This is a genomic window from Glycomyces sp. NPDC021274, from assembly GCF_040641195.1.
Classification (GTDB): domain Bacteria; phylum Actinomycetota; class Actinomycetes; order Mycobacteriales; family Micromonosporaceae; genus Glycomyces.
This window is the reverse complement of sequence record NZ_JBFADC010000014.1, coordinates 57,323-110,567: the sequence shown is the minus strand read 5'-3', so window position 1 is coordinate 110,567 and position 53,245 is coordinate 57,323. Positions and strand designations below refer to the sequence as shown.

Here is a 53,245-nt window from a genome sequence, read left to right as displayed (position 1 = left end):
CTACCGCCGCCGCTGGGTGCAGATGTCCTACCAGGGTGATGGCTCGCAGCGCAACGACCTCCGTGAAGAGCTGTACCCGTGCCTGGACTACAAGCCCCCGGGCCGGTTCACCAGGTACGCGAACATGCCCGTCCGGTGGGACGCCCCCGTTGTCCACACCACCGTCAACCGGCCCCTGCACTGGCACCGCGGCGTCCCCGACGCCTACGCCGGCGTCGACTGGGCACGCGCCTACAAGACGTTCCTCGAGGACTGGGCAACGCTCATGAAGAGCCTCGCGAAGTTCGCGTGGCGCCTCACCTCCAAAGGCAGCGCCCGCGCGCAGGCGCGCCAGGCCCTCGCCGCCGGGGCACCGCGCGACTCCCTCGCCGGGAAAGCGCTCGACGTCGGCGGCACCGCGGTCACCCCGATGGACGCCATCATGGAGGCCATCCCCAAGACCGGCGCGACCCTCGACTCCGAGTCCGGCCGCCCCCTCGCCGCGATGGCCGGCGCCGCCTACGACATGCCCGTCACCATGCTCCTGGCCGACCCCGGCACCACCGGAAACCGGGCCACCGCCGAGACCCTCGACCGGCCGACCGAGCTCGTGCTCGGCCAGCGCCGCGACCTGTGGACCTCCACGCTGCAGCGGATCCTTTCCCACGTCATCACCGCCGCCGTCCGGGCACCCGAGGGCCCGCTCAAGGGCACGATTATCCGCGACCCGTACTCCGATCAGGACGTGGTCACCCTCGACGGCGACACGTCCACGAAAGTCGACATCGAATGGCCCGACCTCTCCGGCGCGGACATCGCGACGATTGTCAAGGCCATCGTCGACGCTGACGGCACCGGGACGATGCCGCCCGAGCTCGTCCTGCGCCTGGTCCTCACTGCTCTGGGTGTCCGTGACGTTGACGAGCTCGTCGAGGCCATGGTCGACGACGACACCGGTGAGTTCCAGTGGCCGTCCAGACCTGCACTCGGTGGTGCGGGCGGCGCGGCGGCGGGGCTGCTGCGAGCCGGACGCGACCCGACCGACGCCGGCCCCGGCCCCATGGAAGACGACGACCCTGAGCCCGATCCTCCTAACGAGGAGGACGAGGACGAGGACGGGTAGGCGATGGCCGTCACCCGCTCCACCCTCGCGCTCAACCGCCAACTCCGCGCCGGGATCGGCACGGAAACCGACGACGCGGACCGGCACCTCACCACCCAGTGGGTGAAGGCCTGGGACCAGCTCGCGCCCGCCTGGGAGCAGGCCGCCACCCAACTCACCGCCCTCGCCGTGAAGACCGGGCGCTGGCCGACCATCCACCAGATCGCCCGCAACGACGCCGCGATGGGCGCGCTCGACGCCTCCCAGGCGGCGCTCACAGCACTCGCCGCCGACACCGACCGGACCGCCAGCGCCGGAGCCGGCCGCATCATCGAACTCGATGCCGAGCTCGAGCCGAGGATCATCGGCTCCCAAGCGCCCGACACGAAACAGGAAGCGCTGACCGCGCACGTGCTGCGTCGCCTCGCCGAAGCCGAAGAGGAACCCGACGTCACCGACGGTGGCATGGTCCCCCCACCCACCGCCGCGGACCTCCTCGGCCCCGCGATCATTGCCGGGATCGTCGCCGGACGGTTCGAACCCTCCGCGCTGGCCGCGATCATCGCCCGCGCGTCGGGCCAGATCCACGCCGACACGATCCCCCTCTCCGACGAGGCCGTCGCTGCGATGCGGGCAGCCCTCATCGAGGGCATCATCGTCGGCGACAACCCGATCCCCGTCGCCCGCGACATGGTGAACCGGGTTGAGGGCGCCTTCAACGGCGGACTCACCAGGGCCCTGACCATCTCCCGCACGGAGATGCTCGACGCCTACCGGGCCGCCTCCGCCTACATCCACCGCGCCAACGCCGACCTCGTCACCGCCTGGCAGTGGTACGCCCGCCTCGACTCCCGCACCTGCCCCGCCTGCTGGTCCCGGCACGGCCGCACCTACGCCGTCACCGAGCCCGGCCCCGACGACCACCCCCGCGGCCGCTGCACGCGCCTCCCCAAGCTCGCCTCCTGGGCTGAGCTCGGCATCAGCGCCCCCGAACCGCCCTCGCTGCTCCCCAACGGGGAGAAGGCCTTCAACCAGCTGTCGAAATCCGCGCAGCTGGAAGTCATGGGTCCCGGCCGTCTCGAGCTGTACCGCTCCGGTGCCGTCACGTGGGACCAGCTCGCCACCTGGCGCGACACCCCCCAGTGGCGCCGCTCCAACCAACCCACCACGGTGCGGGACCTCCGCGTGCTCGCCGACCGCAACCAGCAGCAACAGGAGGTTCACCGTGTCGCGTAAGCGCAAGCCCATGGGGCCGCAGCGGCGCCGAGTCGCCGAATCCGTGGCCGCCCCCGAACGCACCACCGTAGCCGAAGCCGGCGTCGCCGAGGTATCGAAGGAGCGTCCCGGACGGATGCTCGTGCGCCTCATCAAGGCCGGGTGGTCCCTGAACGGGAACTACTACCCCGCCGAGGTGTTGAAGCGCGACGGCGCCGCCGCCTGGCCGAAAGGCACGCAAGCGTTCATCGACCACGCCACCGAGACCGAGGAGTACGAGCGGCCCGCCGGGTCGGTCGAGAAGCTCGCCGGCATCCAGACCGAGGACGCCCGCTGGGACGAGGACACGAAGTCGCTCGTCGCGTGGACGCGCCTGTTCGAACCGTGGCGCACCCCGCTGATCGAGATGGCGAAAGCCGAAGCGGAGGAGGGCATCCCGGTCATCGGCATGTCCATCCGCGCTTACGTCACCGCCGAGCACGGCGAGCGTGACGGCCGCAAGGGCAACATCGTCAACACCGTCGAGCAGGGCCGCTCCGTCGACTTCGTGACCAAGCCCGCGGCGGGCGGCGCGCTCCTGGACGTCCTCGAAGCAGTCCAGGCCAGGAAGGTCGCCGAGGCCAGCTCGGTCGGCACCTGGCTCGAATCCCGGCTCCACCTGGCCCTCACCCAGTACGCGGACGAGATGTACGGCGACGGGCGCCTCACCCGCGCCGAACGCATCACCCTCTCCTCCGCGATCGGTGACGGCCTGCAGGCCTGGACCGCCCGCGTCGAGGCTGACGCCCCGCAGCTGTTCCAGCGCGCCCCATGGGACGAGGCCCCGGACGGTGAGGTCCCCGCCGAGGAAGCCCTCACGAACGACACCCGCGCCCGACTCCAGCGAGCCGTCGCCGCCGCGCACGGCAGCGACGACGAAGACGGCTCCTGGGTGTGGGACTACGACCCCGACGAGCAGTTCGTCATCTACGGCAACGACGACGGCACTTGGCGGCAGGCCTACACCGACGAGGACGGCATCGCCCTCACCGGCGACCCCGTCGAAGTCGACCGCCGCACCACGTACGTCCCCGTCGACACCCCCACCGAGGAAGCCGCGGCCCTCACTGCTCCCGCCCGGCTGGCCGTCACCGAGATGGCCGCCGACCTCGACCGCGCCGACCAGGCGCTCAAGAACTCGCCCACCGCGGCGACGGCCAACGCGGACGGCTCCCCGCCGACCGCACTCCACCCAATCCAAGAAGGAGAGTCCACGATGAGTGGATCTACCACTGCTGAGGGCGTCCAGCCCGGCCCGGCGGGGACCCCGAACGGCACCCCCGTTGCCGAAGAGGTCGCCGTCGTCGCCGCCGAACGCGACCAGTTCCGCACCCGCTGCACGGCCCTGACCGAGGCGCTGTCCGAGTCGCAGTCCGCGCAGCGCACCGCCGAGGCCCGCATGAAGGAAGCGCTCGCGCGCCTCCAGCTCATGGAAGGCAACGAAGCCGGCCGCGCCGCCGTCGACAAGGCGCTCGCCGAGAACGCCTCCGGCATGCCCGACTCGCTCATCACCGCCATCACGCCGCGCGTCCACGCCGCGGTCAACGGCCGCGTCCCCTTCACCGAGGACGGCCAGGTCAACGCCGAGGCACTCACCGCGCTCGTCGCCGCCTCGATCAAGTCCGAAGCGGGCTACGCCGCGGCGGTCCTGGAATCCCAGGGCGCGGGCCGCCCCTCCGGTCTCGGCGGCTTCGTCGAGGGCGAGGGCGTGCCCGACTTCGACGTCCAGCTCGCCGAGGGCTTCGCCGAGCTCGGCCTCGACGAGAACTCCGCCCGCATCGCTGTGAAGGGACGCTAACCAATGGCGCTCAACCAGGTTTACCAGTACGGCCGCAAGTTCGCCGTGCCCACCGCTTCCATCACCGCCCCGGCAGCGCCGGAGTCCGGCGACGCCGTGCTGGTCAACCAGCTGCCCGCCGTCGCGCAGACCGACCCGCTCGTCGGCGCTGACGGCGTCTCCCGCGTCTCGATCCAGACCGACGGCGTCTGGGACCTCCCGGTCAACGCCAACGCCGGCGCGATCGCGGTCGGGCACATCGTCCACATCGCCACCGCCGACGGCGCGCTGTCCAACACCGCGGCAGGCGGCGTCCGCTTCGGCTACGCCCTCGCCGCGGTCGCCAACGCCGCGACCACCATCATCCCCGTCAAGCTCGGTTACTAAGGAGCCACCCAGATGCTCGACACCATGCTGCCTGAGGTGGCCACGTACTCCCAGGCGAAAGCCGACGAGACTGAGCTGTTCAAGGGCGACCCGAAGACGTTCACCCAGCGCCGCCCGCGCGCCAGCGCGAACCCGCGCTACCAGAAGGCGTTCATGGAGGTGTTCAACCTCTACCGCCAGGTCCTCAAAGGAGACAGCTACGCCGCGCTCTCCTTCAAGGAGAACATGACCCGGTCGGACTTCTCGTTCCTCTTCGGCGACATCATCGACCGCCAGCTGCTCGCGCAGTACGCGCAGATGCCCGTCCAGTGGACGTCGCTGGCACGGGCCGGTCGCGTCCGCGACTTCCGCCGCGTCAAGCGGTTCACTCTGGACGGCGGCGAATCGGTCCTCGCAGAGGTCCCGGAGCAGTCCGAGTACCCCGCCGCGTCGCTCGCGGACGGCTTCTACGAGTACCAGGTCCGCAAGTTCGGCCGCCGCATCCCGTTGTCGTGGGAGACGTTGGTCAACGACGACTTGGATGCGTTCGCGTCGATCCCCGAGCGGCTGGGCAACGCCGCGCGCCGCTCCGAGGAGCGCTTCGCGACCGCCCTGTACGCCACCGCTACCGGACCCGCGTCGCCGTTCTTCGGCGCCCCGAACGGCAACCTCACCGACGCGCAGCTGACCGTCTCGGGCCTGCAGGAGGCCATGACCATCTTCGGCGAGCAGCTCGACGCCGACGGCAACCCGATCTTCGTCTCCGCGGCGACCCTCGTGGTCCCTCCGGCGCTCGAGGTCAAGGCGCTGAACATCCTCAACGCCATCGAGATCCTCGCTGCGGACGGCGGCGGGAACGGCGTCGAGAACGACCAGCTGCGGGTCTCGAACTGGATGCGGAACAAGGTCAGCTTGATCGTCAACCCGTGGCTGCCGACCATCGACCTGGCCACGGGCTCGACGGCCTGGTACCTGTTCGCCAACCCGAACTCCGGTCGTCCGGCGATGGAGATCGGTCGGCTCATCGGTCACGAAGCGCCGCAGCTCTTTCAGAAGAGCCCCAACGCCACGAGGGTCGGCGGCGGGCTCATCGACGCCACCGACGGCGACTTCGACTCCGACAGCGTCGAGTGGAAGGTCCGGCACATCCTCGGCGGCACGTTGATGGACCCGAAGTCCGCGGTGGCCTCCACCGGCGACCGAGTGGGTTCGTAACGATGTCCGCCCGGCCAGGGGCGCCCGAGGGCGCAGAGGACATCCTCACCGAGATCCTGGCCGAGCTCCGCAGCATCAACGCGAAGCTCGGCCAGTCCACCGTGGCCTCGTTCGAGGTCCCCGCAACAGGAACCGTCAGCCAGGAGCGGGTGTTCGAGCTCCTGGACGAGGCGAGTCGACGGGGGGCGGCAGTCCTGTGATTCCCGCTGTCCTGCACCAGATCTGGGTCGGCCCCGACCCGCTCCCCGCCGAGTACGCCGCCTACACCCAGACGTGGCAGGCAGCGCACCCCGGCTGGGAGTACCGCATGTGGACCGAGGACCGCCTCCCGGTCATGCGCAACCGCGACCTGTACGACCGCGCCGAGGAGCTCGTCCCCGCTCCCTCGGTGTGGCAGTTCCGCTCCGACGTGCTCCGCTACGAGATCCTCTGGGCGTTCGGCGGCGTCTACGTCGACGTCGACTTCGAATGCCTCACCAGCATCGAAGACACCATCGAAGGCCTGGAGGCGTTCGCTGCGTGGGAGACCCAGGACCGGTGGGTGAACAACGCGATCCTCGGCACCGAACCGGGCCACCCGTTCATCGACCGGCTCATCACCGGCCTCCCCGCTTCCGTCGAGCACCACCGGGGCCTGCGCCCCAACGTCTCGACCGGTCCGCAGTACCTGACCGGGTTGTGGCGTCGCCACCGCGACGAGCTCACCGTCCTGCCGCAGGCCCTGTTCTACCCGTACTCCTACAGCGATGTCGGCACGCCGCGCGAGCGCGGCCCGTTCCCGGGCGCGCTGGCCGTACACCACTGGGCCAACCGCCGCCGCACTCTCGCCCGGGGGCGGTCATGAAGACGATCACGCTCCCCGCCGGCCGCTCTGCCGAAGGCGCACCTGCCGCGCGCATCGAGGTCGATGAGACCGACCACATCGGCCGCATCATCTCCCGCGGCACCTGGTACGAGAAGGACCTCCTCGACGACGCCCGCCACCGCATCACCGCGTTCGAGCCTGGCACGGCCGTCGATGTCGGCGCGCACATCGGTACCCACACCCTGTGGTTCGCGCTGGCGATGCGCTTGAATGTGGTCGCGCTCGAACCCAATCCGGCATCGTTCGACCGGCTGGCGCGGAACCTCGAACTCAACGACCTCCGCGTCCCCGACATCAACCGCCCCTTCGTACGGGCGCTCCCGGTCGCTGCCGGGGCCCGGCCCGGCTGGGGCCGCGTCCAGCCGCCCGCGCTCGCGGGGAACTCCGGGACCGTCGCGGTCAAGCGCGACCGCGGCGCCGATCAGCAGGACGCCGGACAGGTGCCGATCACCACGATCGATGCGCTCGGCCTCGACGAGGTCCGGCTCATCAAGATCGATGTCGAGGGCACGGCCGCTTCGGTCCTCGTCGGTGCCGCCGACACGATCGCTGCGTACTCCCCGGTGATCTACGCCGAAGGCGACCGTCACGCGCTCGAAGACGCACTGCCGAAGGGCTACAAGTGCTTCGGCTGCTTCGCGAAGACCCCGACGTACGGATTCGCCCGTGGCTAGCGTCTCGGTGGCGATCATGGCCCACCAGAAGCGGGCGGCGTTCGTCCCTGAGCTCAAGATGAAACTCGACCGTCTCGCCCGCGTGGTGTGGGACGACGGGTCGAACTCCCGGTGGGGCACCGGTCGCCGCGCACTCCTCGCCTACGACCCCGCCGCCACCCACCACCTCGTCGTCCAAGACGACGCCGTCATCCCCGCTGATCTCGTCGCCGGCGTCGAGGCCGCGCTCGCGCACGCCCCCGACGACGTCCCGGTCTGCCTCTACGTCGGCCGGGTCCGCCCGTACGGGGAGATGGTCGCCGAGTACGTCGCTCGCGCCGACGGCGCTTCGTGGCTGGTCATGGACAGGCTCAACTGGGGAGTCGCCATCGTCATCCCCACGAACGTCATCGACGAGCTGGTGGCCTGGTGCGACCGGCTTCCGATCCCGAACTACGACACGCGCATCTCGAAATGGTTCGAGCGCCGGGAGACACCGGTCTGGTACCCGTGGCCCTCGCTCGTCGACCACCGCGAATCGCCTTCGCTCGTTCCCGGCCGCGGCCACTCCGGGCGCACCGCGCACCGCTTCATCGGCGCCACCGCTTCGGCGCTCGGTACCGACTTCTCGGGCGCGGTCCTGCGCCTGCCCAATGCCGACAGCTACCAGCCAGGAGGTCTCCCCATGCTGTTCAAGTCCACCAAGTACCCGGACCTGTACATCCCCACGATCAACGTCCGCTTCGAGGACGGGTTCGCGGAGGTGACCCGGCGCGGCGCGATGTCGTACCTGCAGGGGTCGCCGATGCGGCGGCGCGGGGTGCGCCTCGCGACCGATGAGGAGACGGCCGCTTGGCGGGAAGCCAGCACGCCGATCCTCGCCGTGGCCGAACCCGCTGCGGTCGAGCCGCCGGTCGACGCCGTCGAGGTCAAGGAGCCCGCGCCCGCGGCGGTGCCCGCCGAGACGACGCCGGTCGAGGAGGACCCGGCCGACCCCGCGAACGACAACGAGGAACCCGCGCCTGCCGAGGATGCCTCGGCCGAGAGCGTCCCGGACGGCACCGCGGGCGATGTCCTGGCGTGGGTCGGCGACGACGTTGACCGCGCGAAGGCCGCCGCCGCCGCGGAGGTCGAAGGGAAGGGCCGCAAAACCCTCCTGGCCGACCTCGACCGGATCATCGGCGAGTAGGAGCAGGCGGTGGCGATCGACTACACGACCCCGGTCGGGCAGGTCCGGCTTCTGATCGCCGACGTCGAGGAAGGCAACTTCCTCCTCGCCGACGACCAGATCACCGGATACCTGGCGATCGAGTCGGGCCGCGTCAAGCGCGCCGCGGCGCGGGCGCTGGATGCGATCGCCACCTCCGAAGTCCTGGTCTCCAAGAAGATCAGGACCCTTGACCTCCAGACCGATGGCCCCGCGGTCGCCGCCGAGCTCCGCGCCCAGGCGCGGCAGCTGCGCGAGGAGGACGACCAAGACGGCGACGAGGGCCCGTGGGCGATCGACGTCATCCCGTTCGACCCGTACGCGTCCTACCGCACCCTCGGTGAACTCGGCGGCCTGTGATGCCGTTCCCTGGCACCGGCGTCTTCCACCGCGACTGGGAGGCCCGCAACCGGCCCGTCGCCGAGAGCGCCATGACCGCGACCGGCATCGTCCGCCGATACTCGGCCACCGGCGTCTTCAACGAGCCCGCAGGGAAGACCGACTACCCGCCGCCCGTCACGGTGTACGGCGTCGACGGGGCCGCGCGGATGCGCGTCGTCCGCGACGGCGTCGAAACCACCCGCGAGATCGGCGGCCAGCAGGTCATCATCCGCAACTACATCGTGGTGCTCCCCGCCGACGCCCCGGAGATCCGCGTCAACGACGAGGTCGTGGTCGCCACCGCCGGCGACGCGCGCCTTCCGGACGAGTCCCTGTGGGTGCATGACGTGCGGTTCGGTTCCCAGATCTGGGAGCGGGACCTGGTGTGCGCCAACGTCCCGCCAGCGCAGATCTGAGGAGGCACGGTGGCTGAGCTCCGCATCGATGGGATCGAGATCCGGCGCTTCGAGCGCGACGTGGAGGTCGGCTCCCAGGAGGCGACGAAGCAGGTCCGGAACACGGTCCGCAAGTCCACGTTCGCGACCGAGGCCGGCGGGAAAGTGCGGGCCGCGGTGCTGACCGGGTTCATGCGGAACTCCATCACCTCGGACTTCATCGGATCCAACCGGGACATCGCGGTCGGCACCACAGGGCCGGAAGCGGAGTACTCGCCGTACGTCGAGCTCGGAACATCGCGGCAGGCGCCGCAGCCGTTCATGGGCCCGGCCGCGGATGAGGAAGAACCGAACTTCTATGCCGCCCTAGACGCTATCGACCCGCTGCCGGGGGCGTGATGGCGCAGATCTCGAGGCCCTTCCAGCTCGCCATCAAAGCGATGGTCATAGCGCAGGTCCCGACGTGGCAGTACCACTACGGGGGCGTGCAGATCCCCGACGAGGGCCTGCAGTTCCCGCACCTTGTGCAGTGGCCAGTCCCCGCCCGCGGGGAGATCGCGAACCTCGGCGGCAACCTCATCCCCAAGATCAACGACGCCCGGTTCGTCGCTGTCGGCCGCGACGTCGACGAGGTCCTGTGGGGCCTCGACCAGGTCGCGGCCGCCCTCCTCGGGAAGCGACCCGTGATCCCCGGGTGGGGCTGCAACTTCATCCGGGAGATCCCCGTCGACCAGCCCGTAGCGGAGAACAAGGACGTCCTGTTCGAGGGCCGCCCCACCTACACGGGCTGGGCACACTACCGGATGGGCGCCGAACCCGCAGCCGTCATCTCTTCGTGACGGCGCGGCCGATCACCGCGCCGACCGCCAGCAGGATCCCCACCCAGATCACGGCGAACGACCACCCCGGCACCTCCTCGGGATAGGTCGTGTCCATCGAGAACCCCACGGCCGCAGCGACAACGCCGCCGACCGCTACCACGATGCCGACCCACACGAGCAGCATCCACGTTCGCTTCGTCATCGGCCCACCGTAGCGGCCCCGCCGAAGGTCCACATCCACCGGACGGGGGAGGTCGGGCATGCAAGCACGGTACGTCCGCCTCCGCTGCCTCACCACTAGGCACCAGTGGGACGCAAGTGAAGCCGCAGCTGCCGCGTACCTCGCCGCGGGCGGCTGCGAAATCGTCCGGCCCGCCAAACCCCGGTCCCGGCCCCTCCCCATGAAAGCGCACCGCACTCTCGCGGGCCGCTCAACCACGCCCCGGCCACAACACTCTGAGGAGACACCATGAGCGACGCCGTCGTTCCTACATCCATTCCGGCCGACGGGTCCCTCAAGGTCCTGTGGGTCCCCGCCATCGCCACTCCGGCCGAACCGACCATCACCGAGGCCACCGCGCTCACCGTCGTCGACCTGTCCTGCTACCTCACGGCGGACGGGTGGACCCCGGCCACCGACGAGCAGGTCTCCGTCGACGACCGCCTGTGCAGCCGCCAGTCCTTCGAGCGCGTCGGCCGCTTCACCGACACGCTGTCCATCACCTACGTGTTCCAAGGCCAGGAGCCCGCCGCGGCCGACAACAAGGCCCAGACCACGCTGCGGCACAAGGAGCTCGGCTTCGTCATCGCCCGCTGGGGCATGGACTACGAGCCCGCGATCGAGGTCGGGGACATCGTCGACGTCTACGTCGTCGAGTGCGGCGTCCAGGTGAAGCAGGCGCCGGAGGCGAATGGCCGCCAGAAGATCATGCAGAAGCTCTTCATCCGCAGCGGCACGCAGCGCGACGTCGCGATCGTCGCCTCCTAGACCGGGGCCCGTGCACCAACCTGGCCGGGGTGCGCGGGTCCCTTTCCATGTCCAAGGCCAGACCTCACGGCCAGGAGAGCAGCATGTCCAACACGAAGAAGCCGCGCACGGCGAGTGAGAAGCTCGCCGCCGCCGAGCGCACCCAGGACTCCATGACGGTGAATCTGCCCGGCCCGCGCAGGGCTAAGTGGAAGACCATCAAGGAAGCCTACGACCGCAAGAACGCCTCAAAGTCCGCCACCGAGATGCTCGTTCCCGACCCTGAGCTCAAGCGCCTCGCCGCTCAGCTCGCGGAACTCGAGGAGCAGATGGCTGAGAACGCCATCGTCGTCACCGTGCAGGCGATGCGCCGCGAGCGCACCCCCAGTACGCCCAAGGACGAGCTGACGTGGAAGGAGCTGTGCGAGGCCCACCCGCCCCGCAAAGGCAAGGACGGCAAGCCCCTGCCGGAGGACTCCACCGGCGTGAACATGCAGACGTTCCCCGAGCAGCTGATCCGGGCCTCCATCATCGGCCCCGACGACCTCTCCCCCGAGGAGTGGGACGCCCTGCTGTACGAGTACATGACCGACGCGCAGTACGACGGCCTGTTCGAGATGTGCTGGCGGCTCAACCGGAACAAGGTCGACGTCCCTTTCTCCTTCGCCGCCTCGAAGACCCTGAAGAGCGGATCCTCGTCGAGGCGGCCGAACGGCTCGGCATCTCGCGCCGCCGCTTCGAAGGCTGGGAACCCCTCGAAGTAACCACCGTCGTCCGCGACGAGAACGGGCAGGTCACGGGCTGGGAGACCCGCCGCGAACCCGAATGGACCGAGGAAGAACAGGGCTGGATGCTCGCCCTCGCCGCCAGACGGGACACCCTCTGCTCCGGCTGCGGCGGCGACCTCACCGAAACCACCCGCCCTGATATGGACGGCTCCCCCGGCAACGGCAAGTACCTGCCGCTGCTGCCGATCCGCTGCCACCGGTGCACGGCCCTCTCCAAATCCGAGGCCTCCTACCGGGAGCAGAAAGCGGAGCACCCGCACGCGCTCATCCACCGCGTCGAAGCGCACCCACCGCCCGTCTGATCTCTGAGAGGAGGCCAGGTGCGCACCATCTCCGTCAAGTACGTCGCGAACATCAAGGAGTACACGGCCAACGTCGGCGAGATGGTCAAGACGACCCGCGACTTCCGCAAGGAACTGTCGGAGACGGCCGCGAAGGGCAAGGGGGATCTGGACGCGGTCGCGAACGGCGCGATCGCGTTCGGGCTTGCCCTTGGCGGCGCCCTCGCTGCCGGGGTCGCCCAGGCCGCGCAGTTCGACCACGCGATGGCGCAGGTCAACGCCGTGTCGAATGCGACCGCGGCCGAGTTCGGGGCGCTCCGGCAGGCCGCGATCGACATGGGCGCCTCCACCCAGTTCTCCGCGACCGAAGCGGCGAACGCGATCGAGGAGCTCTCCAAGGCGGGCCTGACCGCGGCGCAGATCACCGGCGGCGCGCTCGCCGGTGCGCTGAACCTCGCCGCGGCGGGCGGTATCGGCCTTGCCGAGGCCGCGAGTATTGCCGCGACCACGTTGAAACAGTTCAACCTCGAAGCCTCCCAGATGTCCTCGGTCGCGGACACCCTCGCCGGGTCCGCGAACGCCTCGAACACCGATGTCACCGGGCTGGGGCAGTCGCTCAAGAACGTCGGCACGGTCGCCGCCCAGGCCGGGTTGAGCGTCGAGGAGACCGTGGGCATCCTCTCGGCGATGGGCGACCAGGCCCTCACCGGCGCCGAAGCCGGCACCAACTTGAAGACCACGCTCCTGAGACTCCTCGCGCCCACGAAGGAAGCCAAGGCCGTCATGGACGACCTCGGCATCTCCATCTACGACACGAACGGGAACGTCCTCGGCGCAGTCGACATCGTCCGCGAACTCGAAGACGGACTCGCGCAACTGTCCATCGAGGAACGCAACGCCGCCATGGCCGTCCTGTTCGGGCAGGAAGCGATCGCGGGCGCGAACATCCTCCTCGCCGAAGGCGCCGCCGGGATCTCGACCTACATCGACAAGGTCAGCGAGCAGGGTGTCGCGGCCGAGACCGCCGCGAAGCGCATCAACTCCCTCCAGGGTGACGTGGGCCAGCTGACCTCAGCGATCGAAGGCCTCGCCATCGAATCCTCGGGCGGGCTCTCTGAGGCGCTGCGGACCATCGTCCAGTTCGCGACCGGACTGATCGGGACATTGCAGGCCATTCCCGCCCCGATCACCAACACGGTCGTCATCATCGGCGTTCTAGTCGCCGGGGCCGCGCTTCTCGGCGGCGCATTCCTTCGGGTTCGCGACAGGGCCGCGCAAATGAACGCGCAGCTCGCAGCAACAGGGCCCGCAGGCGCGAAAGCCGCCGGAGCCCTGTCCTCCGTGGGTCGCTACGCCGGCCCGGCCGCGATGGCCCTCGGCGTGGTCCAAGTCGCGTCGATGGCCCTTGCTGCGGCGTTCGGGAAGCAGCTCAACCCCCAGATCGAGGCGTTCGGTACCGGCCTGGAGCGGTGGGCTAGAGACGGGGAGATCGCCGGTGAGGCCGCCCGCATCATGGGCGACGACTTCGACAAGTTCTCGCAGTCCCTCGAATCGGCCGCCGACGAAGGCTTCACACGTGGGCTCGCAGCCTTCACCGAGGGCATGGTTTCCGGGGCCAAGGAGATCGACGACTCCCTTGCCAAGTCCACTGAGCGGATCTCCGCAATGGATGCGGCGCTCGCTCAGCTGTACGCCTCCGACCCTGAGGCTGCGGCTGAAGCGTGGTCGAAAATCTCGGACGAGGCCGACAAGCAGGGCATCTCGATGGAACGCCTCAACGAGATCTTCCCGGAATACCAAGCCGCACTGGAGAACTCGACTGCGAAAACGGAAGAGGCTGCCGAGGCGGTCAACCCGTACACGCTGCAGCTCGAGTTCCTGGCCGAGCAGATGGGTGTCACGGGGGAGACCGCCGAGCAGGCCGTCACCGACATGCTCCAGGTCTGGTCCGACGGCGCGACCGCGTTCGTCGACTTGCTCGGGGCATACAACGCCGGCCTCGACGGGCTCGAGGAGAACGCGAAGCTGACCTCCGAGGGCTTCATCGAGGAGCTGCGGCAACAGGCTGAGGCGCAGGCGCAGTGGGCGGAGAACATGACCATCCTCGCCGAGCGCGGGGTCGGCGGGATGATCAACGAACTCGCCGCAATGGGCCCCGAGGGTGCCGAGATGGTCGCGCTCATGGCCCAGATGACCGACGAGGAGCTGCAGGAAGTCGTCCGCCTGTGGGGGCTGCGCGGCGATCAGACCGGGCAGGAGATCGCCGCAGGCATCATCGCGGGGATCGACGACTCCGAAGACGGCATCGACGGACTCCAGAACGCCATCGACGGCTTGCACGGCACCACCGTCGACATCGTGCTGCAAACCATCAACCAGGCAGCGCAGCACGAATTCGGACCGAACGCCCTGCAGGCGCAGCGGTGGGGCGGCGTCACCGTCCACGCCCAGAGGGGGCTGCTGAACGCCGGGATCTACTCCGCGCAGAACCCGGCCCGGTACGCGTTCGCTGAACCCGCAACGGGCGGTGAGGCGTTCATTCCGCGCCGCGGCAACAGGGCGAGGTCCCTCGCGATCCTCGACGTGGCCGCGTCCTGGTACGGCGCTGATATCACCCGCCGGGGCCAGTGGCGGGGCCAGCGGCCAGTCGAGGTCGCGACCATCACCAGCATGACCGGCGCCTCCGGTTCCGGCCGCCCGTATGGGTCCACCGTTGTCGAACACCAGGAGGTCAACGTGCACGCGCACACCGACGACTTCAAATACGCCCAGGTCATGGACGAGATGTCCTGGCACGGGGCGTTCTGATGGCCCTCGCCGTCGAGCAGGTCCACCTGATCGGGACCGCCCGCGACTTCCTCATGGGTGCAGGCACCCTCTTCGACGTCCAAAAGGACTTCAACCCGTTCTTCACCTCAGTGCGCGCCACGCAGGGCGGCGACCGCCCCTACGCGCACGGCGCCTGGGTCGGCGCCGAATGGCAAGACCCCCGCGTCGTACCCATCAGGGTGATCGCCAACGGCGCCAACGGCGACATCCCCTCGACACGGGCCGCGATCCAGCAGATGGCCGCCGCGTTCTCCGCGGTCGGCGCGACCGGCGAAATCGCTGAACTCCGCTTCCGCCTCAAGGACGACCCCGACGAATACGTCCTGTTCGGCAGGCCCCGCGGCGTCGAACCGGACATCGACGAGATCGCTCTGGGGCGCGCGAAGATCGCCACCGCGTTCGTCGCCGGCGACCCCCGCATCTACTCCGGCAACCTCACCACCGTCACCACGGGCCTGCCGGTCCAACGCGGCGGCCTGCGCATCGACGCGGAGCGGGTCTCCTCAGTGTGGCGTCGGGGCCTGCGGCTCCCCTTCCGGATCCCGGGGACCACGCAGGGCGGGCAGGTCGAGATCAACAACCTCGGCACCACCGCGACCGGGGCCCTCATCCGCATCGACGGACCCGTGGTTGAGCCGCGGCTGATCCTCGAACGCTCCGACCGGTCCGTCCAGTCCATCAGCCTCAACATCACCTTGGGTGAGGGCCAGTGGATTGATGTGGACACCGTTCGCAAGCGGGCCCTGCTGAACGGCCTCATCGAAGCGAACCAGCGCGGTGCCGCGACGTGGCTGATGGACGCCTTCCCGTTCCTGCCGGGTGTGAACCGGATGCGGTTCCTCGCCGCGAACTACACCCCAGCCGCTCAGGCGAAGGTGGAGTACCGCTCCGCCTGGTGGTAGCCGCCCTCGACCCCTCTCGTCCCCAGCCAGATCGCCTCCCGGTCTGGCTTTTCGCATTCCCAACACCTGGATAGGGGTGGCCTTGTGTCCTCAGCGGGCTGGATGAACTTCGACGGCGTCACGGTCGTCGCCGCGGCAGCGCCCATCAGCGCGGCCACGAACCGCTTCACGATCACCGGGCACGGGCTGGTCGACGGCGACCTGATCACCGTCGAGAACCGGACCGGCGGTGGCCTGGAACTGCGCGAGCACACCGAATACGTGGTCCGCGACCCCACCGCGAACGACTTCCGGATCTCCACCCCCACGGGCGCGGAAATGTGGGACTTCGACGCCGACGGCACCGCCGATGTGCTCCTCGGCGTCCCCTCCTACGCGGCGGTGCAGATGCGCCGCCTCGCCGCCATCACCCTCCACCCCGGATCGACCGACCGGCTCGGCGCGCGCACCGGTGTCCGCCCGCACTCCTCGGATGCGGTGACGATCGCGGGCACCACCTACTCGGTCGCCGAGGGACTCGCCGTGGTCTACCCGCGCCTGACCTCGACCTCCGGCCCCTACGTCGTCGAATACGACGCCGTGAACGGCTCGGTCAACCCGCCCGACGCCTCCAACCCGCGCCTGGACGGTATCGACCTGCAGGTGCAGGACGACGACGAAGACGGCCTCGGGCAACGCAGGGCCCGCATCCTGTACGTGCCCGGCGCCCCCGCCGGCACCCCCACAGCTCCCACGGTGACCGCGAACTCGATCCGGCTCGCGGTGCTGCGCGTGAACTCGACCGGGTCGGGCCTGCCGCACACGGTCGATTCGCTGGCGCAGTACGCGCTCGGCGCCGGGGTCCTTCCGGTGCGCGGAACGTCCGACCGTCCCACGACGGGCCGCTACCACGGCATGATGATCTGGCGTCAGGACACCTCCACACTGGAGGTGTGGACTGGCGCGGCGTGGGTGTCGCTCGCGTCCCCCACGAACTTCGCGTCCATCAGGCGCATCGCCACCACGATCCGCACCACCAACTCCTCCAGTTTCACGTCCGAGACGCTCATCAACTCGGTGACCGCGTCGCTGGTGTCGGGGGCGACCTACAAGATCCGGTGGGACGCGGACGTCGCAGGGACCGTCACCGGTGACCTGGCCCGGTTCAGGATTCGTGAGGACAACGTCGCGGGGACGCAGCTGTCGCTGAAGAACTCGGTGATCCATGGGCCCGGCACCGACTACCCCATCGGGTTCGAAGTCGAGTACACGGCAGTCGCGACCGGGTCGAAGACATTCGTGGTGACGTGCCTGCGGCAGACCGGCACCGGCACCCTCGCGTGCAACGCAAACGCGAACGAACCGTCCTACCTCTACGTCGACTACATCCGGGGTTAGTGATGGCCCTGCCTGACCCGACGACGATCTCGGGGAACTACGGGACACGCCTGGCGATCCCCACCCCGCAGCACGCCACCGACGGGGAGGTCACGCACCCCTCCATCGTGCGCCTCGACGCCCCCGTCTCCGGGTTCACGTACTGGATGGCGTACACGCCCTACGCCGGCGGCGACGACGAGTTCGAAGACCCCTGCATCGCAGCCTCGAACGACGGCATCATCTGGGTGGTGCCCGAGGGCCTGGTCAACCCGATCGACGACCAACCCGGCTCCCCGGGCGCGTACAACTCCGACACCGATCTGCGCTATGTGAACGGTGTGTTCTACCTGGTGTGGCGCACCTACGACGCCGCCGCTGTGGGTGCGGAAGAGAAGCTGTACTTCTCCACCTCGGCTGATGGTGTTGCGTGGGAACCGAAGACCCTGTTCTACTCCTCGAACCAGACCGTGCGGCGCCTCGTCTCCCCGTGCATCCTCTTCGAGGGCGGCGCGTGGACGATGTGGGCGGTCGACATCGTTCCCAGCCCCAACCAGGTCGTGAGACTCCAAGGCGGCGCGACCCTCTCATCCGCGTGGGGCGACCCGGTCGGCGTCGACATGGGCCCCATGCTGCCCGGGAAAGAGGCCTGGCACCTCGACCTCCTCCGCACCGCCGACGGCTACATTGCGCTCCTGAACGACTGCAACCAGGACGTGTCCGGCATCAACGGTTTGCTCCTGTTCTGCGTCTCCTCAGACGGGTGGACGTTCACGAACTCCGGCGGGACCGTCATCCCGCAGGAGCAGCCCGGCGAGCACACCGCGCTCTACCGCGCCACGCTCCTGCCCGACACCCTCGACGGGGTCGAGGGCTGGCGTGTCTGGTACTCGGCGTGGATCATCGGCCCCCCGCACATCTGGCACATCTTCCGGACGTGGATCGGCCCCGAAGCCGTCACACCCGGCCCGATCACGCCCCCCGTGGGGTACGGCGTCCCCATCGTCCGGGAATCGGTCACCGCCGTCGGGATCAACCAGCGCAGCGGCCGCATCATCGCCGAACTCCCCGACTTCACCGGGTCGCCGGCGCGGAACCTCTCGGCGTACGCGAACGCCGAGATGTCGATCCCGCTCGCCGGCGACGGCCAGGGGTACGTGTCGATCGAGGACGCCGAAGCGTGCACCGACGGCGCATCGGGTGCTCTGGTGGCGATCGTCAACGACGTCCCGATGTGGATGGGCCTGCCGATCGACCGGGCTGGCGGATCCGGCAACGACTTGTCGGTGCCCACGGTCACCCCTGAGGGGTACTTCGCGAAACGCAAGGTCAAGGACCACGTGTTCGTGCAGGCCGACCGGGCGCAGGTCGCCTACCAGCTCGCGCTCGACGCCGAGCAGATCGACGGCCAGTTCCAGGGCCTCGGTCTCGAGTTCGATGTGGAGAACACCGGTGAACTCATCGACATCGAGTACAAGGCCACTGACCGCACCTCCGTGTACGACGCGATCCGGGCCCTGTGCGTGCAGGGACTGGAGTTCGAGATCTACTTCGACTGGGCCGACGCGTCGCAGACCATCGTCCAGAAGATCCTCCGTATCCGCCGCCGGATCGGCCGCACCACACCGACCGCGACAGCCATGTTCGAAACCGGCGACGGCGCGGTCATCTCCTACACGCTCAAGGAGTCCTGGCGGGACGGGAACTACGCGAACTATGTGACGGCGATCGGTCCCGGCCAAGGTGACGACCAGCCGTCATCGGCGCCCTCGATCGACCTCATCGCCTTGCAGTCCGGTATCCCCATCGTCGAGCTGATCGTCGAACCGGGCAACAACATCACCGCCTCTGACCTGCTCCAGGACCACTCCGATGCGGAACTCGCCCGCACCAAGGACGGCACCCAGGTCATCGAGATCACCAGCCAGCTGTACGACTACCCGCGGCCCGGCATCGATATCAACCTCGGCGACCTCGCCCCGTACCGGCTCACCGGGCCCCGCAACCCCGAACGGCGGCCGCTCATCGGCGCGCGCCGGATGACCGGGTTCACCCTCAACCCCGGCGAATCCCAGTGGGTCCCCCGGCTCGCCGTCGACCCGGGCCTCGACGCAACCGCGCTCAACACAGCAGTATCGGAGGGGTAGCCGTGACGGTCTGGACTGACGCGACAGCAGGCGACGGGCCACTACGAGCCATCCAAGACGATCGCCGCCGCAACCAGCAATCACGGACCGCCCGCACCGCCCAGGCCACCTCGGTCAGCGAAGGGGTGTTCCGAGTCCACTCCGGCGCACGGATCGTCGTCGAAGATGCCGGGAACATCGAAGTCAACGACGCCGGCGACATCATCATCCGCGGCGGCGCCCTGCGCATGACCAACGAGGACGACACGGTTGGCCTCGTGTTCATCGGCACCAACGCATCCGGCGTCGCGGTCTGGCAGTTCTCCCACGGCAACGGCGACCCCGGCTTCGGGCTCTTCGGCACCGCAGACCGGTCCTATTGGGCCGGTCTGGACCGCCTCGGCAACGAGCTCGTCTCCAACGACTCCGAGACGGGTGTCGGCCTGGCCCGCCCCTACCTGAACATCCCGATGGTCCCGTCGACGGGCACGTCCGTGGCCACCGGCGGCCCGTTCTGGCCGGCGTTCACGAACGTGGCCTACCAGGAGGTCATGCACGGCATCACGACGCTGTGGCATCCGCGGATCTCCATCGGCGTCGGCACGAACGCCCCCTCGGGGACGGTCGACTGGCAGCTGCAGGTCGACGGCGTCGTCGCGGGCTCGGCGTCAGGCACGACTGTGGGCACGTTCGACGTCCCCGGCTGGGGCTCGACCATCGAACCGAATGGCACTTCGCACTCGGTGCAGCTGTGGGCGCGAAACACCGCGGGCGTCCAGTCCCGCGTCATCGTCGACCGCTGCTACAGCCTCCAGTCCTAGCAATCCCATCACCGGCCCGTCTCCCCCGGCGTGCCCAGATCCAAGGAGAACCCATGGCCGATCCCCACGGCTGGCACCTGTTCGACGTCGATCGCGGGTACGAGGTCCGCCAGACCACACCCGATGGCGAAGACGACCGCTACGAAGTCCGTGACCGTGCGGGCCACATCGTGATCCTCGACGCCAAGGAGTTCGAGGACCTCCGCACGGCGGGTCCGTCCCCGAAGGGCCTGGACTGATGGCAACGGCGCCGAACCCGAACCGCACCTACATCACGGACGCAATGTGGTGGCTGTGGCTCGCCTGCCACGGCTTCATCCCGGGCGTGCGCCTCGGCGGGATCTACGCCGACAAGAAGGGCTACCACAACACGGTCTTCGCCAACCTGTCGAAATGGCCCGGCAACTACTCGGTCCGGCACGCGATCGACCGACGCGACCCCAAGGACAAAGCGCGCGCGATCGACCTCACGATGAACGACACGTGGATGAGGACGATCACGCGGCGTCTCCTGGACGGCGCCGACCGACGGGACCCGCGAATGCGGTGCGTCAAAGAGTTCTACGGGACCCTCGACGGCCGGACGGTCGTCGGTCGCATCAAGGACTCCGAGGACGGCGCTTACCGCTCGGCCAGCTCCGACACCTCCCACACCTGGCATGTGCACATCGGCATTCTCACGCCCTATGCCGGTGACCGCAAGGCGTTGGAAGGCCTCGCGTCGCTGCTCTCGGGCGAGTCCTTGGAGGACTGGTTTAAGCGGGCGTGGGGCACCGATGCGGGCAAGCTCCCGGTGGCCGGCCTCCCCGCCCCCACGCTGCGAGAAGGCGCCGAAGGGCCCGCGGTCCTTGCGCTGCAGGTCTACCTCAACGGCGTGATCAACGCGGGCCTGGTCGAGGACGGCGATTTCGGCCCCGCCACGACCGCGGCGGTGCGCGAGCTCCAGCGCCGCGCCCGCATCACCACCACCGGCATCTACGACCGCGACACCGCAGCCGCCCTACGAAACCTCCTGGAGGACGACATGAGCTGGGACGAAGAAATTCCCCTGATCACCGGGCAGGGCGTTTCCTACTCGGGCACGAAGTGGCCGGCGAAGTTCCTCGCGGCCTCCAACCACTACTACACGCTGCTGTACGGGCAGAAGATCGCCGCCGAGCAGGCCAAGCAGACGGCCCTGATGAAGTCGATCGCTGCGGGCCAGTCGGGCCTCACCGAAGACGCCATCACGGCCGCGGTCGCCGAAGGCGTCCGACAGGCGATCCCGTCCCCGGAAGAGCTGGCCACCGCGGTCGCCGCCGCGGTCGACCACGATCTCGACACGGCCGCCGTCGCCGCTGCGCTCCGCGAGGTCCTCGGTAGCGTCGACAACGAGGCTCGCGAGTAAGGCCCGCCCATGCCCGACGACCCGATCGGCCGCGAGATCGCGCAGTTCCGCAAGGACGTGAAGGACGACTTCACAGAGCTCCGCAGCGACCTCGCCGGACTCGTATCCCGCGAGGTCCACGATGCCCACCTCGGCCGGGTCAACGACCGCGTCACCAACGTGGAGAAGTCCGTCGAACGTCTCGTGGGCGCACTGGAGGCCGACAAGACCGCGAATATCGAACGGCGCGCAGCTGACCGCCGCATGGTCGTCGGCGCCATGCTCGCCGCCGCCCTGTCCATCGTCGTCGACGTCGTCTCCGCGACCGGAGGCCCGGTATGAGGATGCCGAAGCTACGGGCCCCGACCCGGCGGGCAATCGCACACTGGGGGCAGATCCTCCTGGTTCTGGTCGCCGTCGCCGCAGTCCTGTGGCGGTCGGAGGTCCAGGAGGCCCGGGTCGACGCGCTCTCGGCGGCCCTCGGTGACGAGCAGTCCAACGCGGAGGCTCAGGGCGTCGAGCCGATCGCTCCGCAGCCCGAGGAACTTCTCGAGGACCCGGAGTACACGCCAGCTCCCGGCCCATCGGGGCCGACCGGGCCGCCCGGCCCTCCGGGGCCAACCCTGACCGACCCGCAGATCCAGGCCGCGTTCGCGCGGTACTTCGCGGACCACCCGTACGAGTTCGAGCCGTCCGCCGCTGAGCTTACCGCCGCGTTTGCTTCGGTCCTCGCCGATCACCCGGACCTGCTCAACGAGCAGCTGTACGCCGCGATGGCGGCCTACCTCGCGGAGAACCCGCCGCCGCCCGGACCTGCAGGAGCTGACGGCCAGGACGGGGCCGACGGTGCGGACGGCCAGGACGGGGCGCAGGGCGAGCCCGGCCGGCCACCGACCGAGGACGAGATCCGTGCCCAGGTCGAGGGATACGTAGCCGAACACGGCTTGCCGCTATGCCCTGAGGGCTCTGCACCTGAGGCGCAGACCGTCCTCACCACCAACGGCACTGTCGACGCGGTCATCTGCGTCGCCGCCGCCACCGAATAGCCCACAACCGACCAAGGAGAACTGACCATGTACTACACGAAGCGCTTCTGGCGTGAGACCAGCGACCGTGCCATCAAGACGTTCGGCGGGACCTGGTTCGCGGTCCTGACGGCCGAGGCGGTCGGGGGGTGGAACGACATCGACTGGGCGCACTCCTGGGGTGTCGTCGGGCTGGCGGTCGGCGCGAGTCTCGCGTGGTCGATCGGTTCCGCGCCGGTCGGCACGGAGGGGTCTGCGAGCATGATCCCGCTCGGGACGGTCAAGCACACGCCGACCGAGTAGCTGACCTGCCTGGACCGTTCGGCCGATGGCCTCGGCGGGCGGGTAGGCGCAGACTCGAGTACGGGTACCCGGTTGCGACTGGGAAAACGGCCCCACCCTCGCGGGTGGGGCCGTTTCGTGGTGTCCAGCCAGTGGGCACTGGTCCCGTTAACTTTCGAGATCCGCCGCCGTGAGAAGCGTCCTCTCAGAGGCCGAGGCCAGCGGTAACCAGGCGGCGAATCATCTCGGCACGGGGAACGCTCTCGGCCGCAGCACGCCCCTCCAGCGCGGCCAGGACGTCATCGGCGAGCCGAGTCTCAACCTTCTTGCCCTCCGGGGGGCGGCCGCCCAAGTTTGGCGGCCCGGCCTCTTCCTCCAGCTTGCCGAACCACTCCTCGGCGGCTTCGTATTCGTGGTTTCTCAGCAGCCAGTCCTTCGCGACTTCGTCGGTCACGAACCGGAAGGTCTCCTCGGAGCCCTCCCAGTCAGACCAGTCATTGAGGACCCAGCGGCCGCCTTTGGTGCGGTAGAGGCTCTGGTGGTTATGCCTGCCGACGTTGACGGAGATGTGGTTGCTGCCGTCCCAGGTGGTGTCCTCGTGGTACCGGGTGGCGGAGTCGGGGTCGAACCAGCCAACGAGCTGAGGGTGGTCCTCGGCGGGGTACTCGAAGACGTTGATGCGCGGCATGATGCCTCCTTCACTGCGGATTTTCCGCATGCGAAAACCATAGCATTAGTTTAAGCATGTGTAAACCACAGGCAAGGTTTTGGCATGCGCAATGGCCCCAGGGCGTTCACGGGCAACGAAAAAGGGGCCCGAAGGCCCCTCACCCCGCGAAGGCGGGGACGATCCTGCACTCATAGACAGCTACGAGCCACTCCCGCGTCGGCGGGAACCACACTCAACTCATAGAGAGCCGTGGGCCAACCCCGCGATGGCGGGGACAGGCCTCCAAGGTACCGAACGCGGCCACCGCGGTCAAGCCCCGCCCTACCCAAGCTGGTCGAGGCGGGCGCGCACGAACCGCGCCTGCCGCAACCGCCCGTCCGGCTCCCGCGAAGACGCGGTCACCTCGACCTGCAGCACCGGCTGGACCCACTGCACGACACCCGCTTGGGCGGGCACGGCCGCGGCCGGGGAGCTGACGGCGAGCGGCGCGAGCGCATCGACGAGTCCCCGTGGCGCGGTGCACCGGCCGACGTACCGGAGCGTGCCGGGCTCGGCGAGGAGCAGAGAGAGCCCGCCGGAGGGCCGCCGCACCCAGCCGACCACGGTGGCGTCGATGATCCCCTGGTGTCTCTGCTTCACCCAGTTCCTGGACCGGCCGCTCGAATAGCGCGACGCCAAGCGTTTCGCGACCACGCCCTCCAGGCCGTGCTCGAGACTCACCTCCACGGTTGCAGGTCCATTCGCGAACGCTGGCGGCACCACCCAGCCCTCGGGGAGCTCGAGCGACTCGAGGATCGCGCGCCGCTCCTCGTACGGGCGGCGGCGTAGATCCTCACCGTCGAACCGGAGGACATCGAACACGAGCACCGTCGCCGGATACTCCTCGGCCAGGACGGCGGCACGGTGACCGCGGGCGAGAAGCCTGCGGAGGACAGCCCCGAAATCCGTGCGGTCGCCGTCGAACACGGTCAGCTCACCGTCGAGGATGACGTCCCCGACTTCGGCGATCTCGGTGAGCTCCGGGAACTGGGAGGCGGACACGGCCTTGCCCTGGCGGGTGCGCATCTGCAGGACCCCGCGCTCCAATCCACTGATCAGCCTGACGCCGTCCCACTTCATCTCGAACGCCCAGCCTGAACCGACCGGCAGGGCTCCCGCCGTGGGCAGCATCGGTGCAGGCAACTCCACGAGAGGAGCCTAAGCGCAGAACAACGCCCCGTCTCCCATCTCGGCAGGCGGGGCGATTCGTCGTGCCGGGTACTACTCGTCGTGGTAGGTGATGACCGCCCCGGGAATCCGCTCCGCCGCACGCGCCGCGACCATCCGATGCCAAGCCGCCGACAACACCCGAGCCCCTGTGTCCTCGTGGGCGCGAAACTCTCCGTCGTTTCGGTACACACTGATCGTGTCCGGGGCGGCGGCAACAAGCGCATCAACGGCGGCGTCCGTGTAGTCGGCCAATTCTGCCAGCGCTTCGGCAGTGTCCCGGGCGAGCCGCTGCTGACCGTTCTCCCACCTCGCCACGTTCCGCTCGCTCCGGCCGATCGCGGCGGCCAGCGCCCTCGTGCTGAGTCCGAGCAGTTCCCGCAGACACCGCAGCTCGGCGGCAGTCATGAGCAGCGGGTGGCGATCCACGGTGGCCTTCCATGCAGTTACGGCAGTGGAGATCACGATAGCTGGTCGCGCGGCCAGCGTCATCCCCCGCATCCGGGACGCTCGCATTCCGGGGCTCCGTGGGCGTGGTAGTGGCCGGTGCCCACCTTGAACGCTTTGCCCTCGTCGATGAGTTTCGGGAGGGTCTGTTCGACGTGCGAGGAAGAGACCGTGACGCCAGCGTTGGCGGCGCGGCGGATGATCTCGGTAGTCCCCCACGCGCCAGCGCGGAGGGCTTCAAGGATCGCCTTCGTCTTTCCGGGGTACTGGTCAGCGGGCTGTTCCTCGGGGCCACCGAGGCGCAGGGACGGTAGACCGTCCCCGGCGGGCTGCTGCTCCGGTTTAGGCTTCGCCGCAGTGCCGGGGTCGAACTCGTCGAGCTGGTCGGGGTCGAGTTCGCCCTTGCCAGCTGCTTCACAGGCGGCAAGGAACGCCTCGTCGGTAGCGTCTGCGGCAGCACGGGCCCGGTCGCGGCGGGCGAAGGCGGCGCCGAGCGCGCCGACCTCCGCCGCAGGGAGGTCCGCGAAACGGCAGGACTTGCGGACGTGTCGGAGCCATGCGAGGCCCGCGTTGAGCCCGCCGAAGTCGGCGTCATGGCCGAAGAAGAATGCGCGGATGGGGGCCGCGCGGGTAATGAGCTTGCCCTTGACCCGCAGCTCCTTCACGTACCCGTAGCCGGGGGTGCCGCTGGGGAGGGTGGAGGGGTCGAAGTCGTTGCGCCCCGAGAGGTTCCCCTGCTGTTTGGACGAGGTGTAGAAGTACACGACGTTGCGGGACATGAGCTGGGTACGCAGGTCGTTGTTGCCGCCGAACGCCGCCAGGCCGACGTTCTGCGTGCCGATCATCAGGCAGCCGCCGACCTTGCGGAGGGTCTTCGCCATGTCGACGAGGATCTGCTGGTCGTCTTTCGAGAGCCCGCAGGCGATCTCCTGGAACTCGTCCATGAAGATGACCACGACCGGGTGCTCTTTGGACAGGCGGTAGCCGTTGCGGCTCATGCGGCGGAACACGATCTGACGCAGGCGCCGCCAGCGCGGGAGCGCGCGGATGAGCTCGGCGGCCTCGGCGACGCTGCGGGCGGTCCACTTGCAGGCCTCGGCGAGCATCGGGGAGGACATGCCGCCCTGGGGGTCGACGTACAGGCCCACGAAGTATCCGCTCGCGAGGAGGGAGAGGCCGACGTTCTCCATGCACGCAGACTTTCCGGATCCTTGATCACCGCAGAACGTCGCCCCGTACGCGCCGTTGTCGTCCACGACCGACAGGACGACTGGCGTGTGGTCGAGGTCGTACTTCGCGAAGGTCACCAGTCCGGTCGCGGGGTCGAAGCTCGGCCCGGGGTACATGACCGGGGGGCGGTCGGCGACATCCGTGATGACGGTAAAGAGGGCGCTCGCGGCGGTGCGGGCCTTCTCGATGGTCACGTTCTCTTCGGGGACGTCCATGGCGGAGGCGATCGCTTCACGCTGGCTGACGAGCTGGCTGTAGGTGTGCTTGCCGGGGATAAAGCCGACAGCGAAGTGGTGAACGCGGCCGTCGGTCTTGAGCAGTTTGAGCTGGGTGCCCTTGAGCGGGTCCCTGTTCGCGACACGTTCCACCCACAGGTCCATCACGGCCAGCGCGGCAACGAGCTCGGGTTCGAACTCCGGTTCCGTGGGGAGTTGATCTACGCCGGCCGCCAACGCGGCGAGGTGTCGGCGCCAGGCGGGCCAGAATGCGCCGAGAGCGGTCGCCCACAGTGCGGTCAACCACCATGCGATCCCGAACGCGGCGAACAACCCCACCCACACGCCGGCCGTGTAGACGGCGGCCTGGGCGGGGCGGCTTCCGGCGTCGGTGCGGGAGCGGACGATGAGGACGGCGATGGCCGTGGCGGCGGCGATGAACATGAGCGCAGGGACGTGGCCGGCGGCGGCACGCAGACCCCACAGGGGCATGGCCGCGGCGTAGACGGCGGCGCCGATCCACAGCGGCAGGCCCCGGCCGCGGCGGGGCGCGGCGGCCTGCAACTGGTTCGGGCGGGTCTGGGTGTCGGTCACGTCGGTTCTCCCTTCGAAAGCGCCGGGGCGCTAGCTGGTGGCCTGGAGGGCTCGGTCGCTTGCTTCGAGTGCGAGCGCGTCGAGCATGCCGCCGAGGTCGAACGGGGCGTCGTAGGCTGTGGTGGCGATGCCAAGTTCAAGGTGGATCGCGGGCCCGTAGATTCCTGCCGCGTCGGCGGCAGTCGGACCGAACACGGGGAACACGTACCGTTCCGGGCCCGTGCGCAAGGCGCCTTCAAAGGTCGCCGCCCGCTCGCAGGCGGCGACCTGCATGTACTCGGCAAGGGTCTCGGCGTCCTCGATTGTGGCGATGACAGCGAGGAACGAATACTCGAAGCGGCACGCGAGGCCATTGACCGCGTACTCGGTGAGGTCCGCGCCGATGCTGGCAATGATGTGCTCGGCGGCGAGCGCCCCGTAGGCCCGCTCGATCCGCTCGATCCCGTTGTAGGCAAGGACGCACAGCATGTGCCCCTGAGCGGGTTCAGGATTGGCCTGGAGTGCTCTGGCCGAGGCAATGAACCCTTCGCGGTTGTACAGACCGGTCAGAGCGTCGATGCCGTGCGTTTCGTGTTCGTCCGTCCTATCGCGGCTTAGAACTCTCCGAAGGGTTACGGAGGCGGTCATGCCTCCGGCGAGCGCGGCGGTGGCGATGCCGGCGGTGAAGCCGAACAGGATCTCGGGGTTCATCAGGGAGACTCCTTGAGTCGTCGCTTGGAGTGGGGCGGCCGGGTGTCCGGCCGCCCCGGTGTCGGAAGGGTTAGTCGTTGCCGTCGAGGTAGGTGTCGTCCGCGAGGTTGCCGAGGCCCGCTCCGGCGCGCGCGTCCTGGACGGCGAGCTGTCCGTCGTGGGCGGCCTTGATCGCGGCGAGGTGGACCTGGGCGGCAGAGGCCTGGTCGATGAGCGCAGACACTGCCGTGTCGTAGTCGAGTCGGAGCTGGAGCATCGCGTCGTGGACTTCCTTCTGGATCTCCATGAGCGCGTCGGCGGCTTCTGCGGCGTCGTTCATGCCGAGCCCGCGCATCCCGGCGGCGGCGTTCTCGGTGGCCGTGAGGTTCGCGGCGACCTCGTCGACCTTCGTCTGGATGTGGCTCTTGCGGGTCTCGAGGGCATCCACGAGCGTGGTGGTGCCGTCCATAATGGCCTTGAGGTCGTCGTGGAACTGGAGGACGGCCGCGGGGCCGGTGATCTCTCCGTTGTTGGACATGTGGGTCTCCTTCGTGTCGGTGTTGCTGGTCTTGAACGGGTCCCAGGGTTCGATCTGGGGATTCGGGTGCTGATCGGTGTTGTCGAGGTCGACCACCTTTACGTTGTCGTAGAAGTGGTCATCGATGGTCACACCGGGGCCGGTCGGCTCTAGCTCGACCACTGGCGGTTCAGGCTCGGCGGCCTCCGGCACGGCCGGTGCGGACGGCACGGTGTCGGGGTCGATGCCCTGATCGATGAGCGCCATGCGGCGGCGGTGCTCGGCGGCGGCCCGGGCGATGTCCTCGTCGGTGGCGAACCCGGCACGCTTAAGCGCTTCCTTGCGCGCAAGGTGCCGCTTGTAGGCGCGCGCGTCAGATGCGGTGATGAGGCCGGACTCTTCGGCGCGGTGATGGCGTTCGGCCAGCGCGTTCCAGCGGTCTTCGACGTAGCCGCGGAAGCCCTTGCGCTGGGCTGGCGGCGGCTCGCCGCGCCAGGTGCGGATGACATCCTCGGCGGCCTCTTTCACGGCCCAGGCGAGGACGCCGACGATGATGAGCGTGACCATGGTTCTCCTTTCAAGTTGGGTCGATTACGAGGTGGCGTCGGCGGTCTCGCGCTTGCCGCCGGTCTTCTTCCCTCGGCGGAACTTCACGTTGATGAACCACATGATCAGGAAGACCGCCACTAGGCTCCACAGCGAAACGCTGCCAAGCGCGAGCGTCAGCAGCGGATGAACGAGGAAGGACACGACCCACATGAGCATGTGGAAGAGCGGCTTCTTCGGCTCAAGTCCGCCGGGAACGATGTAGTCGGCGATGACGATCAGCCCGAAGACCGCGGCGGCGAGGACACCGACGCCACCGAACGCCCAGTCCGCGCCGTTGATGATCTGGTCGAGCAGCCACGCGCGGCCGTCCGTGAACCATCCGGCGACGGTGCCGGGGATCGAGGCGAGGCCGTAGCCGATGAGGATGAGCGCGCCGCACTGGACTTTCGGGGAGTGCTTGACGGTCGCCTTGAGGAACGAGCCGTCATCCTGCCAAGGCATCCACAGTCCGCGTGATGCGAAGACGGCGATGGCGATGGCGAGGACGATCCAGTTGAAGTACTGGGTGATGAAGGTGATGTTGTCCATGGACGGTCCTTACTTCTTGGCTTGGATGACGGCGGGGAGGACGAATGCGGTGGACACCCAGTAGCCGACGGCTGTCCACGTCCACAGGACGGAGGCGTCCACAGTCGCGGTGTTCGCGGCGGTGATCCACAGGACGACGGTGGCGGCGACGCCGAGGCCGCGCATCTTGCGTTGGACGGCGGCGGCGAGCGTGTAGCAGGCGACAGTGACCGGCATGCCGATCACGTAGACCCAGGCGATCTCGGTGGCCCGGTCGAACCCGGAACGGTCGGTCACGGAGTCCCAGGCGCCCTCGTAGATTGCCGAGACCGGCGGGAGCGGCTGGTCGAGCACTTCGTAGGGGTTGAGCCACCCCACCGCGGTCTTCCACCAGGGTGTGGAGTGTGGGGTCTCGGCGGGCCCCGCGGGGCTCTGAACTGGCGCGGGAGCCTCTGGGGTGGCTTGGGACGGAGTGTGGAGTGTGGGGTGTGGAGTCGCCTCCTGAGCGGGCGCAGCGGGCGCCTGCACGGGGGCTTCAGGGCCCGCCGCGGGCACCTCGACCACGGGAGCGGGCAGTTCCTCGACCGGTTCCGGGGTCGGCTCGGCGGCAGGCCCCGGGTCGACCGCGGCGGGCGCGGGCGGCGCATCCGCAGACGATGCATCGAGTATCCCGAGTACGTCCGCCGTGACGGCGTCGAGGACGTCCACGCCCGAGCCGTCCATGCTCTCGGCGGTGTCCTCGTCCGCGGTGTCATCCTGGCCAGGAGCGTCCGCGCGTCCACGTCCACCCTCGATGATCCGAGGATTCCAACCGGCGGCGTCGGCGTGGACGGTGGACGGGTGAGCATCTACCGTCTCGTCCACGGCGGCCGTCCCGGGGACGGGTCCACCGAACGGCGTCCACTCCTCGGCGTCCACGTCCACCGTCCGCTGCGGCATCCTGTCCTTCGTCACGCGGACGCTCCTTCCAACTCGGGCTGCGCTTCGGTGAGCGCGTCGGCTTCGAGGGCACGGAGGGCGGCCTTGTTCTGCTGCATCCACTTCCCGGCCATCGACCGGCTCCACGCCCCGGCGAGACCGAGCTGCGTCACCGAGGGCGCTTTCCCGAGCGCGAGGTACAGCCGCTGGTATGCCGCGGCGAACTCGTCGGGGCTGAACTTTTGCACGGTTTTGCGGCGAGGCTGCGGCGCGGTCTTGGCGGAGGCAGGCTCGGCGCGCCGGGGTGCGGGCGCTTGCACCGGAGCCACGGGCTCCGCGACCGGCGCCGCGTCGACCTGTGCAGGGACCTGGTGGCCGTGCCACGTGTTCGGGTCGATCGCGGTAGCGAGGATCGCGGCGATGCGCAGGTCCCTTTCGTGGCCCTGCCCTTCGACCGCGGCGGGCCCGTCGAGTATCCACCGGGTGATCAGGGGAATGTTCATGGTCGCGATCAGGACGGCTTTCTCGGCGTTGTCCATCGTGAGCGCCTTGACGTAGCGGCGCACGGCGTCGCGCACGGCCCGGTGCTGGGCGACGTGCTCGGCGATGGACAAGTCCGCCATGATTGCCCACACGATGACACCCAGGAGGGTCGAGCCGGAGAACGCCCACGCCTGGAGCTGCTCATGAACCTCGGGTCCCCAGTGTCCGGCCCAGGAGAGCGCGGCGGCGCCGAGGGCGAGGGCGATCGCAGTGAGGATCGCGATCCATGCGCGTTGTCCTGCGCGGCGTTGGGTCTCGGCTCGGCGCAGGAGCACGACGGCGCCGAGCTCGAGGACGGCAACGAAGGCGAACACAAGGAGCCAGTACAGGATCGTCTGGGCTTCGTTCGCGTCCGGCGGGATCAGCCAGGAGGAGGCGCCGCTGGACTGGCCGAACAGCGCAAGGATAAGCACGACGCCGTAGAAGATGCGCAGCTCGGTCCGGGCGTGGGCCTTCGTCGATGTCATCAGCCAATCGCTCCCGAGAGAACCAGGGCCAGGGTGATGAAGATTGTGATGGCAGCTCCCCACCCGGCATAGCAAAACTTGCGCCAGCGGCGGCTGTCCTTCTTCGCTCGTTCGAGGTCGGCGTCGCACAGGACGTGTGCGTTCTCGAAGTCCTCAACGGCTTGATCGCGCTCGGCCCGAGCCTCGTCACGCTCCCCGTACGCCTTCATGAGCTTCTCGCGAAGGTCCTTCTCCGGGGTCGTCTGTACAGTGGTGTTATCCGCCATTGGGTCCGTTCCAATCGGTGGTGGCAGCCTCGTTGGAGTTCCGTTCCGGCGAGGCTGTTCGCGTATCGGGGGCGGCGTGTCCTCCCGATCAGCGTCCTAATATCGGACGCTCAACGTCCTAAAGTCTGACACACCCTTGGGCGGCTGTCCACCCCGGACCGAGGGATGGCTCAGCGTCCGGCGGACACAGCGAAGGGCCCCGTCCGTGGACGGGGCCCTGACTGCCTAGGCGGGCGGCTAGAAGTCGCCGTAGGCCACCTGGAGGCAGGTGAGGCCAAGCTCCTCGCGCCACATTTTCACGACCTGGTTACGGTCGTCGATGGCGCAGAGGATGTCCTCGCCGGCCACGTAAGTCTCGAACATCTCCCGCTTCACGATGGCGTCCTTGCGATGGTCGTGCTCGGCGCGCATGTACAGCTCGAACTCGCCGATGCTGATGTGCTTTTCAATCCACGCGGTGGTGAGGTCGAGGCAGGTGCCGGTGCGGCCGTGCGGGGCGAACTCCTCGTTCGTCTCGAAGTTCACGTTCTCTCGGCCGCTGAAGAACACGATGCGGTGTCCGGCGGCGGCCAGGGCTTCGACGGTGGCGATCACGGGCCGGTTCGGAAGGTCGGCGTCGGCGAGGTGGTAGTGGTAGGCGACGCGGTCGCCTTTGAGGGCGACGGTACCGTCGATGTCGACGATGACGATGCTCATGGGGTTCCTTTCGGTGGGCCCCGGGAGACCGGGGCCCGGCTGGCTATCGGGGGGCGGTGATGAGGGCACGGATGCGGGACTTGGCGCGCTCGGAGCGGGTGGCCATGGACTCGCCGCCGTAGGCGCCAGCAACGACGGCGAGGTCATCGCGGAGAACGGCAAGGCCGGCGATGCTCCCGACGGCGGCTTGCACCCTGGCGGACTGGTACTCGGGCAGCCGCTCGTCGGCGGCCTCGATGACGGCCCGCTGGGCGTGATAGGCCTCCGCCCACAGGATTTCGCTGTCCGGGTTGCGGTCGGCGGCGCGGACAGCGACGGGGAGGTAGTCGAGTGCGGCGTCGAGTTCATGGCGGGTTTCGATGGTGGACATCGGGCTCCTCTCGGGGGGTGGGCCCCGGTCTTCCGGGGCCCGTGGCGGCTAGCGGGTGTGGTCGCACGTATCGCAGGTGTAGAAGGTGAACAGCTCCGTGCTGCCTTCCCTGGCCTGAAGGAAGTAGTTGTTGGCGAGGGACACCAGCTGCGCGGCAATGCGGGGCCAGTTGCCGTCCAACTCGATCTCGCCGAAGTTGTCGAAGATGTCGTCGCTGAGGTAGCCGCGGGCGATGTTGCGGGCGTCGCGTTCGTGGCGGCAGAAGGAGACCCGGTACCGGCCGTTGATGTTCCTGGGGGCCGCGGCGGCGTAGGGGCGGAGCTGGCGGGTGAGCTGGCGGCGGGCCCAGGCGAGGGCGGTGCGCTGGTTGGTGGGGGCGGTGGCGGCCATCTGGGGGCTCCTCTCGGTGGGTATGCCATAAGCCTACCCATCAAGTTGTCAATTGACAACCCTAGAGAGCAGTTCAATGCAGATTCAGCCGTTCGGATGATGCACCCCAGGTAGTTGTCATTTGGAAACCACTCAGGTACCGTGAACGCATGACGACGCCAACCCCCGATCCCAAGATCCCGCCACTTTTCTCCGCCACCGAGGCCGCCGAAGAGCTCGGTGTGAGCCGCCAAGCCATCGTCAAAAGTGCCGCCGCCGGCCGCATCCCCGGGCAACTCGTCGGCAAGACCTGGGTGTTCCGCCAAGCGGCGATCAAAGCCATCAAGGACCAGCGAGGAAACGACCGGACCGTGTAGCCCCCCTCCCCCGGGCAGCATGTACCCGACGAGAGCGTGGTCAAGGGTCTGCGCGGCCACCGGCACCCCTGAGAAAAGAAGAAGCCCCGCTCCAATCGGAGCGGGGGCGTTTCGTCGTGCGCCGGGCACGGTTAAGGTCCCGGTCTCCCGGGGCCCAGTTGGCTAGTAGTCGCCTGTGAGGGACCGGATGTAGACGGACGCTTCGGCCTTCGACATCTCTTCGACGCCAGCGCGGGTGGTGGGCCCGTAGTAGAAGCCGCCGCCTTCGCCGCTGATCTCCCGCTGTGCGAGAAGGCTCATGATGTAATCGATCTGGCGGGGTGTCGCGAGCTCGCCTTTCTGCGCGGTCAGTTCTGCACGGCGGGCTGCGTGCGCCTCGCGGAGGATCTCCTCCGCTTCGGCCTCGGCGATGCGTGCACCAGAGCCGGCGGCGTGCTCATTCGCGACGCGGATCGCGTTCCCCGCGAGGCGGTCGAGGTCGCCGTCGTAGTTCGACTCGTCGAAGGTGGACTTGCACGGGCGCGGGTCCCGGCTGTGCCCCTCGAGTTTCCAGACGTAGCCGCTGCGGATCGAGCTCGCTCGAGGGGCGACACGCCTGATCGAGTAGTTGTCGGGGATGGCGTTGGCGATCCGGGCGTGCAGTTCGGCGTGCTCGCGCTCGGTGTAGACCGGGTCGTAGGAGCGCGGCTCCTTGCCGGCCTTGGTGACGACGTACTTGGTGACGGTGTGCGCCTTGGTCCACTTGCTGGCGGGACGTTCAGTGGTCTGCTCGACGACGGTGTACCGCTGGTCGGTCATGGTCTCCTCCTGGAAAGCGCTCGTGCATCGCTGGGAGGCGGTCACGTAGGCGCGGTAGGCGGCGCTGCTGCGGGTCCATTCGGCGTAGGTCATCGTAACCCCTCCTCGGTTGATGCCCCAAGCCTACATCACGGTTGCGGATTCGCAACCGCTGATGCCTGGTCAATGCGGAAATCAGCCGTTCGGTTGAAGCAACGCAGGTAGTTTCCGATGCGCAACCTCCGTGTATGCTCGAACGATGACCCGACAGCTGCCTGAGGACCGCCACATCCCACCGCTCATGTCCGTGACCGAAGCCGCCGATGAGCTCGACATGACTCCGCAAGGGGTCCGCAAGGCCGCCGCGCGCGGCCAGATCCTCGGCCGGAAAGTCGGCAGCACGTGGGTGTTCCGGCGGGTCACCGTCGAACGTGCGAAAGCGCAGCGGACCGGTAGGCTCCCCGCATGACGCACTGGCACTACGCGCAGCTCGAACTCGTCCCCGACGACCTCATGATCGCCCCGACGATCTCCCCGCCGGTCGACACCCGCGCCGAGGCGCGCGCGGAGATCCAGGGCCTCCTCGATCGGCTCATGATTCGCGTTCCCGCGGTCGCCAAGCTCGCAAAGAAGTGGCGGGAGGACAACGTCAAGGACGACTGGCTGTTCTGGGAAGTGTTCAACTGGACGATCATCGAGTGCGAGGGTTCCTGCCGCGAATCAGCACAGCGGCTCCTCGAAGAGCACGCAGACTCACTGCGAGCAGCAGGGCTCCGCTGGGTGCAAGTCCCTGCACTCCCTGAGAACTGGCCAAACGCCTGACCGGCCGAACCGTGCAGCTCGCCGCCGGGCAGGACGCCCCGGCACAGAATGAAGCGGCCTCCCCGGAATGCCGGGAAGGCCGCTACTCTAATTGGGATACCAAGCCGATGAGGCGTCGTCCGGTTTGCCGCTGATGGGGTCAGAGGTCACTACCGGACGGCGCCCAACAGCCTCTCAAACTCCTCGGCGTCGATGCTGAAGACCGGCGAACCATCGCCGAGCTTCGAGTCACGAACCTGGAACGTGGCCTCGGCCCGGCGGGCCTCGACACAGTTCTGGTCGCCCGAATTCGCACTCTTGCTGGACTTACGCCAGCTTGTAGTTTTCATCCATGAACTCCTTGATCGGGACAGCCAGGACTGGCTGTCGCGTCCTGTGGAAGGCCGCCGCGTACTGCCGAACGTCTTTCTCGGCGTTCTCGTAGTGGCTCCCGTGGAGTGATTCTAGATAGACCGTCGTGGGGAACGTTCCGTCGAAGTACATGAGCCGGTAGGCGCCGTCCATCGAAGGATGCGCGCCAGCCGCGAACGGGATCACGTAGATGCTGATGTGGTCGCGGTCGTCCATCGCAACCAGGTGGTCTACCTGATCGCGCATGGCCGCGGGTCCGCCTACGTCCCGCCGTAGTGCCGCTTCGTCGGTGACGTACACGATCGAGGGCGGTTCCGGGCGGTTCAGGACGGCCTCTTGCCGTTCGATTCTGAGCCCATCGTCCGGGCCGCCCTTGGTGTCGGGCCGGGCCTCGCGGAGCGCGGCGACGTACCGCTCGGTCTGGAACAGCCCGTCGATGTACTCCTGCTGGTAGATGTGAAGCGTGCTGGCCGCGCCCTCGAGTTCAAGGAAGTTGGCGAACTCGCGCGGGACGTCGTACGGATGGAACCAGGACGGTGAGTCGGCGCCCTTCGCCAGCTCGATCATGTGCGCCGTCTCCTCCGGCGACATGCCGTAGACGTTCGCGCACGCGAAAATGTCCGGGAGCTTGACGGCGTTGTTCACGGCCCGCTCGAGCTTGGACAGCTTGGCCTCGGAGATGTCGGTTTGCTCTGCCGCCTCGGCGAGGCTCATGCCGGCCGCTTGCCGGAACTCCCTGAGCCGCTTGCCGAGTAGGTCGCGCGTGAGATGGCGAGGATAACTGGACATCACATCAGTCTGACAGCTTTCACGGCGAAATCAAGTATTTGGTCGACACATCATCCTGATGGCATCAAATTGAAAGTTGCAGGCATCCTTCACGCAGAGCGTTCGATGTCCTACCTTCGAGATATGGCCGCCGCCACAGAAATGGGCGAGTGGCTGAGATACGGCGTGACGCCGGTTCGGCTTGGTATCTGGCCGGCGTCACGCCCCACGTCGACCAGAGGTGGAGCTCTGATGACAGCACCCAGAGTACGAACCGAAGGGCCCCCAGGGCAAGCGCGGCGGCGCCGCGCTTCACCGCCCGAGGTCCCCGACATGTACCCCCTGACGACCGAGTTCCGCAGCAAGTACCGCCGCGAGGACGTCGGCTTCGAGGTCTACGGGCGACGCAGCTACGGCGACGCCTACATCCGCCTCATCGACGACGCCGGGTCGATGGACGCCGGGACCGTTGCCTACGGCGGCACAAAGAGAGCGCTCGTCACGTGGACCCCCGAGGCCGCTGAGGACTACAACCAGGAATGGCTCATCGAGCAGGCCGGCATCATCAAGCGGCGGCTCGCCGAGCGCTGGAGCGCGTCATGATCCGCCGCCTCATCGCCCGCTTGCGCCGTCCATCCCGGACGCCCGTGACGTTCGAGGACTGGCGCAGGTGGCAGGACGAGGAATTCCGCAAGCGACTCCGCAAGGGGGGCTCGTGATGATCCTCGGCTCCTTCTCCTGGCGCGGCATGGAGATCCAGGCCGACAGGATCGCCAACGAGATGATCGGTGAGGCGATCTGGCTGAACCGCGTCGACACCGGTTCGGCGACGCCGCTCGCGATCATCCGCAGCGACCGGCTGTTCCCGACGAAGTTCACGCCCACCGACGACACGGCCGTCATCCAGCTCCGCGCTGCCTACGACGCGTTCCGGGACACCACACCGGGGCCCGCATGACCACGATGGAGCAGACGCTGCTCACCCACGCGGCCGACGAGGACGGGCTGTGCGGGTTCTGCCGCCTGCATCATCACCTGCGGATCACCGCGGGGAGGTGCGCGCCCTTCTTGCAGACCGCGGCGTTCATCACCAGGCGCCGACGCGAGCAAGCCTTGCGGCGGCTGCGGGTCGTGTTCCGTCCGCCTGGCCGCGCCTAGACCTGCCTCCCGAGGGGCCGCCGATCGTGGGGCACGACGGCGGCCCCGTTCCCCGGCCGGCTGGTGGGGGGCCGGGGTCGGCCTGGTCGTGTCTCCCCAGGACGCACGGCCAGGCCGCCACCCTATGTAAACAAGCCAGCGCCTGAGAGTTGATCTTGAAGGGCACCCTCAAGGAGCGAGCCCGACCGCGCGCGTGTGCCAGCACCGGCGGTCGGGCTCCCTTGTCATCCGATCGGCCGATATGCACCTCGGGGGGCCGGGTCGAAACTGGAAGGGCCTGGGTCGTGGCGTGCCAGCACTGCGGCAATGGCGGGCCGCCCCGGTGGGTATCCACCGGGGCGGCTTAGGCTTACGACTGAACTTGGCGGGTTTCCGTGCGTTCGTAATATAGGGGTTGGACCCCGATGCCCCCGTGGTCGTGCGGGTCTTTTGCTGCCCTCTGCTGCGGTACCGGGGACGCCGCGCGCGGACTTTCCGGAGGAGGCGCACGGGCCCCGCCGGCACTAGAATTCCCCTCATGCCCCGCCGCCGCCAGGCCCTGCTGCTCCCCGGACGCAACTACAGCGTGCAAGGGCCGCTGCTGATGTACACGCACGTGGCACTGCAGTCCCGTGGCGCCCATACCTATCCGCTGGTGTGGCGGGGCGTGGACCAGCTCGCCGCCGACGAGCAGGCCATGGTCGACGGCGTGTGCGAGCAGACCGAGGTCGTGCTCGACCGGGTGCACAACGACGACCCGCCGCTCCTCGTCGGCAAGTCGCTCGGCACGGCCGCCGCGATCCTCGCCGCGCACCACGGGCTCCCCGCCATCTGGTTCACGCCGTTCCTCCAGCACTACCCGATCGTGCAGGCCCTGCGCCGCTCGACCGCGCCGTACCTGCTCGTGGGCGGCACCGCCGACCCGGCGTGGAACACCGCGCTGGCCCGCGAACTGCCCGGGGAGGTCTGCGAGGTGCGCGGCGCCGACCACGGCATGTTCATCCGGGGCCGGCCGCTGGTCGAATCGGCGCACGCAATGGCCGACGTGATCGAGGCCGTGGAGGCGTTCATCGACACGGCGGTGTGGCCCCGCACCGGATGAATCTGTGCACATTCCACGGCTCGCAACCGTCGCCGTCGCGGCACTTGGCGGACAATCGCGGTGTGACTTCAGATCCAGACGCGCAGTCCGAGCCACCCGTCTGCTCGTCGCGCGGCTGCCGCAGCACGGCGGCGTGGATGCTGCTGTGGCGCAACCCGCGCATCCACGGCTCCGACCGCGTGAAGCGGTGGGCCGCCTGCGACGAGCACGAGCCGACACTGCGCGAGTTCCTCACGGCACGCGGATTCCCTTGCGAGACCGAGAGGTTGCCATGACCGAGCGTGGAATGATCGAGCGATGAACGCGAGAGCGGTCCCCGTGTGGGACCTGTGGCCCGACGGGATCGAATGGCAGCCCATGTCCCCCAAGCTGCGCACGGTGTGGGTGCTGCGGAGCCTGCTCAACATGCTGATCCTGGCCGTGATCGCCGCGGTCCCGCTGACGATCTGGCTCGGCTGGGAGGGCCCGCTGTGGGCCCTCGGCGGTTACGTCGTGCTCGCAGGACTGCGATCGCTCGCGGTCGCGCGCACCGTGAAGACCTGGGGCTACGCCGAACGCGACCAGGACCTGCTGGTGCGGCACGGGCTGCTGACGCGCCGACTGAGCATCGTCCCCTACGGCCGCATCCAGCTCATCGACCTCTCGGCCGGACCCATCGAGCGGATGTTCGGCCTCACCACGGTGCAGGTGCGCACCGCCGCGCTGGCCTCGACCATCGAGGTACCCGGGCTCGACCCGCTGGTGGCCGCCGCCCTGCGCGACCGGCTCGCCGTCCGCGCCGCCGAGGTCCGGGAGGGGCTGTGAGCGCGGAGGCCGAGCAGGTCCACGGCGACGAGCCCGCTCCCCCGCTCGCGCCCGAACCGTACGGCCCGATGCCGTACACGCCGAGCGCGCCGCCCGAGGGCATGCAGCGCCAGCGCCTGCACCCGCTGACCCCGCTGCTGGAGAGCGTGCGGTTCCTCACCGCGGTCGCGGCGGCGGTGGGCGTGCAGATGTTCACGTCGCGGAACTTCCTCTTCGCGGTGTACGCGGCGCTCGCGGCCGCGGTCGTGGGCGGCATCGCGAGCCTGATCGCGCTCCAGTACCGGGGTTTCGTAATCTGGGGCCGGGAGCTGCACATCTACGGCGGCGTGTTCACGCGCAGCCACCGCACGGTGCCGCTCGACCGCCTCCAGTCGGTGGACCTGGTGCGGCCGCTGCAGGCGCGGGTGTTCGGCTTGGCGCAGTTGAACATCGAGGTCGCGGGCGGTGACGGGACCGACGCGAAGCTCGCATATCTCAAGCACGACCGGGCGCTGGAGCTGCGCGCGGAGCTGCTGTCGATCGCGGGCCGGCCGGGGGCGCAGCCGCGGACGGAGACGGCCGATGACTCCACTGAGGACGTGTCTGAAGCATCGTCGCCGCTGGTGCCTCCGGTGACCGTGCGCAAGCTCGCCCTGGCGTCGCTGCTCGAGGCGCTGCCGGTGCAGCTGACGGCGCTGCTGGTCTTCGGGACCGCGTTCGCGGTGACCGGGTCGATTTTCGGGTTCACGACGGTGGCGACGGCGCTGTGGTTCGGCTTCTTCGCCCCGGCGCTCTTCGGCTACCTGCAGAGCACGATCTCGACGGTGAACCGGTTCCTGCGCAACTGCCGGTTCAGGATCACCCGCGACGGCGGGAACCTGCTCATCGAGCGGGGCCTGACGGACACGAGCCACGAGACGGTGCCGGTGGACCGGGTGACCGCCGTGTGCTTCGACGAGCCGATCCTGTGGCGCCGCAAGGACTGGCGGCGCGTCGAAGTGTGGACGGCGGCCGTCTCGCAGCAGATCAGCGTCCTCAAGTCGACGACCGCACTGCCCGTGGGCAGCCCCGCCGAGGTCGCGACCGTGGCGGCCGAGGCGCTGCCGGACCTCCCGGCGGCGTTCGCCGTGCACCGCCCGCCGCGCCGGGCGCGCTGGCGGATGCCGATGCGCTGGAAGCGGACCGGTGCGCTGCTCGACGAGAAGGCGTTCGTCGTGCGGCACGGCTGGTGGGTCAACACGTATGTGGCGCTGCCGTATGCGCGGATCCAGTCGGTGCAGGTCGTGCAGGGCCGGATCCAGCGCCTCCAGGGCCTCGCGACAGTGCACGCGATGTCCGCCGGCAGCATCGGCCACACGGCGAAGGCGGCGCACCGCGACGTCGAAGAGGCCGTCGCGATGGCCGCCGAACTGCGTCGCCGGGCCGACATGGCCGCGGCGCTCGAAGCGCCGCGGCTCAGCTGACCGGAGCGGGCAGTCGCCAGTGCTTTGTCTAAAGCCGGCAGGCGCCTGCGCTGCGCCTAGAGCCGGCAGGCGTCGATGTTCGAGGCCAGGATGCCGCGGGCGCCGATCTCGTAGAGGGCGTCCATGACCCGGTGGAGGTCGGCGCGCTCGGTCATCGACTGGACCGCGACCCAGCCTTCCCGATGCAGCGGTGAGACCGTCGGCGATTCGATGCCGGGCGTCAGCTCGACGGCCGCTTCGAGGAGTTCGGCGCGCACGTCGTAGGCGAGCATGACGTACGAGCGGGCCACGAGGACGCCGCGCAGGCGGCGCAGCAGCTGCTCGACGGCCGGGGCCTGGCCGTTGCCGGCCTTGCGGACCAGGACCGCCTCGGAGCGCATGATCGGCTCACCGAAGACGGCGAGTCCGGCCTGCTTGAGGGTGGTGCCGGTCTCGACCACGTCGGCGATCGCGTCGGCGACGCCGAGGGCGATGGCGTTCTCGACCGCGCCCGCCAGCTTGACGATCGCGGCCTCGACCCCGTGCTTCTCGAGGTCGCTGCGGACCACGCCCGGGAACGAGGTCGCGATGCGCTTGCCGTCGAGGCCCTTCACCGAGTCGACGGTGCCCGGGCGGGCGGCGTAGCGGAACGTGGAGCGGCCGAAGCCGAGCGCGAGGACCTCTTCGACCTGCTCGCCGGAGTTCACGGCGAGGTCCTGGCCGGTGATGCCGAGGTCGAGGTCGCCCGAGGCGACGTACGTGGCGATGTCGCTGGGGCGCAGGTAGAAGAACTCGACGTCGTTGGCGACGTCAAGGGACTGGAGGTCGCGGCTGGAGCCGCGCTGGCGGTAGCCCGCCTCGGTGAGCATGTCGGTGGCGCCCTGGGAGAGGGCCCCCTTGTTGGGCACGGCGATGCGGAGCATGCGGATGGGCCTTTCGGAAGCTGTTAGAGGTACCGGTACACGTCGTCGAGGCTGATGCCGCGGGCGACCATCATCACCTGGAGGTGGTAGAGGAGCTGGGAGATCTCCTCGGCCGCGGCCTCGTCCGACTCGTATTCGGCGGCCATCCAGACCTCGGCCGCCTCTTCGACGATCTTCTTGCCGATGGCATGGACGCCGGCGTCGAGTTGGGCGACGGTGCCCGATCCCTCGGGACGGGTGGCGGCTTTGTCGGCGAGTTCGGCGTAGAGCTGCTCGAAGGTCTTCACGGCCGGAATTCTACGTGGCGGGCCTGGCTGGGGCGACCGCGAACCGCCCGCGCGCACCACTGGCCGGGACGGTGAGACCCAGGTCGCATCCCCGGAGCTGCGGCGCGCATGAAGCGGCGGCACCGGACGCGCCGTGTCGGGCTTCCGGAGCCGGCGGCGCCTCGCGCGCGCCACCGTCCGCCTCCTGCGGGTTTGTTCGGGCCTGCGCGGGTATGGACTTTAATTGGGTCACATGATCTAATTAACGAATCGACATTCATCAAATGAATTTCGGTGCTGACAGCAACTCTTCAAGAAAGGCGTGCCCTCCATGCGTCGCAGATCGATTCTCACCGCCGCCCTCGCCGCCCCCCTGGCCACCGCGGGCGCCGTCGGCGCCCTCCAGTCCCCGGCGCAGGCCGCCACCTGGTCCTCCTCCGACAAGTGGGGGACCTGGCAGAACGGTTCCTACACGCTCTACAACAACGTCTGGGCCCCCTCCGGCTACGGGCCGCAGACCATCTGGGCCAACTCGGCCAGCAACTGGGGCGTGTGGTCGAACCAGCCGAACACCGGCGGCATCAAGTCCTACCCGAACGTCTCCCGCACCCTGGGCCGCCAGGTCTCGAGCATGGGGAACGTCTCCAGCTCGTTCAACGTCACCAACCCGTCGGGCGGCTCGGGCCTCGCCTACAACACCACGTACGACGTGTGGGGCAACGGGCACGCCCACGAGATCATGATCTGGACGCAGTGGACGAGCAACGTCGGCCCCATCGGCTCCTACGTCACCACCGTCAACCTCGGCGGCCGCAGCTGGCGCTACTACCAGGGCCACAACGGCGGCAACCCGGTCTACAGCTTCATGGCGACGAGCCAGTTCACGAGCGGCTCGGTGCAGATCACGCCCATCTGCCAGTGGCTGGTGAACCAGGGCCGGATGCCGAACGTGCGGATCGACCAGATCCAGTTCGGCTGGGAGATCACCTCCTCGTCCGGCGGCCGCGACTTCCGCGTGAACAGCTACTCGACGCAGTTCTAGACAGCGACGACCACCGCCGGGCCCCTATGCGGGCCCGGCGGTTCCGCGTCTCAGCCGTTCCGCAGGAGCGCTCCTCAAGGCCCTGTGATTACGCAGTCTTGCGCTTCTCCCGGAACGCCTTCTGGCGGCAGGCCGCCGAGCAGTACTTCGGGGGGCGGCCGGTGGCGGTCTCCGGGAGCGGGCCGCCGCAGACCGGGCAGTTCCGTTTCGTTTCGTTACGGATCTTGAGGAGTGCCGGAGTTTCGTTACTGGCCGCGATGTTTCGTTGCGTCCGGAGGCCGTCCCAGATGACCGCCGTGAGGCGCGCGGCGCGTTCGGGGTCGTCGGCCATCGCCGTGCCCAGGAGCAGCGCCCGCACGTCCTGGGAGTCGATGTCGTCCCGCACGGCACCGGCCTGCTGCGCGCGCCTGAGCAGGATCGAGAGCGGAGCGTCGATCACGCACCGGCCGTCGTTCTTGGCGGGCTCCATCCAGTCGCCGCGCGCGGCCAGCGCTTCGCAGATCGCGCGGTTCGCGATCGCCTGGTCCGAGATGAACCGCAGGTAGGCGAAGAAGGCCGCTTCGGGATCGTCCATGGTGAGGGCCTGCTCGCCGAACGCGCCCATCTGGCCGAGCCGCCGGTCGAGCACGGTGGCGAGCAGGGCGTCCTTGGTCGGGAAGTGGCGGTAGACGGTGCCTGCGCCGACGCCGGCGGCGGCGGCGATCTCGTTGAGGGAGACCGAGGCGCCGCGTTCGGCGAAGAGGCGGTCGGCGGTTTCGAGGACGTTCTGGCGGTTGCGCTGGGCGTCGCTGCGCTCGGCCCGTTGGACTGCGGGCCTTTCCGGTGCCTGTGCGCCGTGCGTCTGCTGGGCCACGGGTCCCCCTCTCGTGGGCTCACTTAAACGGGTGTAGTGTTCCGTTTCATTAACCGGGTTGCCGCTCCCGATACTAGTCGGCGGACCCCGACATGGAAAGGAACACCCATGCCTGCTGCAGCTAAGACCGTCCTCGTGACCGGAGCCACGGGCCGCCAAGGCGGGGCCGTAGCCGCCCGCCTGCTGGCCGACGGCTGGCACGTGCGCGCCCTCACCCGCGACCCGGAGAGCGCGAAGGCCAAGGCGCTCAAGGAGGCCGGGGCTGAAGTCGTCGCCGGAGACCTCGACGACCGGGTCTCACTCGATGCCGCCGTCGCGGGCGCCTTCGGCGTCTTCAGCGTCCACGCCGGCGCCTACGAGGGCGGGCCGTACGGGGACGACCCCGGGCACGAGGAGCGCAGCGCCGCGAACCTCGGCGCGGCGGCGAAGGCCGCAGGGGTCGTGCACCTCGTCCACTCCTCGTCCGTCGGTGTCGGCGGACCGCTGGAGCCGCACATGGACATGCTCCAGCGCAAGGCCGAGGCCGAGCGCGCGATCGCGGCGAGCGGGGTGCCGCACACGATCCTGCGCCCGACCTCGTTCATGGAGAACACGTTCGACTCCATCCGCGAGCTCCAGAACGGCGCGCTCGTCTCGGTGCTCAACGCCGGCACGTACGAGCCGCACATCGCGGCCGACGACATCGCCGCGTTCGCCGCGATCGCGTTCGCCGACCCCGACGCGCACGCCGGGAAGGTGTACGAGCTGGCCGGGGACGACCTCACGCAGGCCGAGAAGGCCGCGCTCATCGGCCGCGTCGTCGGGCGCGAGGTCCCGTACGTCGGCATCACGGCCGAGCAGATCGCCGCGGACAGCCCCTCGACCGCGAAGATGCTCGGCGTCCTCAACCGGCACCGCATGCCGGTCGACATCGAGGCGCTGCGGCGGATCCACCCGGGCCTGCTCACCTTGGAGCAGTGGATGACCGGGGTCGGCAAGCCCCTCGTCGACGCGTACTTCGCGCGGATCGACGCGGCCTAGCGGGTGCGGCGGGGACCACCGGTCCCCGCCGTCCCGTTCGTGCCGGGACACGCCGGAGGGTTGCGCGCGTGGATCCACTGCGGAAGGATTCAGGCCGTCCCCGAATGCGAAGGCCCGCACACATGCAACACCCTCCCCTGTTCCGCGCCCACCTCCTCGCCGCGTCCGCCGCCCTGGCTGCGGTGCTCGCGATCCTCAACGGCCGCTACGACTACCACCGCGACGAGCTGTACTTCCGGATGCTCGAGCCCGCCTGGGGCTACGTCGACCAGCCCCCGCTCACCCCGCTGCTCGGGAAGGCCGCGATCGCGCTCCTCGGTGATTCGCTGTGGGCGTTCAGGTTCCCCTCGATCCTGTGCATGATCGGGCTGCTGTGGATCGCCGCGCTGCTGACGCGCGAATTCGGCGGCGGCCGGGCCGCGCAGGCGCTCTGCGTGTGGGGCCTGGCGTTCGCCGGGGTCGCGCTGGCCTTCGGGCACCAGCTCTCGACGAACTCGGTCGACCTGATCGTGTGGACGGCCGCGCTCCTGTTCGCGGTGAAGGCGCTCCTGCGTGACCGTCCCCGATGGTGGCTCGCGGTCGGCGCCGCGGCCGGGGTCGGCCTGTACAACAAGCACCTCATCGTGCTGCTGCTGCTGAGCGTCGGTTTGGCGCTCCTGGCGGTCGGGCCGCGCAAGGTCCTCGCTTCGAAGTGGCTGTGGGCCGGCGCGGCCCTGGCGCTGGTGATCGGCTCGCCGAACCTGATCTACCAGGCGGTCAACGACTGGCCGCAGCTGGAGATGGCCGAGGCGATCAACGAGACGGACGGCACCGAGAACCGCATCCTGCTGCTGCCCTTCCAACTCCTGCTCATCGGGCTGTTCCTCGTGCCGATCTGGATCGCCGGACTCGTCGCGCTCCTGCGCAGGCCCGAGTGGCGGCCGGTCCGGGCCCTGGCAGTGGCCTATCCGATCCTGCTGGTCATCACGCTGGCGAGCGGCGGGCAGTACTACTACTCGATGGGGCTGGTCATCGCCCTGTACGCGGCCGGATGCGTCCCGGTCGCAGCCTGGGCGGCCACGCGCAGGCGCCGCGGGGTCCTGGTCGCCGGTGTGGCGCTCAACAGCGCGATCTCCGCGCTGGTCGCGCTGCCGATGCTGCCGGTGGAGGTCGTCGGCGGCACGCCGATCACGGCGATGAACAGCTCGGTGCCCGACGGCGTCGGCTGGCAGACGTACACGGACCAGGTCGCGGCCGTGGTCGACTCGCTGCCTCCGGGGGACGCCGCGAACGCGGCCATCCTGACCGCGAACTACGGCGAGGCCGGGGCGCTCGAACGGTACGGCGAGGACCTGCCGCCGGTCTTCAGCGGCCACAACCAGCTGCACGAGTACGGCCCGCCCCCGGCGGACACCGACACGGTGGTCACCGTGGGTCTCGACCTCGCCGAGGCGAGCCGGTTCTTCGACTCCTGCGTCCGCGCCGGCGAACTGGACAACGGCCTGGGCATCGAGAACGAGGAGCAGGGCGAGGTGATCGGCGTCTGCACCGGCCCGGTCTCGGACTGGGAGGCGCTCTGGCCTCAGTTCCAGCATTACAGCTGAGCCGCTACTCCCCCGGCCGGTGGCCGGGCTGCCCGCAGCCTGAAACGCACAGGGGCGCAATGAAATGGGCCCGGACCATGAGGTCCGGGCCCGCGTCTTGCGGCGTTCTCAATCCAGCGAGCGGATCGCCAGCGCGGCGCCGAGGGCGGCGACGACCGCCTCGTAGCCTTTGTCCTCAGTGGAGTCAGGGTGGCCGGCGCGGGCGAGGGCCTGCTCCTGGTTGTCGACGGTGAGCACGCCGTGGGCGACGGGGGTCGACTCGTCGAGCGCAACCCGGGTGAGCCCTTCGGTGACGGACTTGCACACGTAGTCGAAGTGGGCGGTGCCCCCGCGGATCACGGTGCCGAGGGCGACCACGGCGTCGTACCGGCGGGCGAGCGCCTGCGCGGCGATCGGGAGCTCGACGGCGCCGGCCACGTGCAGGACCTTGACGTCGGCGACCTTCGCGTCAGCGGCGGCGTCGAGGGCGCGCTTGAGCAGCTGGCCGACGATCTCGGTGTTCCAGTCCGTGGCGACGATGCCGAGGGTGAGCCCGGCGGCGTCGGGGACCTTGACCTCGGGTGCTCCGTGTCCGGCCATGTTATGCGGCGTCCTTTCCGGCGAGGACCGGCGCGGGCAGGTCGCTGAGCAGGTGGCCCATGCGGTCGCGCTTGGTCGTCAGGTAGGCGAGGTTGTCGGGCGTGGCGTAGGTCGGCAGGGCGACCCGGTCGATGACCTCGAGGCCGTGGCCTTCGATCCCGGCGCGCTTCTCGGGGTTGTTGGTCAGCAGGCGCATCGACTTGATGCCGAGGTCCTCGAGGATCTGCGCGCCGATGGCCCAGTCGCGGGCGTCGGCGGGCAGGCCCAGTTCGAGGTTCGCGTCCACGGTGTCGCGGCCCTGGTCCTGCAGCTGGTAGGCCTGGAGCTTGTGGACCAGGCCGATGCCGCGGCCTTCGTGGCCGCGCATGTAGAGCACGACGCCGCGTCCCTCGGCCTCGACGGCGCGCAGCGCGGCCTGCAGCTGGGGGCCGCAGTCGCAGCGCAGGGAGCCGAAGGCGTCGCCGGTGAGGCATTCGGAGTGGACGCGCACGAGCACGTCCTCGCCGTTGCCGATGTCGCCCTTGACGAGTGCGACGTGCTCGTTGCCGTCGAAGACGGCGCGGTAGCCGATGGCGGTGAACTGGCCGGACTCGAGCGGGAGGCGGGCCTCGGCGAGGCGCTTGACGTGCACCTCGTTGCGCTGGCGCCATTCGGCGAGCTGGGCGACGGTGATGAGCAGGAGGTGGTGCTCGTCGGCGAAGGCGCGCAGTTCGGGCAGGCGCATCATCGACCCGTCGTCGTTCATCATCTCGGAGATGGCGCTGACCGGCTGCTTGCCGGCGAGCTGGGCGAGGTCCACGGCGGCCTCGGTGTGGCCGCGGCGGACGAGGACGCCGCCGTCCTTGGCGCGCAGCGGGACGACGTGGCCGGGCCGGTTGAGGTCGGTCGCGAGCGTCTCGGGGTCGGCCAGGACGCGGATGGTCTGGCCGCGGTCGGCGGCGGAGATGCCGGTGGTGACGCCCTTGCGGGCGTCCACGGAGACGGCGAACGCAGTGCCCTTGTAGTCCTGGTTGGTGTGGTGGGCGGGGGGCAGGTCGAGCCGGTCCGCGGTCTCGGAGGGCATCGCGACGCAGATGTAGCCGCCGGTGTAGCGGATGGTGAAGGCCATGAGTTCGGTCGTGGCGTCCTCGGCGGCGAAGACGATGTCGCCTTCGTTCTCGCGGTCGGAGTCGTCGGCGACGATCACCGGCCGGCCGGCCTTGATGGCGGCGACGGCGTCCTCGATGGAGTCCAGGCGGATCTCGTTCATCAGATGCTCCCAGCAGACTGGAGGAGTTTCTCGACGTGCTTGGCGACGACGTCGGTCTCGATGTGGACGGGGTCGCCGACCTGCTTGCGGCCCAAGGTGGTCGCTTCGAGCGTGGTGGGGATGAGGCCGACGGTGAACTCGTCGCCGTCGATGGCGGCCACGGTGAGCGAGGTGCCGTCGATGGTGATGGAGCCCTTCTCGACCACGTACTTGGCGAGGCCTTCGGGGAGGCGGAAGGTGACTTCCTCCCACTCGGCGGCGGGGGTGCGCTTGACGATCTCGGCGACGCCGTCGACGTGGCCCTGCACGAGGTGCCCGCCGAGGCGGGTGGTGAGGGTGGCGGCGCGTTCGAGGTTGACCGGGTCGCCCGGTTCGAGCTTCCCGATGACCGACCGGCGGTAGGTCTCCTCCATGACGTCGGCGGTGAAGACATCGCCTTCGACGCTCACGACGGTGAGGCACACCCCGTTGACGCTGATGGAGTCGCCGAGGGCGGCGTCAGAGCTGACGACGGGCCCGCGGACGGCCAGGAACGCTTCACTGGCCTTGACGACTTCGCCGAGTTCTTCGACGATTCCGGTGAACACGGTTGGAACTCCCTACCTGCTGCGAACTACCTTCGGTACGCAGGCGGGGGCAGGAGAAATGCTCGCAGGGGCCACCAGTGGCCACCTCCGTTGCGTCTGCTCCCATCCGGACTTTAACCGTCGGTCCTGGATTCTCACCAGGTCAACCGTCCGCTGGATGCGGACGGGTCGCGGACTTGCGGCTTTCGCCGCTCACCGCCGGCTCGGAATTGCACCGACCCCGCTGACGCGCGTTTGCTACAAGGAATTGTGCCACGGGGATATTCCGCCGCGGTCCTCACTGTGACGCACCCTACTGGCGGCAGGCGTGTTCAGCGGTCGTTCGTCCAGAAGACGGGACGGCGGTTGGTGCGGCCGGGGGCGCGGCCTTCGGGGAAGGCGACGTAGTTGCCGGGGTGGGACTTGGCGACGCTCTTGAGGGTGGTGGCCTCGGCGACGGCCTCGTAGGCGTCGGCGAAGCGGCGCACGGTGGAGAGCGCGACGCCGGTGGAGAGCGTGGGCAGGCGCGAGCGGGTGAGGCGGCGCGAGGTGCGGTCGGCGTGCTCGATGTAGCCGCGCTCGACGTCGCGCGGTTCGCAGAGCTGGCGGACGCGGCGCGCGAAGTGGTCGTTGAGGAAGCCGGTGACGGCCTCGGCGTGCTCGGGCAGGCACAGGATGGTGAAGTCGTCGCCGCCCACGTGGCCGAGGAAGACCGGGGCGGCGCCGGCGTCCCCGGCGGCGGCGTAGACGCATTCGGCGAGGGCCCGGATGAACTCGTCGCCGCGCACGAACCCGTACACGTCGTTCACCGCTTTGAACTGGTCGATGTCGATGTAGCACAAGGCGAACGGGTCGCCGCGTTTGATCCAGGACTGGAGTTCGCGGAGGATGCGGTCGTTGCCGGGCATGCCGGTGAGCGGGGAGGACTCGCGGACCTCGCGGTGGCGGCGGATCGCCGAGTCGATGCGGGCGGAGACCTCGGCGGGGTCGAAGGGCTTGGCGATGTAGTCGTCGGCCCCGGCTTTGAGCCCGGCGATCTTGTCGGCCGAGGAGGGCCCGGCGCCGAGGAGGATGAGCGGCAGGCTCGCTGTAGCGGGGTCGGCGCGGAGCTGGCGGGTGAGGGCGAGGCCGTCGATGAACGGCAGGTCGGCTTCGAGGAGGACGATGCCGGGCCGGCGCAGCGCGATCCCGGCCAGGGCCTGGTAGCCGTCGCGGGCGAGCGCGGTGTCGAAGCCGTCGGCCCTCAGCCGGGCGGCGAGGAACTCGGCGATCTCGGCGTCGTTGTCGGCGATGAGGACCAGTTCTGCGGGGGTGGGGGCTGGCATGTGCGCGTCATCCGGATGATCGCGCCGCGTCGGCGCGGGCGCGCAGGCGCCGGGCCGCATCGGCGGGGTCGGCCGCGCCGTAGACCGCGGTGCCGGCGACGAACGCGTCGGCCCCGGCTTCGGCGGCGGCGGCGATGGTGTCGTCACTGATGCCGCCGTCGACCTCGATGCGCAGTTCCAGGTGGCCGGCGTCGGCGTGGGCGCGGGCGGTGCGGACCTTGTCGAGCAGTTCGGGCATGAACTGCTGGCCGCCGAAGCCGGCCTTGATGGTCATGATGAGCAGCGTGTCGAAGGCCGGGAGGATCTCGAGGTAGTCCTCGACGGGCGTGTCGCGGTCGATCGCGAGCCCGGCCTTGGTGCCCGCGGCGCGCAGGTCCTTCGCGAGTTTGACGGGGTCGTCGGCGGCCTCGGCGTGGAAGGTGACGTTGTAGGCGCCGAGCTCGGCGTACCCGGGGGCCCAGCGCTCGGGGTCCTCGATCATGAGGTGGCAGTCCAGCGGGATGTCCGTGGCGGCCTTGAGGGACTTCACGATCGGCGGGCCGAGCGTGAGGTTGGGGACGAAGTGGTTGTCCATGACGTCGACGTGGAGCCAGTCGACGGTCCCCTCGACCGCGTCGGCCGCCTCGGCGAGGCGGGCGAAGTCCGCCGCCAGGAGGCTCGGGGCGATGACGGTGTCGGCCTGCGCCGTTCGGAACTGTGCCACACGGACAGTGTAGGTCGCGGAACCGCGACGCGGGTCGGACACGGGCCCGGTCTGTGAGTCAGGGCGGAGCTGCGCCCGAGACCATTCGTTCGCTCGCAAGACGAAAGGGCCTCTGCATACCGGTGTTGTATGCAGAGGCCCGACAACGCAGCGAGCGGGCGAATGGGCCGGGAGCAGCCCGTCTTGGCTCGCAGACCGGGCCCGAGGTGTCGGTTGTGATCTCAGGTCAGCAGGGGACGTCCATATCGGCCGGGGAACCGGAGGCCACGAAGCCGAACAGCTCCTTGGTCTGGCCCGCCGCGACGGAGCCGTTCCAGCCGACGTCCTTGGCGGTCACCGTCTTCCCCGACGTGCTCAGCTGGGTGTTCCAGCTGCTCGTGATCGCCTGGGTGCCGGGCCAGGTCCACGAGACCGTCCAGCCGTTGACGGCCTGGTCGGCGGTCATGGAGACCTTGCCCTGCCAGCCGCCGTTCCAGGTGCTGACGGCGTCGATGTGGACGGTGCAGTCCGTCTCGCCGGGCCCGCCGGTGGTGGGGCCGCCGGTCGGGGTGGTCACCGGGTCGGTCGGCTCGACCTGCCCGGGCCAGCCGCTGCCGGCGTTGTTCGCGAGCTGGTAGGCCAGGTCGGGGATGAACTGGCCGGCCGAGCCGGCGCAGCCGTCGGCCTCGCCGGGGAGCTTGACCCACAGGTACGCGTCGATGCCGTTGACACCGGTCGCAGTGGTCGGGAACTTGCCGATGGCGCGGCCCGGAGGGTCGCACCAGTCGTTGGGGTTGGGCGGGTTCAGGGGCCCGTTGCCGTTGCGGCTGGTGTCGATGACGACGCCCTTGTTGGAGCCGACGATGTTGCGTACCTGCTGGGCGTAGGCGGTGGTCTCGTCGGTGGTGCGGTAGTTGGAGACGTTGAGGGAGAAGCCGTCGGCGTGCTGGAGACCCGCGGCCTGCAGGCGGCTCGCGGCCTCGGAGGCGGTGAGCCAGGCCGAGTTGCCGGCGTCGAGGTAGACCTTGGCCGCCGGGTCGGCGGCGTTGAGCTTCTGGGCCGCGTAGGAGAGCGAGGCGTTGATCTGGGCCCGCTCGGTGGCGTTGTGGCAGTCGTGCGCGATCACGTCGGGCTCGATCACGATGTACGCGGGTCCGTCGATCTCGGCGGCGATGGCGTCGATCCAGCCGCGGTAGGCGTCGTGGTTCGGTGCGCCGCCGCCGGAGTGGCCGCCGCAGTCGCGGTTGGGGATGCCGTAGACGACCATGATCGGGGCCGCCCCTGCGGCGGCCGCGCCGTCGACCACGGCGGCGACCTGGGCGCCGATGCCACCGGTCGGGTTGTACTGGGTGAACCAGTTGCCCGCCGGGGTCTCGGCGATCCGGTCGCGGATCATGTTCGCGCGCCAGTCGTTCGGGTTCTGGTCGACCCAGCGGGCCGCGCCCGTGTTGGGGTTCGTCCATAGTGCTTGGGCTTGCGCCGAGACGTCTTCCTGTGCGCCCGCATTGGGGCTGAGGAGGAAGCCCGCGCTGAGCGCGGTGGCGACCGCGGTCGCCATTCCCGCGACGATCGCCGCGAGGCGCTTTCGTCGGTTCATCTGGTGCTCCTTGGGTCAGTTGTGCCGGTAACCCGGGGGAATATTCACCCCTGTCTATGAATGGTAGCGCTTCCAACATGCGGACTTTTCGGTGCCCCACCCGAAAACAACAGGCCTCCCCCTGCGACCGGTTCGCACCGCGACGCTGGAGGAGGCCCAGGAGCTGGGACGCTATCGGTTGCCGGTCTTGCGCAGCAGCGCCAGGAACATCGCGTCAGTGCCGTGGCGGTGCGGCCACAGCTGCGCGAACTCACCGCGCTCGGCACCGGGCACGCGCGTGAGGAGCCACTCGGGACGGACGAGCTCCGCTCCCCCGTCCTTGAGGACGGCCTCGACCACCGCTTCGGTCTCGGCGGTCACGGGCGAGCACACCACGTACGCGACGAGGCCGCCCGGCCGCGCCAGGCGCAGGCCCGAAGCGAGCAGTTCGCGCTGCAGGAGCACCAGGTCGTCGATGTCGCTGCGCTGCTTGCGCCACCGCGCCTCAGGGCGGCGGCGCAGCGCGCCGAGGCCCGAGCACGGGGCGTCCACGAGCACGCGGTCGGCGCTGCCGGCCTTCCCGAAGGTGCGCCCGTCGCCGGTGTGGACGGTGACGGGCAGGTCGCGCGCGGCCTTGGCGACGAGTTCGGCGCGGTGCGACTGGATCTCGACCGCGTCCACAGCGGCCTCACGACCGGCGGCGATCGCACCGAGCAGGCCGGTCTTGCCGCCGGGCCCGGCGCACAGGTCGATCCACGACCGGTCCGGGCCGTCGAGCGGCGCCTCCGCGAGCTGGACGGCGACCAGCTGGCTGCCCTCGTCCTGGACGTGCGCGAGCCCGGTGGCGACGGCCCGCACCCGGCCCGGGTCGCCGCTGGGCAGGTACACCGCGTACGGCGACCACTGGCCGTGCACCCCGCCGCGCGTCTCGCGCGACAGGTCGCCCTTGGTGATGCGGCCGGGCTTGGCGC

The 53,245-nt window shown here is 69.3% G+C and carries 66 protein-coding genes and 1 riboswitch (2 of these 67 cut by a window edge); of the genes, 39 read left to right on the top strand and 27 right to left on the bottom strand.

The window, feature by feature from the left end; all coding sequences use genetic code 11:
- The 13 genes in view from AB0I03_RS23715 to AB0I03_RS23655 are tightly spaced (at most 12 nt apart) and all read left to right on the top strand, a layout consistent with a single transcriptional unit that may run on beyond the window.
- A protein-coding gene (locus tag AB0I03_RS23715; protein WP_360416363.1) for a hypothetical protein crosses the window boundary here: on the top strand, positions 1-1,102 show its 3' portion. The gene continues 575 nt to the left of window position 1, outside the view; only the last 1,102 of its 1,677 coding nucleotides appear in the window; the start codon falls outside the window, past its left edge; its stop codon occupies positions 1,100-1,102.
- A gap of 3 nt (positions 1,103-1,105) precedes the next feature.
- The gene (locus AB0I03_RS23710) at positions 1,106-2,317 is read left to right on the top strand and encodes a minor capsid protein (RefSeq protein ID WP_360416361.1); all 1,212 of its coding nucleotides are present in this window, start codon (positions 1,106-1,108) and stop codon (positions 2,315-2,317) included.
- On the top strand, positions 2,307-4,133 hold the full coding sequence (locus AB0I03_RS23705) for a hypothetical protein (protein ID WP_360416359.1): 1,827 nt from the start codon (positions 2,307-2,309) through the stop codon (positions 4,131-4,133). Before AB0I03_RS23710 ends, AB0I03_RS23705 begins: the two co-directional genes overlap by 11 nt.
- A 3-nt stretch (positions 4,134-4,136) precedes the next feature.
- Entirely contained in the window at positions 4,137-4,499 is a 363-nt protein-coding gene (locus AB0I03_RS23700) for a DUF2190 family protein (RefSeq protein ID WP_360416357.1), read from the top strand.
- Between the two features lie 12 nt (positions 4,500-4,511).
- On the top strand, positions 4,512-5,693 hold the full coding sequence (locus tag AB0I03_RS23695; protein ID WP_360416355.1) for a Mu-like prophage major head subunit gpT family protein: 1,182 nt from the start codon (positions 4,512-4,514) through the stop codon (positions 5,691-5,693).
- 2 nt (positions 5,694-5,695) lie between these two features.
- Entirely contained in the window at positions 5,696-5,893 is a 198-nt protein-coding gene (locus tag AB0I03_RS23690; protein WP_360416353.1) for a hypothetical protein, read from the top strand.
- A complete protein-coding gene (locus AB0I03_RS23685) occupies positions 5,890-6,537 on the top strand; it encodes a glycosyltransferase (RefSeq protein ID WP_360416351.1) in 648 nt (215 codons plus the stop codon). The genes AB0I03_RS23690 and AB0I03_RS23685 overlap by 4 nt, the downstream gene beginning before the upstream one ends.
- Entirely contained in the window at positions 6,534-7,232 is a 699-nt protein-coding gene (locus tag AB0I03_RS23680) for an FkbM family methyltransferase (protein ID WP_360416349.1), read from the top strand. Before AB0I03_RS23685 ends, AB0I03_RS23680 begins: the two co-directional genes overlap by 4 nt.
- Positions 7,225-8,400 carry a hypothetical protein gene (locus AB0I03_RS23675; RefSeq protein ID WP_360416347.1) on the top strand — a complete coding sequence of 392 codons (1,176 nt, stop codon included), beginning with the start codon at positions 7,225-7,227 and terminating at the stop codon, positions 8,398-8,400. The genes AB0I03_RS23680 and AB0I03_RS23675 overlap by 8 nt, the downstream gene beginning before the upstream one ends.
- 9 nt (positions 8,401-8,409) lie before the next feature.
- Positions 8,410-8,778, top strand: a complete 369-nt coding sequence (locus tag AB0I03_RS23670; RefSeq protein ID WP_360416345.1) for a hypothetical protein — start codon at positions 8,410-8,412, stop codon at positions 8,776-8,778.
- Positions 8,778-9,215: a DUF6093 family protein gene (locus tag AB0I03_RS23665; protein ID WP_360416343.1), complete on the top strand. Its 438-nt coding sequence runs from the start codon at positions 8,778-8,780 to the stop codon at positions 9,213-9,215. The genes AB0I03_RS23670 and AB0I03_RS23665 overlap by 1 nt, the downstream gene beginning before the upstream one ends.
- A 9-nt stretch (positions 9,216-9,224) precedes the next feature.
- Positions 9,225-9,593, top strand: a complete 369-nt coding sequence (locus AB0I03_RS23660; protein ID WP_360416341.1) for an HK97-gp10 family putative phage morphogenesis protein — start codon at positions 9,225-9,227, stop codon at positions 9,591-9,593.
- On the top strand, positions 9,593-10,033 hold the full coding sequence (locus AB0I03_RS23655; protein ID WP_360416339.1) for a hypothetical protein: 441 nt from the start codon (positions 9,593-9,595) through the stop codon (positions 10,031-10,033). Before AB0I03_RS23660 ends, AB0I03_RS23655 begins: the two co-directional genes overlap by 1 nt.
- Here the strand turns inward: AB0I03_RS23655 and AB0I03_RS23650 are convergent.
- The gene (locus AB0I03_RS23650) at positions 10,020-10,217 is read right to left on the bottom strand and encodes a hypothetical protein (protein ID WP_360416337.1); all 198 of its coding nucleotides are present in this window, start codon (positions 10,215-10,217) and stop codon (positions 10,020-10,022) included. The genes AB0I03_RS23655 and AB0I03_RS23650 overlap by 14 nt on opposite strands.
- A gap of 267 nt (positions 10,218-10,484) precedes the next feature.
- Here AB0I03_RS23650 and AB0I03_RS23645 point away from each other — a divergent pair, with 267 nt between their 5' ends.
- The 13 genes from AB0I03_RS23645 (at position 10,485) to AB0I03_RS23585 (ending at position 22,779) form a co-directional block, all read left to right on the top strand.
- Entirely contained in the window at positions 10,485-11,003 is a 519-nt protein-coding gene (locus AB0I03_RS23645) for a hypothetical protein (RefSeq protein WP_360416335.1), read from the top strand.
- 83 nt (positions 11,004-11,086) lie between these two features.
- Positions 11,087-11,746 (top strand): hypothetical protein, encoded by a 660-nt coding sequence (locus AB0I03_RS23640; protein ID WP_360416333.1) that lies wholly within the window; start codon positions 11,087-11,089, stop codon positions 11,744-11,746.
- 86 nt (positions 11,747-11,832) lie between these two features.
- Positions 11,833-12,072 (top strand): hypothetical protein, encoded by a 240-nt coding sequence (locus tag AB0I03_RS23635; protein ID WP_360416331.1) that lies wholly within the window; start codon positions 11,833-11,835, stop codon positions 12,070-12,072.
- An 18-nt stretch (positions 12,073-12,090) separates the two neighbouring features.
- Positions 12,091-14,859, top strand: a complete 2,769-nt coding sequence (locus AB0I03_RS23630; RefSeq protein ID WP_360416329.1) for a phage tail tape measure protein — start codon at positions 12,091-12,093, stop codon at positions 14,857-14,859.
- Positions 14,859-15,782 (top strand): hypothetical protein, encoded by a 924-nt coding sequence (locus tag AB0I03_RS23625; protein WP_360416327.1) that lies wholly within the window; start codon positions 14,859-14,861, stop codon positions 15,780-15,782. Before AB0I03_RS23630 ends, AB0I03_RS23625 begins: the two co-directional genes overlap by 1 nt.
- Before the next feature lie 84 nt (positions 15,783-15,866).
- Entirely contained in the window at positions 15,867-17,159 is a 1,293-nt protein-coding gene (locus AB0I03_RS23620; protein WP_360416325.1) for a hypothetical protein, read from the top strand.
- Between the two features lie 2 nt (positions 17,160-17,161).
- On the top strand, positions 17,162-19,285 hold the full coding sequence (locus AB0I03_RS23615) for a hypothetical protein (RefSeq protein WP_360416323.1): 2,124 nt from the start codon (positions 17,162-17,164) through the stop codon (positions 19,283-19,285).
- Positions 19,286-19,287: 2 nt separating this feature from the next.
- Positions 19,288-20,085, top strand: coding sequence for a hypothetical protein (locus AB0I03_RS23610; protein ID WP_360416321.1), 798 nt, complete (start codon positions 19,288-19,290; stop codon positions 20,083-20,085).
- Positions 20,086-20,138: 53 nt separating this feature from the next.
- Positions 20,139-20,324: a hypothetical protein gene (locus AB0I03_RS23605; protein WP_360416319.1), complete on the top strand. Its 186-nt coding sequence runs from the start codon at positions 20,139-20,141 to the stop codon at positions 20,322-20,324.
- Complete coding sequence (locus AB0I03_RS23600; RefSeq protein WP_360416317.1) at positions 20,324-21,472, top strand: peptidoglycan-binding domain-containing protein; 1,149 nt, start codon at positions 20,324-20,326, stop codon at positions 21,470-21,472. The genes AB0I03_RS23605 and AB0I03_RS23600 overlap by 1 nt, the downstream gene beginning before the upstream one ends.
- Before the next feature lie 9 nt (positions 21,473-21,481).
- Entirely contained in the window at positions 21,482-21,793 is a 312-nt protein-coding gene (locus tag AB0I03_RS23595; RefSeq protein WP_360416315.1) for a hypothetical protein, read from the top strand.
- 2 nt (positions 21,794-21,795) lie between these two features.
- Positions 21,796-22,497 (top strand): hypothetical protein, encoded by a 702-nt coding sequence (locus AB0I03_RS23590; RefSeq protein WP_360416313.1) that lies wholly within the window; start codon positions 21,796-21,798, stop codon positions 22,495-22,497.
- 27 nt (positions 22,498-22,524) lie between these two features.
- Entirely contained in the window at positions 22,525-22,779 is a 255-nt protein-coding gene (locus AB0I03_RS23585; protein ID WP_360416311.1) for a holin, read from the top strand.
- Between the two features lie 184 nt (positions 22,780-22,963).
- On the opposite strand, the gene AB0I03_RS23580 is transcribed toward AB0I03_RS23585, so the two are convergent.
- From AB0I03_RS23580 to AB0I03_RS23520, 13 genes are all read right to left on the bottom strand, one after another.
- Positions 22,964-23,446: a CopG family transcriptional regulator gene (locus tag AB0I03_RS23580; protein ID WP_360416309.1), complete on the bottom strand. Its 483-nt coding sequence runs from the start codon at positions 23,444-23,446 to the stop codon at positions 22,964-22,966.
- 303 nt (positions 23,447-23,749) lie between these two features.
- A complete protein-coding gene (locus tag AB0I03_RS23575; RefSeq protein ID WP_360416307.1) occupies positions 23,750-24,616 on the bottom strand; it encodes a DNA ligase in 867 nt (288 codons plus the stop codon).
- Between the two features lie 72 nt (positions 24,617-24,688).
- A complete protein-coding gene (locus AB0I03_RS23570; protein ID WP_360416305.1) occupies positions 24,689-25,042 on the bottom strand; it encodes a helix-turn-helix transcriptional regulator in 354 nt (117 codons plus the stop codon).
- Positions 25,043-25,122: 80 nt separating this feature from the next.
- Positions 25,123-27,120 carry a hypothetical protein gene (locus AB0I03_RS23565; RefSeq protein WP_360416303.1) on the bottom strand — a complete coding sequence of 666 codons (1,998 nt, stop codon included), beginning with the start codon at positions 27,118-27,120 and terminating at the stop codon, positions 25,123-25,125.
- 30 nt (positions 27,121-27,150) lie between these two features.
- Positions 27,151-27,810, bottom strand: coding sequence for a diguanylate cyclase (locus AB0I03_RS23560; protein ID WP_360416301.1), 660 nt, complete (start codon positions 27,808-27,810; stop codon positions 27,151-27,153).
- Between the two features lie 70 nt (positions 27,811-27,880).
- Complete coding sequence (locus AB0I03_RS23555; RefSeq protein WP_360416299.1) at positions 27,881-28,873, bottom strand: hypothetical protein; 993 nt, start codon at positions 28,871-28,873, stop codon at positions 27,881-27,883.
- Positions 28,874-28,897: 24 nt separating this feature from the next.
- A complete protein-coding gene (locus AB0I03_RS23550) occupies positions 28,898-29,443 on the bottom strand; it encodes a hypothetical protein (RefSeq protein ID WP_360416297.1) in 546 nt (181 codons plus the stop codon).
- 9 nt (positions 29,444-29,452) lie between these two features.
- Positions 29,453-30,376 (bottom strand): hypothetical protein, encoded by a 924-nt coding sequence (locus tag AB0I03_RS23545; RefSeq protein WP_360416295.1) that lies wholly within the window; start codon positions 30,374-30,376, stop codon positions 29,453-29,455.
- Positions 30,373-31,350 (bottom strand): hypothetical protein, encoded by a 978-nt coding sequence (locus AB0I03_RS23540; protein WP_360416293.1) that lies wholly within the window; start codon positions 31,348-31,350, stop codon positions 30,373-30,375. The genes AB0I03_RS23545 and AB0I03_RS23540 overlap by 4 nt, the downstream gene beginning before the upstream one ends.
- Positions 31,350-31,616 carry a hypothetical protein gene (locus AB0I03_RS23535; RefSeq protein WP_360416291.1) on the bottom strand — a complete coding sequence of 89 codons (267 nt, stop codon included), beginning with the start codon at positions 31,614-31,616 and terminating at the stop codon, positions 31,350-31,352. The genes AB0I03_RS23540 and AB0I03_RS23535 overlap by 1 nt, the downstream gene beginning before the upstream one ends.
- A 237-nt stretch (positions 31,617-31,853) precedes the next feature.
- Entirely contained in the window at positions 31,854-32,312 is a 459-nt protein-coding gene (locus AB0I03_RS23530; RefSeq protein WP_360416289.1) for a hypothetical protein, read from the bottom strand.
- Between the two features lie 43 nt (positions 32,313-32,355).
- Positions 32,356-32,682 carry a hypothetical protein gene (locus AB0I03_RS23525; protein WP_360416287.1) on the bottom strand — a complete coding sequence of 109 codons (327 nt, stop codon included), beginning with the start codon at positions 32,680-32,682 and terminating at the stop codon, positions 32,356-32,358.
- 48 nt (positions 32,683-32,730) lie between these two features.
- A complete protein-coding gene (locus AB0I03_RS23520) occupies positions 32,731-33,072 on the bottom strand; it encodes a hypothetical protein (RefSeq protein ID WP_360416285.1) in 342 nt (113 codons plus the stop codon).
- A 149-nt stretch (positions 33,073-33,221) separates the two neighbouring features.
- Between AB0I03_RS23520 and AB0I03_RS23515 the strand changes: the two genes are divergently transcribed.
- Positions 33,222-33,428 (top strand): helix-turn-helix domain-containing protein, encoded by a 207-nt coding sequence (locus AB0I03_RS23515; protein ID WP_360416283.1) that lies wholly within the window; start codon positions 33,222-33,224, stop codon positions 33,426-33,428.
- A gap of 162 nt (positions 33,429-33,590) precedes the next feature.
- On the opposite strand, the gene AB0I03_RS23510 is transcribed toward AB0I03_RS23515, so the two are convergent.
- Complete coding sequence (locus AB0I03_RS23510; RefSeq protein WP_360416282.1) at positions 33,591-34,319, bottom strand: hypothetical protein; 729 nt, start codon at positions 34,317-34,319, stop codon at positions 33,591-33,593.
- Positions 34,320-34,464: 145 nt separating this feature from the next.
- Between AB0I03_RS23510 and AB0I03_RS23505 the strand changes: the two genes are divergently transcribed.
- Positions 34,465-34,674, top strand: a complete 210-nt coding sequence (locus tag AB0I03_RS23505; protein ID WP_360416280.1) for a helix-turn-helix domain-containing protein — start codon at positions 34,465-34,467, stop codon at positions 34,672-34,674.
- Positions 34,671-35,027 (top strand): hypothetical protein, encoded by a 357-nt coding sequence (locus AB0I03_RS23500; protein WP_360416278.1) that lies wholly within the window; start codon positions 34,671-34,673, stop codon positions 35,025-35,027. The genes AB0I03_RS23505 and AB0I03_RS23500 overlap by 4 nt, the downstream gene beginning before the upstream one ends.
- Positions 35,028-35,176: 149 nt before the next feature.
- On the opposite strand, the gene AB0I03_RS23495 is transcribed toward AB0I03_RS23500, so the two are convergent.
- Positions 35,177-35,356: a DUF397 domain-containing protein gene (locus AB0I03_RS23495; RefSeq protein ID WP_360416276.1), complete on the bottom strand. Its 180-nt coding sequence runs from the start codon at positions 35,354-35,356 to the stop codon at positions 35,177-35,179.
- On the bottom strand, positions 35,334-36,167 hold the full coding sequence (locus AB0I03_RS23490) for a helix-turn-helix transcriptional regulator (protein ID WP_360416274.1): 834 nt from the start codon (positions 36,165-36,167) through the stop codon (positions 35,334-35,336). The genes AB0I03_RS23495 and AB0I03_RS23490 overlap by 23 nt, the downstream gene beginning before the upstream one ends.
- Positions 36,168-36,479: 312 nt before the next feature.
- Between AB0I03_RS23490 and AB0I03_RS23485 the strand changes: the two genes are divergently transcribed.
- The 7 genes from AB0I03_RS23485 (at position 36,480) to AB0I03_RS23455 (ending at position 40,631) form a co-directional block, all read left to right on the top strand.
- Entirely contained in the window at positions 36,480-36,749 is a 270-nt protein-coding gene (locus AB0I03_RS23485) for a hypothetical protein (protein ID WP_360416272.1), read from the top strand.
- Positions 36,750-36,864: 115 nt separating this feature from the next.
- Complete coding sequence (locus AB0I03_RS23480) at positions 36,865-37,104, top strand: hypothetical protein (protein ID WP_360416270.1); 240 nt, start codon at positions 36,865-36,867, stop codon at positions 37,102-37,104.
- Complete coding sequence (locus AB0I03_RS23475) at positions 37,101-37,304, top strand: hypothetical protein (RefSeq protein ID WP_360416268.1); 204 nt, start codon at positions 37,101-37,103, stop codon at positions 37,302-37,304. Before AB0I03_RS23480 ends, AB0I03_RS23475 begins: the two co-directional genes overlap by 4 nt.
- 517 nt (positions 37,305-37,821) lie before the next feature.
- Positions 37,822-38,385, top strand: coding sequence for an alpha/beta hydrolase (locus tag AB0I03_RS23470; protein ID WP_360416266.1), 564 nt, complete (start codon positions 37,822-37,824; stop codon positions 38,383-38,385).
- A 62-nt stretch (positions 38,386-38,447) separates the two neighbouring features.
- Positions 38,448-38,660 carry a hypothetical protein gene (locus tag AB0I03_RS23465; RefSeq protein WP_360416264.1) on the top strand — a complete coding sequence of 71 codons (213 nt, stop codon included), beginning with the start codon at positions 38,448-38,450 and terminating at the stop codon, positions 38,658-38,660.
- Between the two features lie 22 nt (positions 38,661-38,682).
- The gene (locus AB0I03_RS23460) at positions 38,683-39,189 is read left to right on the top strand and encodes a PH domain-containing protein (protein WP_360416262.1); all 507 of its coding nucleotides are present in this window, start codon (positions 38,683-38,685) and stop codon (positions 39,187-39,189) included.
- On the top strand, positions 39,186-40,631 hold the full coding sequence (locus tag AB0I03_RS23455; protein WP_360416260.1) for a PH domain-containing protein: 1,446 nt from the start codon (positions 39,186-39,188) through the stop codon (positions 40,629-40,631). Before AB0I03_RS23460 ends, AB0I03_RS23455 begins: the two co-directional genes overlap by 4 nt.
- Positions 40,632-40,687: 56 nt before the next feature.
- On the opposite strand, the gene hisG is transcribed toward AB0I03_RS23455, so the two are convergent.
- Together hisG and AB0I03_RS23445 are read right to left on the bottom strand one after the other, a co-directional pair.
- Complete coding sequence (gene hisG / locus AB0I03_RS23450) at positions 40,688-41,533, bottom strand: ATP phosphoribosyltransferase (RefSeq protein ID WP_360416258.1); 846 nt, start codon at positions 41,531-41,533, stop codon at positions 40,688-40,690.
- A gap of 23 nt (positions 41,534-41,556) precedes the next feature.
- Positions 41,557-41,820 carry a phosphoribosyl-ATP diphosphatase gene (locus AB0I03_RS23445; RefSeq protein WP_270109719.1) on the bottom strand — a complete coding sequence of 88 codons (264 nt, stop codon included), beginning with the start codon at positions 41,818-41,820 and terminating at the stop codon, positions 41,557-41,559.
- Positions 41,821-42,130: 310 nt separating this feature from the next.
- On the opposite strand from AB0I03_RS23445, the gene AB0I03_RS23440 reads away from it, so the two are divergent.
- The gene (locus AB0I03_RS23440) at positions 42,131-42,841 is read left to right on the top strand and encodes a hypothetical protein (RefSeq protein WP_360416256.1); all 711 of its coding nucleotides are present in this window, start codon (positions 42,131-42,133) and stop codon (positions 42,839-42,841) included.
- 88 nt (positions 42,842-42,929) lie between these two features.
- Here AB0I03_RS23440 and AB0I03_RS23435 read toward each other — a convergent pair whose 3' ends face one another.
- Positions 42,930-43,694 (bottom strand): TetR/AcrR family transcriptional regulator, encoded by a 765-nt coding sequence (locus tag AB0I03_RS23435; RefSeq protein WP_360416254.1) that lies wholly within the window; start codon positions 43,692-43,694, stop codon positions 42,930-42,932.
- A gap of 108 nt (positions 43,695-43,802) precedes the next feature.
- On the opposite strand from AB0I03_RS23435, the gene AB0I03_RS23430 reads away from it, so the two are divergent.
- The gene (locus AB0I03_RS23430; RefSeq protein WP_360416252.1) at positions 43,803-44,714 is read left to right on the top strand and encodes an NmrA family NAD(P)-binding protein; all 912 of its coding nucleotides are present in this window, start codon (positions 43,803-43,805) and stop codon (positions 44,712-44,714) included.
- A gap of 122 nt (positions 44,715-44,836) precedes the next feature.
- Positions 44,837-46,297 (top strand): glycosyltransferase family 39 protein, encoded by a 1,461-nt coding sequence (locus AB0I03_RS23425; protein WP_360416250.1) that lies wholly within the window; start codon positions 44,837-44,839, stop codon positions 46,295-46,297.
- Positions 46,298-46,405: 108 nt separating this feature from the next.
- Here AB0I03_RS23425 and ribH read toward each other — a convergent pair whose 3' ends face one another.
- From ribH to AB0I03_RS23390, 7 genes are all read right to left on the bottom strand, one after another.
- Entirely contained in the window at positions 46,406-46,876 is a 471-nt protein-coding gene (ribH, locus tag AB0I03_RS23420; protein WP_360416248.1) for a 6,7-dimethyl-8-ribityllumazine synthase, read from the bottom strand.
- Between the two features lies 1 nt (position 46,877).
- Complete coding sequence (locus AB0I03_RS23415) at positions 46,878-48,125, bottom strand: bifunctional 3,4-dihydroxy-2-butanone-4-phosphate synthase/GTP cyclohydrolase II (RefSeq protein ID WP_360416246.1); 1,248 nt, start codon at positions 48,123-48,125, stop codon at positions 46,878-46,880.
- The gene (locus tag AB0I03_RS23410; RefSeq protein WP_360416244.1) at positions 48,125-48,712 is read right to left on the bottom strand and encodes a riboflavin synthase; all 588 of its coding nucleotides are present in this window, start codon (positions 48,710-48,712) and stop codon (positions 48,125-48,127) included. Before AB0I03_RS23410 ends, AB0I03_RS23415 begins: the two co-directional genes overlap by 1 nt.
- 90 nt (positions 48,713-48,802) lie before the next feature.
- A riboswitch (FMN riboswitch) is annotated at positions 48,803-48,944 on the bottom strand.
- Positions 48,945-49,023: 79 nt separating this feature from the next.
- Positions 49,024-50,016, bottom strand: coding sequence for a response regulator (locus AB0I03_RS23405; RefSeq protein ID WP_360416242.1), 993 nt, complete (start codon positions 50,014-50,016; stop codon positions 49,024-49,026).
- Positions 50,017-50,023: 7 nt separating this feature from the next.
- Positions 50,024-50,719: a ribulose-phosphate 3-epimerase gene (gene rpe, locus AB0I03_RS23400; protein ID WP_360416240.1), complete on the bottom strand. Its 696-nt coding sequence runs from the start codon at positions 50,717-50,719 to the stop codon at positions 50,024-50,026.
- Between the two features lie 226 nt (positions 50,720-50,945).
- On the bottom strand, positions 50,946-52,295 hold the full coding sequence (locus AB0I03_RS23395; protein ID WP_360416238.1) for a glycoside hydrolase family 6 protein: 1,350 nt from the start codon (positions 52,293-52,295) through the stop codon (positions 50,946-50,948).
- 171 nt (positions 52,296-52,466) lie between these two features.
- Positions 52,467-53,245, bottom strand: the 3' portion of a protein-coding gene (locus tag AB0I03_RS23390) for a transcription antitermination factor NusB (RefSeq protein WP_360416236.1). 598 nt of this gene lie beyond the right edge of the window; only the last 779 of its 1,377 coding nucleotides appear in the window; the start codon falls outside the window, past its right edge — the gene reads right to left on this strand; the stop codon is at positions 52,467-52,469.

Bases quoted from the DNA above. Each gene is read 5' to 3' on its own strand.
- AB0I03_RS23505 (WP_360416280.1), top strand. From the start codon at position 34,465: ATGACCCGACAGCTGCCTGAGGACCGCCACATCCCACCGCTCATGTCC.
- AB0I03_RS23540 (WP_360416293.1), bottom strand. From the start codon at position 31,350: ATGACATCGACGAAGGCCCACGCCCGGACCGAGCTGCGCATCTTCTAC.
- AB0I03_RS23555 (WP_360416299.1), bottom strand. From the start codon at position 28,873: ATGGTCACGCTCATCATCGTCGGCGTCCTCGCCTGGGCCGTGAAAGAG.
- AB0I03_RS23405 (WP_360416242.1), bottom strand. From the start codon at position 50,016: ATGCCAGCCCCCACCCCCGCAGAACTGGTCCTCATCGCCGACAACGAC.
- AB0I03_RS23595 (WP_360416315.1), top strand. From the start codon at position 21,482: ATGCCCGACGACCCGATCGGCCGCGAGATCGCGCAGTTCCGCAAGGAC.
- AB0I03_RS23665 (WP_360416343.1), top strand. From the start codon at position 8,778: ATGCCGTTCCCTGGCACCGGCGTCTTCCACCGCGACTGGGAGGCCCGC.
- AB0I03_RS23425 (WP_360416250.1), top strand. From the start codon at position 44,837: ATGCAACACCCTCCCCTGTTCCGCGCCCACCTCCTCGCCGCGTCCGCC.
- AB0I03_RS23490 (WP_360416274.1), bottom strand. From the start codon at position 36,167: ATGTCCAGTTATCCTCGCCATCTCACGCGCGACCTACTCGGCAAGCGG.
- AB0I03_RS23690 (WP_360416353.1), top strand. From the start codon at position 5,696: ATGTCCGCCCGGCCAGGGGCGCCCGAGGGCGCAGAGGACATCCTCACC.
- AB0I03_RS23415 (WP_360416246.1), bottom strand. From the start codon at position 48,125: ATGAACGAGATCCGCCTGGACTCCATCGAGGACGCCGTCGCCGCCATC.
- AB0I03_RS23550 (WP_360416297.1), bottom strand. From the start codon at position 29,443: ATGGACAACATCACCTTCATCACCCAGTACTTCAACTGGATCGTCCTC.
- AB0I03_RS23580 (WP_360416309.1), bottom strand. From the start codon at position 23,446: ATGCCGCGCATCAACGTCTTCGAGTACCCCGCCGAGGACCACCCTCAG.
- AB0I03_RS23460 (WP_360416262.1), top strand. From the start codon at position 38,683: ATGAACGCGAGAGCGGTCCCCGTGTGGGACCTGTGGCCCGACGGGATC.
- AB0I03_RS23495 (WP_360416276.1), bottom strand. From the start codon at position 35,356: ATGAAAACTACAAGCTGGCGTAAGTCCAGCAAGAGTGCGAATTCGGGC.
- AB0I03_RS23625 (WP_360416327.1), top strand. From the start codon at position 14,859: ATGGCCCTCGCCGTCGAGCAGGTCCACCTGATCGGGACCGCCCGCGAC.
- AB0I03_RS23440 (WP_360416256.1), top strand. From the start codon at position 42,131: ATGCGTCGCAGATCGATTCTCACCGCCGCCCTCGCCGCCCCCCTGGCC.
- AB0I03_RS23605 (WP_360416319.1), top strand. From the start codon at position 20,139: ATGGCCGATCCCCACGGCTGGCACCTGTTCGACGTCGATCGCGGGTAC.
- AB0I03_RS23510 (WP_360416282.1), bottom strand. From the start codon at position 34,319: ATGACCTACGCCGAATGGACCCGCAGCAGCGCCGCCTACCGCGCCTAC.
- AB0I03_RS23560 (WP_360416301.1), bottom strand. From the start codon at position 27,810: ATGAACCCCGAGATCCTGTTCGGCTTCACCGCCGGCATCGCCACCGCC.
- AB0I03_RS23430 (WP_360416252.1), top strand. From the start codon at position 43,803: ATGCCTGCTGCAGCTAAGACCGTCCTCGTGACCGGAGCCACGGGCCGC.
- AB0I03_RS23485 (WP_360416272.1), top strand. From the start codon at position 36,480: ATGTACCCCCTGACGACCGAGTTCCGCAGCAAGTACCGCCGCGAGGAC.
- AB0I03_RS23535 (WP_360416291.1), bottom strand. From the start codon at position 31,616: ATGGCGGATAACACCACTGTACAGACGACCCCGGAGAAGGACCTTCGC.
- AB0I03_RS23395 (WP_360416238.1), bottom strand. From the start codon at position 52,295: ATGAACCGACGAAAGCGCCTCGCGGCGATCGTCGCGGGAATGGCGACC.
- AB0I03_RS23515 (WP_360416283.1), top strand. From the start codon at position 33,222: ATGACGACGCCAACCCCCGATCCCAAGATCCCGCCACTTTTCTCCGCC.
- hisG (WP_360416258.1), bottom strand. From the start codon at position 41,533: ATGCTCCGCATCGCCGTGCCCAACAAGGGGGCCCTCTCCCAGGGCGCC.
- AB0I03_RS23585 (WP_360416311.1), top strand. From the start codon at position 22,525: ATGTACTACACGAAGCGCTTCTGGCGTGAGACCAGCGACCGTGCCATC.
- AB0I03_RS23530 (WP_360416289.1), bottom strand. From the start codon at position 32,312: ATGAGCATCGTCATCGTCGACATCGACGGTACCGTCGCCCTCAAAGGC.
- AB0I03_RS23475 (WP_360416268.1), top strand. From the start codon at position 37,101: ATGACCACGATGGAGCAGACGCTGCTCACCCACGCGGCCGACGAGGAC.
- AB0I03_RS23570 (WP_360416305.1), bottom strand. From the start codon at position 25,042: ATGACTGCCGCCGAGCTGCGGTGTCTGCGGGAACTGCTCGGACTCAGC.
- AB0I03_RS23470 (WP_360416266.1), top strand. From the start codon at position 37,822: ATGCCCCGCCGCCGCCAGGCCCTGCTGCTCCCCGGACGCAACTACAGC.
- AB0I03_RS23500 (WP_360416278.1), top strand. From the start codon at position 34,671: ATGACGCACTGGCACTACGCGCAGCTCGAACTCGTCCCCGACGACCTC.
- AB0I03_RS23645 (WP_360416335.1), top strand. From the start codon at position 10,485: ATGAGCGACGCCGTCGTTCCTACATCCATTCCGGCCGACGGGTCCCTC.
- AB0I03_RS23615 (WP_360416323.1), top strand. From the start codon at position 17,162: ATGGCCCTGCCTGACCCGACGACGATCTCGGGGAACTACGGGACACGC.
- AB0I03_RS23700 (WP_360416357.1), top strand. From the start codon at position 4,137: ATGGCGCTCAACCAGGTTTACCAGTACGGCCGCAAGTTCGCCGTGCCC.
- AB0I03_RS23640 (WP_360416333.1), top strand. From the start codon at position 11,087: ATGTCCAACACGAAGAAGCCGCGCACGGCGAGTGAGAAGCTCGCCGCC.
- AB0I03_RS23635 (WP_360416331.1), top strand. From the start codon at position 11,833: ATGCTCGCCCTCGCCGCCAGACGGGACACCCTCTGCTCCGGCTGCGGC.
- AB0I03_RS23590 (WP_360416313.1), top strand. From the start codon at position 21,796: ATGCCGAAGCTACGGGCCCCGACCCGGCGGGCAATCGCACACTGGGGG.
- AB0I03_RS23525 (WP_360416287.1), bottom strand. From the start codon at position 32,682: ATGTCCACCATCGAAACCCGCCATGAACTCGACGCCGCACTCGACTAC.
- AB0I03_RS23695 (WP_360416355.1), top strand. From the start codon at position 4,512: ATGCTCGACACCATGCTGCCTGAGGTGGCCACGTACTCCCAGGCGAAA.
- AB0I03_RS23600 (WP_360416317.1), top strand. From the start codon at position 20,324: ATGGCAACGGCGCCGAACCCGAACCGCACCTACATCACGGACGCAATG.
- AB0I03_RS23480 (WP_360416270.1), top strand. From the start codon at position 36,865: ATGATCCTCGGCTCCTTCTCCTGGCGCGGCATGGAGATCCAGGCCGAC.
- AB0I03_RS23655 (WP_360416339.1), top strand. From the start codon at position 9,593: ATGGCGCAGATCTCGAGGCCCTTCCAGCTCGCCATCAAAGCGATGGTC.
- ribH (WP_360416248.1), bottom strand. From the start codon at position 46,876: ATGGCCGGACACGGAGCACCCGAGGTCAAGGTCCCCGACGCCGCCGGG.
- AB0I03_RS23650 (WP_360416337.1), bottom strand. From the start codon at position 10,217: ATGACGAAGCGAACGTGGATGCTGCTCGTGTGGGTCGGCATCGTGGTA.
- AB0I03_RS23520 (WP_360416285.1), bottom strand. From the start codon at position 33,072: ATGGCCGCCACCGCCCCCACCAACCAGCGCACCGCCCTCGCCTGGGCC.
- AB0I03_RS23710 (WP_360416361.1), top strand. From the start codon at position 1,106: ATGGCCGTCACCCGCTCCACCCTCGCGCTCAACCGCCAACTCCGCGCC.
- AB0I03_RS23680 (WP_360416349.1), top strand. From the start codon at position 6,534: ATGAAGACGATCACGCTCCCCGCCGGCCGCTCTGCCGAAGGCGCACCT.